The organism is Candidatus Poribacteria bacterium, from assembly GCA_021162805.1.
Taxonomy (GTDB): Bacteria; Poribacteria; WGA-4E; order B28-G17; family B28-G17; genus JAGGXZ01.
Genome location: JAGGXZ010000103.1, coordinates 1 through 50881, shown reverse-complemented (window position 1 = coordinate 50881; position 50881 = coordinate 1). Strand labels below are relative to the sequence as shown.

46 protein-coding genes, 2 tRNA genes and 4 pseudogenes are annotated in these 50881 nt (G+C 54.1%); 19 read left to right on the top strand and 33 right to left on the bottom strand.

Features of this window, described 5'->3' with window-relative positions; genetic code table 11:
- Nucleotides 1-550 precede the first annotated feature (550 nt).
- The 12 genes and pseudogenes from J7M22_08380 to cas6 all read right to left on the bottom strand — a co-directional run bounded on the left by J7M22_08380 (nt 551) and on the right by cas6 (nt 10283).
- Nucleotides 551-700, bottom strand: a complete 150-nt coding sequence (locus J7M22_08380; GenBank protein MCD6506625.1) for a Dna2/Cas4 domain-containing protein — start codon at nt 698-700, stop codon at nt 551-553.
- Between the two features lie 22 nt (nt 701-722).
- Nucleotides 723-3008 (bottom strand): CRISPR-associated helicase Cas3', encoded by a 2286-nt coding sequence (cas3, locus tag J7M22_08375; protein ID MCD6506624.1) that lies wholly within the window; start codon nt 3006-3008, stop codon nt 723-725.
- Entirely contained in the window at nt 2983-3678 is a 696-nt protein-coding gene (gene cas5b / locus J7M22_08370; protein ID MCD6506623.1) for a type I-B CRISPR-associated protein Cas5, read from the bottom strand. The genes cas3 and cas5b overlap by 26 nt, the downstream gene beginning before the upstream one ends.
- Nucleotides 3679-3692: 14 nt before the next feature.
- Nucleotides 3693-4738: pseudogene (gene cas7i / locus J7M22_08365) on the bottom strand (type I-B CRISPR-associated protein Cas7/Cst2/DevR).
- Nucleotides 4739-4740: 2 nt separating this feature from the next.
- Nucleotides 4741-6414: pseudogene (cas8a1, locus tag J7M22_08360) on the bottom strand (type I-B CRISPR-associated protein Cas8b1/Cst1).
- Between the two features lie 13 nt (nt 6415-6427).
- Nucleotides 6428-7285, bottom strand: coding sequence for a DUF86 domain-containing protein (locus J7M22_08355; GenBank protein ID MCD6506622.1), 858 nt, complete (start codon nt 7283-7285; stop codon nt 6428-6430).
- 62 nt (nt 7286-7347) lie between these two features.
- Nucleotides 7348-7551 (bottom strand): hypothetical protein, encoded by a 204-nt coding sequence (locus tag J7M22_08350; GenBank protein MCD6506621.1) that lies wholly within the window; start codon nt 7549-7551, stop codon nt 7348-7350.
- A gap of 155 nt (nt 7552-7706) precedes the next feature.
- Complete coding sequence (locus J7M22_08345; GenBank protein ID MCD6506620.1) at nt 7707-8120, bottom strand: DUF86 domain-containing protein; 414 nt, start codon at nt 8118-8120, stop codon at nt 7707-7709.
- A complete protein-coding gene (locus J7M22_08340; protein ID MCD6506619.1) occupies nt 8113-8550 on the bottom strand; it encodes a nucleotidyltransferase domain-containing protein in 438 nt (145 codons plus the stop codon). The genes J7M22_08345 and J7M22_08340 overlap by 8 nt, the downstream gene beginning before the upstream one ends.
- Before the next feature lie 18 nt (nt 8551-8568).
- Entirely contained in the window at nt 8569-8859 is a 291-nt protein-coding gene (locus J7M22_08335) for a hypothetical protein (protein MCD6506618.1), read from the bottom strand.
- 2 nt (nt 8860-8861) lie between these two features.
- A complete protein-coding gene (locus J7M22_08330; protein ID MCD6506617.1) occupies nt 8862-9536 on the bottom strand; it encodes a hypothetical protein in 675 nt (224 codons plus the stop codon).
- 6 nt (nt 9537-9542) lie between these two features.
- Nucleotides 9543-10283, bottom strand: a complete 741-nt coding sequence (cas6, locus tag J7M22_08325; protein MCD6506616.1) for a CRISPR-associated endoribonuclease Cas6 — start codon at nt 10281-10283, stop codon at nt 9543-9545.
- A 116-nt stretch (nt 10284-10399) separates the two neighbouring features.
- On the opposite strand from cas6, the gene J7M22_08320 reads away from it, so the two are divergent.
- On the top strand, nt 10400-12598 hold the full coding sequence (locus J7M22_08320; GenBank protein MCD6506615.1) for a hypothetical protein: 2199 nt from the start codon (nt 10400-10402) through the stop codon (nt 12596-12598).
- A gap of 5 nt (nt 12599-12603) precedes the next feature.
- Here J7M22_08320 and J7M22_08315 read toward each other — a convergent pair whose 3' ends face one another.
- On the bottom strand, nt 12604-13824 hold the full coding sequence (locus tag J7M22_08315; protein MCD6506614.1) for a hypothetical protein: 1221 nt from the start codon (nt 13822-13824) through the stop codon (nt 12604-12606).
- Nucleotides 13825-14025: 201 nt separating this feature from the next.
- Between J7M22_08315 and J7M22_08310 the strand changes: the two genes are divergently transcribed.
- Nucleotides 14026-14415: a hypothetical protein gene (locus J7M22_08310; protein ID MCD6506613.1), complete on the top strand. Its 390-nt coding sequence runs from the start codon at nt 14026-14028 to the stop codon at nt 14413-14415.
- On the opposite strand, the gene rtcA is transcribed toward J7M22_08310, so the two are convergent.
- The 5 genes from rtcA to J7M22_08285 form a co-directional block, all read right to left on the bottom strand.
- Nucleotides 14405-15436, bottom strand: a complete 1032-nt coding sequence (gene rtcA, locus J7M22_08305; GenBank protein MCD6506612.1) for an RNA 3'-phosphate cyclase — start codon at nt 15434-15436, stop codon at nt 14405-14407. The genes J7M22_08310 and rtcA overlap by 11 nt on opposite strands.
- Before the next feature lie 8 nt (nt 15437-15444).
- Nucleotides 15445-15993, bottom strand: coding sequence for an LOG family protein (locus J7M22_08300; protein ID MCD6506611.1), 549 nt, complete (start codon nt 15991-15993; stop codon nt 15445-15447).
- The gene (locus J7M22_08295) at nt 15986-16300 is read right to left on the bottom strand and encodes a hypothetical protein (GenBank protein MCD6506610.1); all 315 of its coding nucleotides are present in this window, start codon (nt 16298-16300) and stop codon (nt 15986-15988) included. The genes J7M22_08300 and J7M22_08295 overlap by 8 nt, the downstream gene beginning before the upstream one ends.
- Before the next feature lie 42 nt (nt 16301-16342).
- Nucleotides 16343-16417 (bottom strand) — tRNA-Val (locus J7M22_08290).
- A 7-nt stretch (nt 16418-16424) separates the two neighbouring features.
- Nucleotides 16425-16499: transfer RNA gene (locus J7M22_08285), tRNA-Ile, on the bottom strand.
- 390 nt (nt 16500-16889) lie between these two features.
- On the opposite strand from J7M22_08285, the gene J7M22_08280 reads away from it, so the two are divergent.
- The 3 genes from J7M22_08280 to alr are packed head-to-tail and all read left to right on the top strand — an operon-like array spanning nt 16890 to nt 19787.
- A complete protein-coding gene (locus J7M22_08280) occupies nt 16890-18389 on the top strand; it encodes a radical SAM protein (protein ID MCD6506609.1) in 1500 nt (499 codons plus the stop codon).
- Nucleotides 18386-18679 (top strand): hypothetical protein, encoded by a 294-nt coding sequence (locus J7M22_08275; protein ID MCD6506608.1) that lies wholly within the window; start codon nt 18386-18388, stop codon nt 18677-18679. Before J7M22_08280 ends, J7M22_08275 begins: the two co-directional genes overlap by 4 nt.
- Nucleotides 18660-19787 carry an alanine racemase gene (gene alr / locus J7M22_08270; protein MCD6506607.1) on the top strand — a complete coding sequence of 376 codons (1128 nt, stop codon included), beginning with the start codon at nt 18660-18662 and terminating at the stop codon, nt 19785-19787. Before J7M22_08275 ends, alr begins: the two co-directional genes overlap by 20 nt.
- Here alr and J7M22_08265 read toward each other — a convergent pair.
- The 7 genes from J7M22_08265 to J7M22_08235 form a co-directional block, all read right to left on the bottom strand.
- Nucleotides 19747-20820 (bottom strand): response regulator, encoded by a 1074-nt coding sequence (locus J7M22_08265; GenBank protein MCD6506606.1) that lies wholly within the window; start codon nt 20818-20820, stop codon nt 19747-19749. The genes alr and J7M22_08265 overlap by 41 nt on opposite strands.
- A gap of 91 nt (nt 20821-20911) precedes the next feature.
- Nucleotides 20912-22342 (bottom strand): glycosyltransferase family 39 protein, encoded by a 1431-nt coding sequence (locus J7M22_08260; protein MCD6506605.1) that lies wholly within the window; start codon nt 22340-22342, stop codon nt 20912-20914.
- The gene (gene smpB / locus J7M22_08255) at nt 22339-22791 is read right to left on the bottom strand and encodes an SsrA-binding protein SmpB (protein ID MCD6506604.1); all 453 of its coding nucleotides are present in this window, start codon (nt 22789-22791) and stop codon (nt 22339-22341) included. The genes J7M22_08260 and smpB overlap by 4 nt, the downstream gene beginning before the upstream one ends.
- 15 nt (nt 22792-22806) lie before the next feature.
- Entirely contained in the window at nt 22807-23181 is a 375-nt protein-coding gene (locus J7M22_08250; protein MCD6506603.1) for a nucleotidyltransferase domain-containing protein, read from the bottom strand.
- Nucleotides 23138-23527 carry a HEPN domain-containing protein gene (locus J7M22_08245; GenBank protein ID MCD6506602.1) on the bottom strand — a complete coding sequence of 130 codons (390 nt, stop codon included), beginning with the start codon at nt 23525-23527 and terminating at the stop codon, nt 23138-23140. Before J7M22_08245 ends, J7M22_08250 begins: the two co-directional genes overlap by 44 nt.
- Nucleotides 23527-25035 (bottom strand): hypothetical protein, encoded by a 1509-nt coding sequence (locus J7M22_08240; GenBank protein MCD6506601.1) that lies wholly within the window; start codon nt 25033-25035, stop codon nt 23527-23529. Before J7M22_08240 ends, J7M22_08245 begins: the two co-directional genes overlap by 1 nt.
- Nucleotides 25036-25037: 2 nt before the next feature.
- Entirely contained in the window at nt 25038-25847 is an 810-nt protein-coding gene (locus tag J7M22_08235; GenBank protein MCD6506600.1) for a sugar phosphate isomerase/epimerase, read from the bottom strand.
- A 173-nt stretch (nt 25848-26020) separates the two neighbouring features.
- Between J7M22_08235 and J7M22_08230 the strand changes: the two genes are divergently transcribed.
- A complete protein-coding gene (locus J7M22_08230; GenBank protein ID MCD6506599.1) occupies nt 26021-27967 on the top strand; it encodes an aconitate hydratase in 1947 nt (648 codons plus the stop codon).
- Nucleotides 27964-28956 (top strand): polysaccharide biosynthesis/export family protein, encoded by a 993-nt coding sequence (locus J7M22_08225; GenBank protein ID MCD6506598.1) that lies wholly within the window; start codon nt 27964-27966, stop codon nt 28954-28956. Before J7M22_08230 ends, J7M22_08225 begins: the two co-directional genes overlap by 4 nt.
- Here J7M22_08225 and J7M22_08220 read toward each other — a convergent pair.
- Complete coding sequence (locus J7M22_08220) at nt 28872-29888, bottom strand: hypothetical protein (GenBank protein MCD6506597.1); 1017 nt, start codon at nt 29886-29888, stop codon at nt 28872-28874. The genes J7M22_08225 and J7M22_08220 overlap by 85 nt on opposite strands.
- Before the next feature lie 213 nt (nt 29889-30101).
- Here J7M22_08220 and J7M22_08215 point away from each other — a divergent pair.
- From J7M22_08215 to J7M22_08205, 3 genes and pseudogenes are all read left to right on the top strand, one after another.
- Nucleotides 30102-30383 (top strand): annotated as a pseudogene (locus J7M22_08215) (helicase).
- Between the two features lie 195 nt (nt 30384-30578).
- A pseudogene (locus J7M22_08210) lies at nt 30579-31010 on the top strand (endonuclease domain-containing protein).
- Nucleotides 31011-31132: 122 nt separating this feature from the next.
- Nucleotides 31133-31576 (top strand): hypothetical protein, encoded by a 444-nt coding sequence (locus J7M22_08205; GenBank protein ID MCD6506596.1) that lies wholly within the window; start codon nt 31133-31135, stop codon nt 31574-31576.
- Between the two features lie 7 nt (nt 31577-31583).
- Here the strand turns inward: J7M22_08205 and J7M22_08200 are convergent, their stop codons facing one another.
- Nucleotides 31584-34421 carry a DUF4091 domain-containing protein gene (locus J7M22_08200; protein ID MCD6506595.1) on the bottom strand — a complete coding sequence of 946 codons (2838 nt, stop codon included), beginning with the start codon at nt 34419-34421 and terminating at the stop codon, nt 31584-31586.
- Between the two features lie 158 nt (nt 34422-34579).
- On the opposite strand from J7M22_08200, the gene miaB reads away from it, so the two are divergent.
- From miaB to J7M22_08165, 7 genes are all read left to right on the top strand, one after another.
- Nucleotides 34580-35905, top strand: coding sequence for a tRNA (N6-isopentenyl adenosine(37)-C2)-methylthiotransferase MiaB (gene miaB, locus J7M22_08195; GenBank protein MCD6506594.1), 1326 nt, complete (start codon nt 34580-34582; stop codon nt 35903-35905).
- The gene (locus tag J7M22_08190) at nt 35887-36627 is read left to right on the top strand and encodes a hypothetical protein (protein ID MCD6506593.1); all 741 of its coding nucleotides are present in this window, start codon (nt 35887-35889) and stop codon (nt 36625-36627) included. The genes miaB and J7M22_08190 overlap by 19 nt, the downstream gene beginning before the upstream one ends.
- 21 nt (nt 36628-36648) lie before the next feature.
- The gene (locus J7M22_08185) at nt 36649-37353 is read left to right on the top strand and encodes an ATPase (GenBank protein ID MCD6506592.1); all 705 of its coding nucleotides are present in this window, start codon (nt 36649-36651) and stop codon (nt 37351-37353) included.
- A complete protein-coding gene (gene map, locus J7M22_08180) occupies nt 37310-38092 on the top strand; it encodes a type I methionyl aminopeptidase (GenBank protein MCD6506591.1) in 783 nt (260 codons plus the stop codon). The genes J7M22_08185 and map overlap by 44 nt, the downstream gene beginning before the upstream one ends.
- Nucleotides 38093-38167: 75 nt before the next feature.
- Nucleotides 38168-40018, top strand: a complete 1851-nt coding sequence (locus J7M22_08175) for an FAD-binding protein (GenBank protein ID MCD6506590.1) — start codon at nt 38168-38170, stop codon at nt 40016-40018.
- Nucleotides 40015-41340, top strand: coding sequence for a phosphopyruvate hydratase (gene eno, locus J7M22_08170; protein ID MCD6506589.1), 1326 nt, complete (start codon nt 40015-40017; stop codon nt 41338-41340). The genes J7M22_08175 and eno overlap by 4 nt, the downstream gene beginning before the upstream one ends.
- Nucleotides 41341-41372: 32 nt before the next feature.
- Nucleotides 41373-41741: a hypothetical protein gene (locus tag J7M22_08165; protein ID MCD6506588.1), complete on the top strand. Its 369-nt coding sequence runs from the start codon at nt 41373-41375 to the stop codon at nt 41739-41741.
- Between the two features lie 43 nt (nt 41742-41784).
- Here the strand turns inward: J7M22_08165 and J7M22_08160 are convergent, their stop codons facing one another.
- From J7M22_08160 to hypF, 4 genes are all read right to left on the bottom strand, one after another.
- Nucleotides 41785-42657 carry a sugar phosphate isomerase/epimerase gene (locus J7M22_08160; protein MCD6506587.1) on the bottom strand — a complete coding sequence of 291 codons (873 nt, stop codon included), beginning with the start codon at nt 42655-42657 and terminating at the stop codon, nt 41785-41787.
- Nucleotides 42658-42914: 257 nt separating this feature from the next.
- Nucleotides 42915-43475: an SUMF1/EgtB/PvdO family nonheme iron enzyme gene (locus J7M22_08155; protein ID MCD6506586.1), complete on the bottom strand. Its 561-nt coding sequence runs from the start codon at nt 43473-43475 to the stop codon at nt 42915-42917.
- A gap of 243 nt (nt 43476-43718) precedes the next feature.
- Nucleotides 43719-44486: a nickel pincer cofactor biosynthesis protein LarB gene (gene larB / locus J7M22_08150; protein ID MCD6506585.1), complete on the bottom strand. Its 768-nt coding sequence runs from the start codon at nt 44484-44486 to the stop codon at nt 43719-43721.
- Entirely contained in the window at nt 44483-46804 is a 2322-nt protein-coding gene (gene hypF, locus J7M22_08145) for a carbamoyltransferase HypF (protein ID MCD6506584.1), read from the bottom strand. The genes larB and hypF overlap by 4 nt, the downstream gene beginning before the upstream one ends.
- 114 nt (nt 46805-46918) lie before the next feature.
- Here hypF and J7M22_08140 point away from each other — a divergent pair, with 114 nt between their 5' ends.
- Nucleotides 46919-47389: a hypothetical protein gene (locus tag J7M22_08140; GenBank protein MCD6506583.1), complete on the top strand. Its 471-nt coding sequence runs from the start codon at nt 46919-46921 to the stop codon at nt 47387-47389.
- A 107-nt stretch (nt 47390-47496) separates the two neighbouring features.
- Complete coding sequence (locus tag J7M22_08135; protein ID MCD6506582.1) at nt 47497-49668, top strand: hypothetical protein; 2172 nt, start codon at nt 47497-47499, stop codon at nt 49666-49668.
- Here the strand turns inward: J7M22_08135 and J7M22_08130 are convergent.
- Nucleotides 49634-50533, bottom strand: a complete 900-nt coding sequence (locus J7M22_08130) for a phosphoribosylaminoimidazolesuccinocarboxamide synthase (GenBank protein ID MCD6506581.1) — start codon at nt 50531-50533, stop codon at nt 49634-49636. The two genes, J7M22_08135 and J7M22_08130, sit on opposite strands and share 35 nt — an antisense overlap.
- A gap of 69 nt (nt 50534-50602) precedes the next feature.
- A partial coding sequence (locus tag J7M22_08125; protein MCD6506580.1) for a hypothetical protein occupies nt 50603-50881 on the bottom strand: 279 nt, incomplete at its 5' end.

The following is a 50881-nucleotide window of genomic DNA, read 5'->3' as shown; positions in this document are numbered from 1 at the left end:
TGTTCAAGCAGTTCTTGCTTGAAGGGATCAAGGGGATCTATGGCGCCGTATGCTCCGTCTCATTGCCGAGAGATGGCTCTGCGATGAACCGGATATGACTAAATATAGGGGGGATTTGAGAGGTCAGAAGTGCTTATTTCTCAGGGCGAAAAGGAACGAGGAACCAGGACGGAAAACGTTACAACGTTAAACGTTGAACGTGCAACGGACCGTCGTTTCAATCCCACCATGGTTCGATTAGGACCCTAGGTGAAATCATCATAAGCAATAATTTCGAGGAAAAATCAAGCTTCAATTCCCACTTTGGCCTGGTTAGAATCCGTCGAACCCCAGTAGGGGAAAATCCCCAGGAGACCGACGGCAAACTTATAAACCCAATAAACTCAACCTTCCACACCAAAATATCATCCTTTCAAAACGCAAAATGCATCCGTCCATCCCCCTCGAAATAGGAGGATCGACTGCAGATCACATGATGAAGCCAACAACGATCGGCGTTCGGCTAATTCCAACTTGGTTATATGTAGTGTCCGTCGTAACCGAAAGAGCGTCATTTAATAAAGGCTCCGAGCGAGACCTTATCGCTGAGCTTCTCCATCCTCAGATCATGTGTATAGAGCCAGAGCTTCCTCGGGCAGACAATGAGGTAGTTCACCTCCATCCCACCCACCTTCAGCTCTTCAAATTCCTGATCGGTCATTCCAGATCCCCCCGTTTGAAAGTCAAATGATTATCCCTTCATCTATTGGCTCATCCGGAGTTAAACCCAATTCTCCATCATACCGTACGTCCGCCATAAGCAAGCGTTCCCTCTCAAGCCGGCGCATCCGTCCTTCATTGTTGAGTTTGTGAAACAATCCCATTGTGATAGGCGTCAGTAACCCCTCTGCCAACAGGTATCGTCTCTCGTCAAAATGACTTCTAAACTCCTCATAAAGCGGACGGGGCAAAACCTCCACCCCTTTGAAAAGCCCTCTAAATTCCTCCTCTCCTTCCTCATAATGCTGCAGCGGCCGAAGAGCTTTGAGCAACTCGCCGAATACGTTGTGGATGCGATCGAATCTCTCCCGTTCTCTCTCCGTCCATCCGTCTCGGTAAACCCTCTCCACCCATCTCCGCATCTCCGACACTGTAAGCGGTGCTCCATCAGGTGGGCCTTCCTCCATCGTTCTCTTCAATCGCTCAATCTCATAAATGTATCTCACTCTATCCGGATCGAACTCAGTTGTGACGTGTACCTCTACGCCTCCCTCATGTTCGCCATATCGGTTCACCCGGCCGAACCGCTGAAGCAGATCATCGACGGGGGCGATCTCGGTGAAGCAGATGTCAAAGCTCACGTCCAAGGAGACCTCTACGACCTGAGTTGCTACAAGCACGCTTAACGGATCGTTTCTCTCCCCGCGTAATATCTCCATCACCTCTCGTTCCTTCTCCGCCCTATCTCTCCTGGCAAATCGACTGTGTAGCAGATGCACCCCCTCCAATTCGTCCCTCAGGCTGAGGTAGATCTCCTGGGCTTGGGCGACCCTATTAGCCACCACCAACACGCTCTTGCCCTCATGGGCTGCCGCGATAATCTCCGGAATCATCTCCTCTAGCGCCTTCGATCGCCAACGGAGGTGATGACGTGCTTGGCTCAGGAGATGGCCTGTCCATTCATCATCTCCTTCTTCGAGCTTAAATTCCGGCAGTTCCTCATCCACGGCCTCCGAAAGCAATGATTTCAGGAAGGTGGGAAAGGTGGCGCTCATGAACAGGGCACGTCCGCCCAGTGATTTGATCACTCGGATCATCTGGAGGATAAGCGCCGTGGTGTGTGAGTCGTAGGCATGGATCTCGTCGAAGATGAAGAGTCCGCCGACGATCTCCCCTACACCGATCTCGAATCTCCGAACCCCGAAGAGCCATTTCAGGATCTGAAACGGGGTCGCTATCTTGATCGGTTTGTGGACCAAGCGGTTCACGTTCACCTCATCTTTAGCTTTTCTATAGGCCACCTCGTATTCGCCCACTTCGTCAAAATACTCTCTGAAGGCATAATCCAAGGCGCGAGCATGCAGAACTGATACGTTATCCGGGCCGAAGATCCCTTCGAGGGTTTTGGACATCGCCTCGATGCTCGCCTGATAGGGAAGCAGATAGAAGATGCGTTCTCCGCCCTCACGATTGTTCATCGCCCAGAGCAATGCCGCCCATGTCTTGCCTGAACCGGTTGGTGCCTCCAGTATGGCATCGCCTTTATGTTCCCCGATTCTCCTTTGAAAACGGCGGAGAGGCGGCGGATCGGGGGACGGGATCTGAGATATGAACTGGGGGACGCCGGCGCTGACGGCATGGTCGGAAGCCATAAGCCAACCTCGGGCAAGCGTGTATACCAGTGCTTCTTCATTAAATCCGATCTCGCCTAACAACCCTCTCCTTCTGAAGCCCCGATATAACTCCCTCAAAATGGGGGCCGGAGGATCAAGCGACGAAGGGGAACTCGGAAGATGGAATCCCGAGAAGATCGGCTGTGAGGATATGAAATCCCCGATCCACCCCCAAAATCCCTCCATCTCAGATCTTCTTTCCTTGAAATTCTCCTCCGCCTCGGAACGTAGCTGTGGGTCAGGAGAGTATCCCGAATCCGCCATCAGTTGTTGATCGTCTATGTCCCTATGATGGGTGATCACCGCCGCGAGTGCGATCTTCACGATCGGGTCTCTCTCCTCAGCCATCGACTTCAACAGTGAAGCGGAGAGCACCTCATGACGAAAGTTCCATCCACCGCCTTTTCTCAGCGATTCCTGGAACCCCTGGGCGGCCTTTCCCAGGTCGTGGCTCATCCCGCTTAAAACCAGGGCGTTCTCCAATTGATCTACCTTCCCCTGAGTCAGCAATCTGTCGAGATGGAGGCGATACGCCCTCATGATCGAGAGGGCATAATCCGTAACATCACACAGATGCTTTTCAAGGGGGACAGATCCTCTTTCATCCGATTTAGCCAGCGGCACGTCCGATGGCATCGCGTATCCACCTCCTTCGATAGATCGGGATCGTCCAGTCTCGTTCGGCATCACGTATCAGCCATCCCGGGGCTCTGAGAGGATATGGCCTTGTGACGACGCCGAAGATATCAACTCCCAGCGGCTGTCGGTTCGGGTCCTCGGTGAAGCTGATCGGGAGGTTGTATATCATACACGGAACGCCGGCCTGGCGGAACACGATCTCGCGAGGCAGAAGCACCCCCTGCACCTCCCCCTCCTCCGTTTCCTCCAACTTTACCTCTGAAATGCGATCCACCGTCGCGAGGTCCTGCGTCCTACCCAACAATAGGGCATATCTCGGCCGTTCAAACGCCCTGCGCCACTCGGAAGGCAGGTAAAGCGTCAGATGGGGGAGGAGGAGAAACTCCCTCTGGATCACGTTCCGCCCTTTCGGAACGGCGATGGAGCGCGCTTGACCTCGATCGAAGGTCACAATGGCCTCCAGATCGCTCGCCACGCCTTCATGCTGACATCTGAAGGCCAGCCATTCGACCTCATTCGGGTGAATTATTCGTCCCATAGCGGCGGAGATCATTCCGTAGATCATTGAGAGCGGCGGGACGGGCAGGGTGATCTGATGTCCGACGAAACAGGGCACCCTGAAAGATGCGGTATAGGCGATCAGATCTATCCGAATTCCGTTGAGCATCTCCTCCACCTCGCCTATCCCACGAATCTCTCGAAGACCGGCTCTACAAGGTCAGCCGCTGTCTCGATCGCCCCTCGAGGAGTGCCGCAGACCTCTACGCATTCGCTGAACGGCTTCTCCTCATTGAACGCCCTCAGCACCTCATCCTCGTTCGTCAGGACGGTGGGACGATACCCGAAAAACAATGCCTTGTCACCATCCTGAATTCTGAGCAGCCGATCCCTGTAATCGGTTAAGACCGATCTCAGACGATCCAGGTTCAACGTGACGCTCTCTCGATTCACGTCCGGCTCGAACAGCCTTTGGAAGGGAGCATTGCCTCCGTCCAGAAATCCCACGAGCGCTACGACAGGGGACACGTCGGACAGGTTCCGCGCGAGGTGGGCTCCATAGCGTAGCCTCTCAAGGGCGAGCAGAACCTCTTTCACACGCCGTATCCGTTCACTCAGCGACAGACAAAGCGATCCGTCTCTCTCGACCAGTTCCTCACCGTATTCCCTCGCTATATCATCGGACAGATCCTTCATCTCGCCCACGTCAAACCGTCCTACATCGGCCAGCGATATCGTGAAAACCCCCTGCAGGCAGGTGGTATAATGTTCTGATTCAAACGGGATGATGTCGGCGTCGGGTGGCAGATTGCGTGAGAAGTGGCCGAAATCCCGCTCGATCACGTTTGGGATGACGGAGATCAGAAGGCTGTTCTTCAGAGGCGAGACCCTCCTGTAGGTTCCGCCTCCTTTGCCCTTATCCCGTTTGCGTGCGGCCATGTATCCGAACAGATCATCCTCCTCGAACTGGATGGGATCGCCCTTGGTGTAGGCGCTTTTCGCTTCACGGATCACCTCGCTGGGCGTCCAACCGAAATCCTCATAGAGCACCTCTCTCCACCATCGCCTCCACGCCTGTCCCGAAACGTAAGGGTAGCGGAGGCGCCGATACGGATCTGTTTGACAACGATAGCGTTGTCGGCTCGGACCCCCTGATCCTGACCGGCGTTGTTCAATGCGGCGCCGTTGGCTTCAATAAGCACCGCTCCCGTTAAAACCGGATATGCCATCCTCACACCTCCTCTTCGTTTTCACCCTCGATCTCCTCCGACGGGATCTGATCTCTCGCCCGATCAAAGAGATAGGCGAGCAGGTAATCACGCAGGAGGAAAAGCCTGTTGACGTCCTCCAAAGGGGCCAGGAAGATGAAATCACTCCAACCTATAGCCCCCCTTTGTGCGGCGTTCAGATATGCCCCACGGATCATCATCGGGTTTCGGGACGTGCGGAGGCGACCGATCTATCTCCCCAGGTTAGGCAGCCCTTCGATCAGACGGCCTCCGATCCGCTGGATTTGTCTCAGGGTCTCGTCCGGGGCGATCGGTTCCGCCTCCTCTTCCATGATCGGAAACTCCTCGCCTTTATCCCGACGGTTCTGATATTCATAGATCACGGCGAGCAGGATGTCCCTCACCTCAGCCGCCACGTTGTAGCTGCTGGGCGGCACCAGTTGATAGAACTCCTCGTGGCTCATCCATCCGCGTCGCACGAAATCCAACAACGTCCCATAGAGCTCGCCTCCCGTCGCCGTGCGTAGGGCATAGATCAGCTTTTTGGCGTCATCATCCCAGGCTATTGACAGCCCGATACGCTCCAACATTTTGATTTTGCTCTTCGGCATCCTTTGAACCTCCTCAAGATAAAGCCGATGCCCCACCCATCCCCCTGAAAGATATGGCGGATCATCGCTGAGACAGGCGCCTATGATCCTCTCGGTGGAGAGGATGGATCTTGCAACCCTCGCGACGAACCTCTCCCTGTCCTGTTTCCTCTTACCCTTCAGATCGCCCCTCACCTCCAGCAGCTCCCTCTGAAACCTCCTGTATTCCTTGGGATGTTTCCAAAGTCGAGGCAGGAATCGCATGAACTCGTTAGGAATAGGAATCGATCTGACAAACCCACCCCTATTATCGTTGGAGAAGATGTAGCCGGTGGTCGGAAGCGGGCTTTCATAGATCATCTCAAGCTCGTAGTGGAATTTCCCCAGGAGCTCGAACATCAGGTAGAGTATCGTCCCCGCTTCGCCGGATGTGTTCCAGTCGCTGTAGAAATCGAGGGTTTTGTTTTCGGCTATCAGCCTTTCGAGATGTATCCAGCCGTATTCCTCTGCGATGAGGGTGGCGATCTCAGGGGATTGCGTGTGTAGGAACCACATCGCCTTCCCTCCGCCGACCCGCATGACGGTCATGGGGAGGAACCGCACCGCTAGGGCGCATAACCCACATATGGATTGCCCATATGCGAATGCGGGGTAATAGTTCACGATTCCCTCCAGGAGGGGCATGTTAACCTTCCTGGCGACGATCATCGCATCGGCGGGACACCGTGCGCCGCAGGAGAGGCAGATCGCCTCGCCCTTTTCCGTCAAACACCGTTTAGCTCTGGCGAGATCACCGTATAACCCTTCGCGGAACCTCGATCGGACGTTATCCGTCCCTCCTTTCCAGTTGGAAGGGTTGACCAGCTCGCTGTTGGGGAAGATCTGCGACATAGGGCCTCTGGCAAAGCTTTTATCCACGTTGATACCCAGCGCCTGATCGCTGAGCATTACGTTTTCCAGCGCCTTACAGGCCCTCTCGAGCGACTCCGGCGTTAATTCCTCCGGACGTTCGACCTCGGCCTTCACCATCAATGCCGCCAGCCCGGCATCCACGAAGGGATGGCCTGTGAAGTGGACAGTTGTCATGGTGATACCTCCTTCAACACATCCCTTGATCTCGCAGGTAAGAGGTTATCTCATAAATGAAATCGCCGATATCGGTGAGATGGCGTCTAACATGCCGATATAGCTCCTCTGGAGTAACAAGGGGATAGCGATGAACCAAAATATTGCGGAAACGAACCGGTTCCCCCATTCGCCGAGCAAGCGATGACGATAAGACTCCATGTATTGCCAGACGGACGAATACGTCCGGATAACTGATCGGCGTGCCCCACCCCATCCGGGCGATGATATGTCTCCCCATATCAGTCGCTGCCTCGGCGGCTATACGAAGCCTGCTCTGGGCTACGTCTATGTTATCTTCATTGGCGAGAAACGCCTCCTCGTCCAGTTGTGCCAACCGCTCAAGTCGGCGATGCGCTTGCTGAACGAAAGAAAGCTGGGTGAGCAGAACATTTCGATCGAGCATCACCCCACTCATACCCAGGATACCCTCGACCATCTCGTCGTGAAATCGCTTCAACCATCCCGAGAAATCCAGCCATTCGCCGACGATTCGCTCCTCGAAGGTGATGCGGAACAGCTCATCAGCACAATAAAGCACTTCCCCCTTCGAGATGACCTGCCATTGCAGTAAAAGGGGAGCGCGCTGAAGGAGGACCAGATCTAGCTCCTTCGGTGCTATGACCTTTTCAATCTCCTCCGAGAGCCTCGACCACCGTTCCAGCCAATCATCACCCGGCTCATCGGAGAACACCACGGCGATATCAACATCGCTTAGCCGATCATCGAATCCCTGCGCTGACGATCCGAAGAGGTAACAAACCGCTACCCCGTGTTTCTGACAGATCTCGGATAACGCCGACTTTAACTTCGCAAGTTCATCTGTTCCCATCAATAGACCTCCTCAAGGTATCACCTCTCGTCCAAGAACACTCGCAGATGCTCTACGATCTTCTACACCTGTCGTTCGATTTTATTCACCAGGATGACGGCGAAAGGTTTCGCCCATCTTTGAGCTTCCAACGTCACATCCTCAAGCATCGGGATAAGATCATTAGAATGCAGCATCACCTCCCGAGGACGGCTCAGATGGAGGGAACGGGAGAGGCTTCTGAGCTTGCCGCCGATCTTCTGCAATTTCTCAGAAAGGGCCTTCATGGCTCAGCACACCTCCCTCTCCAACCAGCGTTCTATCTTCCCGGGCTGCACGCCCTAACCCCATCCACCTTAAGGCGGTCAATGGTTTCCACCACTACCGCTGGTCTTTCGCCCAACATGGAGATCGGGATTCTTCCCATTTTTGTTTCCCCCCCTCAAATGCTATCCTTCTGAGTGAGATAAGGGACGACTTCCCGGACGAAAGCGCTGAAATCGTCTATTCTGTCCAGCAGGCTATACAGCCTTTGTACATCGACACGGATGTATTCGTGCACAAGAATGTTACGCAGACCGACCATCCCCAGCAGGATATCAGCGAGGGAATCATCAATGTATCCTGCCTGTTGGAGTAATTCAATGCATTCACTATATGAAGAGGGAGCGCCTAAGTTGTCCCGGCTAATAAGGTAACAGCTCACGTCGATCACAATCTGAATCGCCTCCAGTAAGCCATATCGCAGTGCCCATTCAAGATGGCGGTCCTTGCTCACATCCTCTTCACGGTGAATCTCCCGAAAACGGCGCAACTGGAGGATGTTCTCCTCGAGTCTTTGGAGACGCTCAAGCATGGCTTCTCTCCCCAAATCTGTTATTTCTCAGCCTTTCCATAAACGCCCTGCTCACCATATCCCGTAAATATGCCGTATCCAGGTATCTCAAGATAGCCCTGGTTTTAAAGCTCACATATGCCGATGGATCTTTGCACGTGATGATTTCCCCCGATGAGATGGCCTGATATGCTATATCGGGATTTCTGGCCGGAAGGTCGTTTAAAACCAGAGCATCGACGCTTCTACCGGTGATCCGCTCCAATTCTGCTATCAACCGCCCCAAGGTCAAGAGGTCAACCGGTCGGGAGAGATAAATGCCTATATCAACATCGCTGAGCGGGGTTTGTCTTCCCCTGGCAAAGGAGCCGAAGAGGAGAGCAAACTCGACGAAATCCTGAGCTTCCAGGACGTCTTTGATCTCCTCAATGATTGTTCGTCGTTTCGGCATGATGTTTACCTCAGCTTCTTAATCATTCCGTTGGCAGCTCGGCTCAACCCCCGCATCCTCCTCCGTTAAGATGTCGGTGATCCCATCGATGGGGATAAACTCTGCCTCAAGCTGTTCAGGAGCGGAGTAGTGAACCTCAAACTCCGTCCTGAGCCTGGAGACGCAGCCTCTCATCGGCTCTTTGGAATCGTCGGTGTGGATCACCGCCACACGCCCGATCCCAAATCCCCTCCTCCTAAGCTCATCCAGCACCAGCGTCACCACCTGAGGTTGAATGCCCAAGGTGGCGATGAGGGATTCGCCCGTCATCCTCACGTCTCCTCCGGATCCTTCAAAAGCTCCATCACCTCTGTTTCATCCCCTAGGCGGATGAGAACCTCGTAGTTACCCGATCCAACTCTCTCCTCCAACTGCTTTATGACGTTCTTGATCCTCCTAAGATCGTCGTGGGGTCCTGAGATATAAAACGGCTTGCCGTCTTTCCCGAACTCCACCTCCACCCTCTCGATCTTATCCGGCTCTTCGAGGATGTGCTTTGAGAGCTTGAAATCCCTATGCGGCTTAAATCCGAGCCTTTCGGCGTATTCTATGCCGCCGTAGATGATGGAATGAGCCAGTGGGATGGGACATTCAACCGGTTCGTCCGCCGAATAAGCCCTGGGCTTCACCTCCCTTTCATAGGTTAGAAGGGAGACATCCGCGTTACAGAAGGTATCCTTCAAGCCGAGGCAGAATATGTCCACGAGATATAAACCGAAGACGATCCTGCCATCGAGCTGTCTGCGCGAAAGCAGTATGCTGGCTATGCCCTGTTCCCGCCATGAGGAGTTTATCAGGCACTCATGTATCGGATACTCGCGGGCGTTGAGGATCATCTTCGTCTTGGAGATATCCGGAAATATCCCCTGTTTCCTCTTCCTCCTCATTTTATCCTTCCGTCTCTTTTTCATCAGCTTCTTCTGTCGCCTCGCCTCACTCCTGGCCATTTCTCATCACCTCCTTAAATCGACGACAATCATGCCGAATCCCTGGCCGTCTCTCTCCCCCAATCCGGCCTCATAGGCGAGCTTTATGAGGGTGAGATCGCCTTTCAGCTTCAGTCGCATCTCATATCCCCGCACATTTGTCCCGCTGACGTTGAAGAGCTTAGATTTATAAGGCTCGCACGGTTCGATCTCGACTTCACCTTCCGGTTCCTCACCGAAAAGGGCCTTGTATTTCCTGACCAGATTTTCGGTCAATACCCTTCGGAAGTCAGGATCATCAGGGTTGAGGAAGACCTTGCCGAACTTATCCCTGCTCCTCTGACCCGTTGAGGCGACTATGGGGGAAAGCGTCCTGAAGTTCATCTCCTCTGAAAACTCCGGCGCGGGCATCACCTCAACTCGGGCGAGGTCACACCTTGCCCTTCCTAGCTTGACCTGCCCCTCCATCAACATCCCGGCGGCGAACGCCTCAACGATCCCGGGGATCGGGGAGGAGAAAAACCAGTTGACCTCGCCCCACATGATGAGTCCGTCAGATCGCCTCTTCTTGTGCCTCGGATAAAGCAGGGAGAAGGTGAACAGCTTATACCGCTTTCCCTCCGATTGAAATCCCTCCTCATGGGCGAACCTCGCCACCTCTGGATCTCCCCTCATCATCACCTCGTAGAACATGCCCTTCAGGTAATCCAGGTAGTTCCAGGGGAGAAAGATCCGGCCGCTGAAGTTAAAAACCACCTTCAATCGCATGGCTTTGACCCCTTACCATCAAATGTTGACTTAGAACTTCGATCGCCGTATCATTATCTCAGCTTCGAAGAAGTTATATCATAATTCCATATCCATGGGAAGAGGGGTGAGCTGATGTGAGGTGTCTTCGTCCCTCATGCCTGGTGATCCTCATTTTGACAGCATTCGCCGCCTGGGGGGAGGTTCAGGAACCCTTCCTGGAACTGAGCAAGGGAAGGCTTCTCAAAGTCGTCTTCTCACCCGATAACTCCTACATCGCCGTAAGCACCACGATGGGTATATGGCTGTACGATCCCGAGACCCTTCAGGAGAAGGATTTTATCGAGGCGAAGGGGGTTGGCCGGACGTTCGATATCAGCCCCGACGGAAGCCTGATCGCCCTAGCCGAGGATGGAAGGGTGAGGTTCTGGGACGTTAGGCAGAACAAGGAGCTCAGGACGTTGGATCTGGGCGAGTTCTCGGTCAACGCCATCTCATACAGCCCCGACGGGGAACACATCGCCCTCTCTAACTACAAGGATAACACCGTATCCATATGGAACGTCAAAACGGGGGAGAAGGAGATCGATCTGCCGCCCTTTCTCAAGTCGGTGAGCTGTGTACTCTTCAGCCCCGATGGGAGATTCCTCGCCACATCCGGTCTGGGGGACATCGTGCGCGTGTGGAACGCGAGGAGCGGAAACCTGGTCTGGAGGTTTAAGGTTGAGCAGAGAGTTCTGGTCGGCGGAGGCATATCCTTCTATTTCCCGCCGATCTCGTTCAGCCCCGACGGGAAGCTTCTGGCGATCGGCGATTGGTCGGGCAAGATCATCCTATGTGACCTCGAAACCGGCAGGGTGATCCACTCCTGGAAGGCCTCCAACGGCGGGATCCTCCTTTTAAAGTTCCTACCCGACGGCCGCTCCATCATATGCAGCGACGTAACGGAGCTCAAGATATGGGATCTGAGGACGTATCAGCCGGTTAAAACCATAGGCATGGATAAATCCGGCGACGTCTCATTCAGCCCTGATGGGAGAAAGGTCGCCATAAGGAAAGAGGATGTCGTGCTGATAGGGGATGCCAGGACGTGGGAGATAAGGGGCAGGATCGAGGGCTTCATCACATGGACCTCATATCTCGCCATCAGCCCGGACGATAAGATCCTCGCCACAAGTCGCAACGGAGGGCTGCTCTGGGATCTGGGAACCGGAAGGCTGTTGAGGAGATTCGGAAATAGCTGGGAGATATACGCCCTCGCCTTCACCCCCGACGGCGAACGGCTGATAGGGGCGGGCCAGGGAAGGGTGAGGATCTGGGACGCCGAGACGATGCAGGAGCTGCTCCATGGTGATGTGATCCACAAGGGCCATCTTATGAGCGCAAGCAGGATCAAGCTCAGTCCCGACGGCAAGCTTCTCCTTCTCATAAACACGTGGAGTGGTGTGATAAAAGTGCTCAGGTTGGGGGATCTGGAGGAGATCGGAACGTGGGATTATAAAACCTATGATGCCGCCATCAGCCCGGATGGCAGATTGCTCGCCGCCGGAATGGGCGGTGTGATCGGCGAACAGCAGACGGTCCTGATCTGGGATATCGCCACAGGGAAGAGGATAGCCAGGCTTGAAAGGGGATGGGAGGTCGAACTGATAAAGGGGATCGAATTCGGCTCGTACGGGAGATCCCTAGCATCAGCCTCCAAGATGAGCGTGGTGGTGTGGGATCTGAGGAGCGGGGAGATCGTGAAGATCCTCGAGAGCCCCGTCGCGGATTTCATCGGCAGCTCGCTTATAAGCTACCCTGATGGGGATTTCCTGATACTGGAGCGATACAAAGGGGATACGCTGAGGGTGTGGAAGGTGATGGAGGAGAGGGTGATAGCCAAACTGAGGATAGGCGACGTGAGAACGGGCGTTATCGCCTTCAGCCCCGATAGACAGCTCCTCGCCGTGAGCACCCCTAAGGGGACGATTCTCGTGTGGAGGATTCCCAAAGCGTGGGAGGTCGATCCGAAGGGGAAGCTGATCACACGCTGGGGCGGTCTTAAGAGCTGGCTGGGACAGAACTTCCCCAATCCCGCCAATCCCGAGACGTGGATACCCTTCTCCATATCTGAGGACGGCAGGGTGATCGTCGAGATATACGACCTATCGGGCGGCCTTGTGAGAAGGCTGGATCTGGGATACCTGAGGGCCGGAGCCTATCTGACCAAAGGTAAGGCGGCATATTGGGATGGAAGGGATGAGAGGGGGGAAAGGGTGGCCTCAGGGGTATACTTCTATTCGATCAGAACCCCCTCCTATTTCGACGTTCGTAAGCTCGTCATCATGAGGTGAGAGATCTATATGGTCAGCACGATCTTAAAGGAGTTGGTGCCGGGGATAAGCGCCATACGCAGGAAGAGGAGATGATCGCCTAAGAGGGAGACCTGCCCGACGTTCGTCTCCTTCACCTTCAACCCTCTGAAATCGCCCCATACGGCGAGGGCATAGGGGATTTTTCCGTCCGATTTCACCTCAATGAGCATCACGAGTTTCTCCCTCTCCCTGCCGGTCGAGAATCTCAGCAGCTCCGGCATCCTCCTGCATAGGAAATCGGTGTGAGAACGGTTGTATGGGGTCGTGTAATCTCTGATCTCAACGGGGGTGATCTCGTCCCCTTCAAATCTCATCCTACAGGAGGAGTCGTGATAGAACAGGATCTTCCTTAGCTCACGCTCCTCCTCGGCCAGCAGGTAGATCGTGGAGGCCATCTCCGGGTTAAGCTGAGGACCCGATGCGATCTTCGGTAGAGTGACGAAATCGACGCCTCTATCCTTAAGCTCTCTCAGGAAGATCTCCAGGTCCTCGGCATAATCGGTTGCGATCTCACCGTATTCCTCGATATCCAGCTCATGGATGAAAGGCATGAAGGCGTTCCATCCAGCGCTTTTGATGTGCTGATCGAGGGCCCATAAACATTGGGAGAGCGGGTCACCCGGCAGCCTTCTCCGGATCAGATCGTTGAGCCGGACGGAGGACCTCGGCAATCCTAAGAGCGGTTTTGAAGAGGGGGGATACGTCGATACGGGGGAGTCCTCCGAGATGAGGAACGGGCCGAACGGCGCGGGGCCATCCCTTTCCGAGAGATGATCGTATCCCCATAGACCTATAAAGCCCGTTTCCCTGAGGGCGAAGAGCAGCTCGGCGTTCTTCAAACCTGCTCCGGCGACCGTAACCTCGGCCCACGGCATCTCCTCTTGAAGTCTCCCTCGCCCCTCGGCAAGCAGCTTCGGCAGGATCTCCCTCAGCCTGACCGACTCCTCGGCGACCGATCTCGGATCAAGCGGGTTGACGTTCGGGTCCATGATCGGTTCGAGGTCGATCATCATGATCACGTCATCGCCGAACCTGTCATGCCATCGGTTGATATCCAGGGCTATCAGCCTGGGAAATTGAGCATACAGCGCCCATGTCATGGGTATTCCGTGAAGGTGAAAGGCTCTGGCGATCTTCCTGACAATCGTGATGGCGGACTGTGGGATATCGGACGGTATAACGATCAGGGGGCTATACGTTACCATGGTCACCTCCATCTCCCAAGATTATACTATAACCCGCCCCTCAACGTCAGGATAATAGCTCTGAAACAGAAATTCCCCAGCTTTCTGCGGAGGCATGGAGAAAGATTTTCAGACGATGAGAGAGAATGAGCTGGTCGACAACTCCATTCCGATTTGATATAATTTCACCAAGATCTCCAAGCGATGAGGTGAAGAGCTGAGGTGAAAAGGCTTTTAAAACCTCGTGAGGTTTCAAATCTGGTCGGTATAGAGGAAAGGGAGATATTGCGCGTTATAACGCGGGATGATCCTGAGGTAACCCCATATCTCATAGACCTCGGAGAGGAGAGATTGATCGATCTGGCGGGGCTACCGATTATCCTTAAAAAGCTCGCTTACAACATGCCCACGACCGAGATAATCGAGAATTTGGCCTGTCAGATCCTGCATCTTGAGCTTTTCTCTCAGGAGAGGGAGGAACTTAAACGGGAGAACGAGAGGCTGAAAGCCGAGATAAAGAGGCTAAAAGCCAAGCTATCCAGAAGTGATGAGAAGGCATCTCCAAGGAGATTCAGACTTAGATTTGGTGGATTCTGGAAGTTCAAGCGATAACCTTTATCCTCCCCGGCTCTCCGAGTTTCCCCCTGACTTCGAATCTCACATCGGTGAGTCGTTCGACCAGCCATATGTTGGTCATAAGATGTCGGGTTATCGATGATGTGGTGATGGCCGATCCTTCGCCCGCCAGAGCCATGAGAGGTATCATCTGATCGGACAAATGGGGATCGAAAGCGGATCTTGACCTCAGGAAGATCAGTAATTCCTCCGCTGCCTCTTCTCCGACCTTCTCGGCCGGTTTCCCTTTCTCACCCAGGGACGAGAACCCGGCGATGCTGTTCTCGAACTCCGCGACGAGAAAGACGGCTGTCCCCGGCCCCTTGGATCGCACAGAGACCGTTTCAATTTCCACGTCTGAGATTCCATTTAGCTTTCTCACGGCGGCTTTTCTCTGCCTTTCAGCGATTGAGATCGGAAGTCTCGCGCAGGCCGAGAATCCTCTGATCCTGGTAAGCGCTCCCCTATCCAAGATCGAAACAGGTGTGAGCTTTGAGGGATGTATAATGGCTTTTATCTCGCCGCCGCCCTTAGGATAAAACCCCCATTTTAAAATCTCGATGTTCAACCTAAGCCCAAACCTCAAGGCGATAGGTGAAAAGACCTGTTGAAGGTAATGAGCCGGGGGACTCCAGGGCACGTGTGTTCCCCCTCGGATGATCACCTCGCTTCTCCCACCTGAAAGGGCAAGTGGTAGATATATAGCCTGGAGGACAAGTGAGACAGATCCAGCGCTGGGTCGTTTCCGTGCGACATCAAACAGGTATACCCCAGGTTTGGTTTCGCCGGGGATAAAAGTGAGCTCCTTTGATCCGATTTCCGCCCCATCGACCTTAGCTCCGCATATCTCCGCGGCGGCCTCGACGCAGGTGAGATGTTGAGGGGCTAGCCCCGGGTTCCTCCTCTTCGCTCTGATCTTTTCTATCCTTATCCCTACACCCAAAAGGCTTGATAGTGCCAGGGCGGTGCGCAATATCTGGCCTCCGCCTTCTCCGAAAGAGCCGTCTATCGTGATGATTCCGTCCTTCATTTCGATTTCCCCTTGAGACCTTCGGTGATAATCCTGACCGCCTCCTGTGGGGAATCGGCGAAGCTAAGCAGGTCGAGATGTGAAGGTGTAAGCTGCATCTGTCCTTCGATCGCCTGTATCACCTTTCGCCACGCTTCACCCATAAGGACGATCGGTTTGCGTGGGATCTTGCCGATATACTCTAGGCACCAGAGCAGGAAGAACTCGGAGAACGTCCCCACGCTTCCCCTCAAAATTATGAAGCCATCGCCGAGCTCTATCAGCCTCCGGATGCGCTCCAGGTACGTTCCGACGTAGATCACCTCATCAACCCATGGGTTCGGCCTTTCAGCATCCAGGAAGGAGGTTATCACCCCTATCGTCTTACCACCCGCCTCTTTTGCCCCTCTGCTTGAGGCTTCCATCGTCCCCCCGAAACCCCCGTTACACAGCGTGAACCCCGCCATTGCGATCAAACGGCCTATCTGATATGCCTTTTCCCATTCATTTCCCCCCTCCTCAACCGCCGATCCACCGAAAAGTGTTATCACGCCCTTCCTAACCATCGATCCTCTCCGATTTGAGTATGATCTCCCCTGGCAGAGCCAGTCCGAGCTCAACCTCAACTGCCTTCGCCAATGCCACCGGGAAGGCACATGAGGGATGTTTGAGCTTCGAGTGACATTCGAGATTAAGCGGAGGTCTTCGCGCCCAGATGTCATCGATGCTTATCCTCTCGACCATCCCTTGAAGCGACTGTATGGAATCACATTCGCTTTCTATCGAGATCTTCACCTCAAACTCACCGATCCTCTGAGCGGTGATGGTGGTGTTGAAGTTACAGTTGTCCATCTTCAGATGCACCAGCGTCATTGGGGTTTAACCTCCTTAGCGGGAGGGAAATGAGGTGAGAAATGGTGGGGCGTACAGGGTTCGAACCTGTGACTTCTACCGTGTGAAGGTAGCGCTCTTCCGCTGAGCTAACGCCCCATAAGAGTGGTGGGCCCACGAGGATTCGAACCTCGGACCACCCGGTTATGAGCCGGAGGCTCTGCCACTGAGCTATGGGCCCTCCTGAGAACGTAATAATTATACAAAACCGCTTTCGGATAAGTCAAGTCCCCGAATCCGGCAATCCGGCAGGCACAAGGAGGAACGGCGAATGGCGAGTAGCGAGTGGTGATTCTCCCCATTCGCTGCTCGCCATTCGCTACTCGCTACAATTACAGCGCCGGCAAAAGGCGTTGAAACCCCCTAACCCTGTGTTTTTTTGTTGACAAAAGCTTAAATTGATGTTAACATTAATCGCAGGGAAACTTCCGAATCCTGATTTATAAGGAGAAGAGCGATGGAAAGCACTGTCAAAAGCGCGGAAGCTCGGGAACGGAAGGTGCCGCCTCACGTGATCCACCAACCTGAAACCACCTACTCAGGAGCGAAGATTACGCCGCCCCAGTTTGACCTGCCCAAGCGCACCGTGTCAATATGTCCCGAATGCAGGAGGCTGTTGCCCGCCCTAGTGTTCGAGGAGGACGGAAAGGTGATGATGGAGAAGGAATGCCCTGAACACGGGAAGTTCAAGGACGTGGTTTGGTCCGACGTCGAGTTCTACCTCAATGTGAAGAATTGGTTCTTCGGGGATGGAAGGGGGTTTTCCAACCCTCAGGTGACGAGTCCGGGGGCGTGTCCTTTAAGCTGCGGGATATGCAGCCTTCACACCAGCAACACCGCTTTAGCCAACATCGATCTGACGAATAGGTGCAATCTCAGATGTCCCATCTGCTTCGCCAACGCCGCCGTTACAGGGTATTTGTATGAGCCCTCCTATGAGCAAGTCGTCGAGATGATGAGGATGCTTAGGGAGAGAAGGCCAGTTCCCGTGGCATGTGTTCAGTTTTCAGGGGGCGAGCCGACGATACATCCCGATTTCCTCAGAATACTGGAGACGGCCAGGGATATGGGCTTTTCGGCCGTCCAGGTAGCCACAAATGGGATAAAGCTGGCCGATCTGGAATTCGCTCAGAAATCGAGAGAGGCCGGGCTGCACTCCCTGTATCTGCAGTTCGACGGCCTCGACGATGACGTGTATATCAAAACGAGAGGGAGGAGATTACTAGAGACTAAGCTAAAGGTTATCGAAAACGCCCGTAAAACGGGCATGAAGGTGGTTCTGGTTCCAACGGTCGTTAACACCATCAACGACGACAAGCTCGGCGAGATGGTCCGATTCGCCATTGAAAACGTCGATGTCATAAGTGGCGTAAGCTTCCAGCCGGTTGCATTCACAGGTAGAATAGATAGGGAGGAGCGGGCTAAGCTCCGCTTCACGTTACCAGATTTGGCCAAGAGGATAGAGGAACAGACAGGGTTCATTAAGGCGAAGGATTGGGTTCCGCTTTGTGCTGTGACACCGATTTCCAGGGTTATGGCCGCTATAGCCGGCCATGAGGTGACGATGTACTCATGCCACCCGATCTGTTCGCTAGCGACGTATCTCTTCGTGGATGATGAAGGCAACGCCGTTCAGGTGAGCGATTTCATCGACCTTAAAGGGCTATTGACGGAGATGGACCACCTCGCGGATAAGATCGCAAACTCCAGGTTCAACTTCAAGCTGCTCTCAGGTGTTCGGGCGCTGAATGTGCTGCGTAAATACTTTAAGAAGGAGAAAGCCCCCAAAGGGCTCACCTTTAGAAAATTCCTCGCCACGATAGACGAGCTGACCAGCAACAAATACGATCGGAACCCGAACGAGGTCGGCAAACACAGCTACAAAAGCATTATGATCGGCGGCATGCATTTCATGGACGCCTATAACTACGACGTCGAAAGGGTCAGAAGATGTGTCATCCACTATGCCGCTCCGGACGGAAAGATGTACCCCTTCTGCGCCTATAACTCCGGACCTGTATTTCGCGAGGTGATAGAGAGGAAGTTCTCTGTTCCATATAGGGGTGAATGAAGATAAAGGTCCTTACGGGGATAATCGCTTTAATTATCATGGCGGGGGTGGTGGGATGGAGAAAGGATGCCCTCTTCTCCCCGCCACAGGAGGTTTTATCCATCCTTGAGCTCCGTCCCGAGCGGAATGAGATCTATCCCGGCGATGTCATCTTCATATCAGCGGTCATAGAGCATAAGGGGTTCATCCGGCCAAACCGGCCAACCGAGTGGATAGGGAATGGATGCTCGCCGACGCCACCATCGACAACGTCAGAGGTGAGGTGCTGTGATGGATGGATGTTGGGTTGAGGTGAATTTGGAAAACATCGGACGAAACTTGGAGCTGGTAAGATCGATAACCGGCGGGTCAAAGGTCATAGCCGTGGTCAAGGCCAACGCTTACGGCCATGGCCTTATCCCCGTAGCCCGGTATCTGCAGGGGAAGGCTGATATGCTCGCCGTCGCCAGATTGGAGGAGGCGATAAGGCTGAGGGAAGCAGGCATAAGAGCTCCGATACTTAACCTCTTCCCCGTTCTCCCGGATGAGGTCGAGCCCGTGGTGGATTATAACATAACCCAGACGGTCGGCGATCTGAACCTTGCCCTATCCCTGGCGCGATGCGCTAAAGATAGAGGAAAAAAGGTTAAGATCCACCTGGAGATCGATACCGGTATGATGCGCACGGGTGTGTGGTATTCGGATGCGATAGATATGGCCTCCAGACTGACGAAGATACAAAACGTAGAGGTGGAGGGGGTGTACACCCATTTTTCATCTGCCGACGATCCCGATCCGGAGTTCACTTTCATACAGCTTAACAGGTTTCAGGAGGTATTAAAAGGTTTGAAGGAGCGAGGAATATGCCCACCGATCGTTCACGCCGCCAACAGCGCCGCCATAATGGCTCTCCCGAGACGAACGAGCTTTACGGCTGTGAGACCAGGATTGATATTATACGGTGTCCCGCCGAGTTCTCACCTGGAGGACAAACTTGATCTGAAACCTGCACTGACATGGAAAACGAGAGTGATAGACCTGAAACGGATTGAGGCATATCAGCCGGTAGGATACGGTCGTGCCTATAAGACCTTGCGATCATCCCTGATAGCGACACTTCGGGTCGGATACGGAGACGGATACAAATGGCACCTTTCCAACTGTGGCAAGGTTCTGATCAGGAGCAAAGAGGCGCCCATTATCGGGCGGATCTGTATGGATACGATGATGTGCGATGTGACGGATATACCGGGTGTGAAGATAGGAGATGAAGCGATCCTGATCGGGAAAGATAACAGCAAAGAGATATCCCCGAACTATCTCGCCAAACTCGCCGGCACTATTCCGTATGATATCCTATCGGGGATAGGCGAAAGGATCAAGAGGATTTACGAATATACCCTTTATCGCAAAGCCTGAGAAAGAGATCGGTTATATTCGGATCGAATTGAGTTCCGGAGTTCCTTTTAATCTCCTCGATGGCCTCCCTATGCGATAGAGGGGAGGATCTATAGGGACGTAGGGATGTCATGGCATCATATGAATCGGCGACGGCCAATATCCTCGCTCCAAGTGGAATCCCATTTCCTTTAAGTCCGTGCGGATATCCCTTCCCGTCGAATCTCTCATGGTGATGCAGTATGATATCAAGCGTCTCCTCCTTGGCCCTTCCGTTTTCGTTCATCGTTATCTCATCTAGAGAGCCTTTGAACTCGAAGAGAGGACGTAGTATATGATAGGATCTGACGGGATGGGTCTTTATGATCTCATACTCCTCCGGCGTAAGGGGATCGGCTTTGTGGAGGATCTCATCTATCGGAATTCCTATCTTTCCTATATCATGGAGCTGCCCGGCCAGATCAAGCTGAACTATTTGCTCCTCGCTCAATCCCATCTCCTCTCCTATCACGCGGGATATCTCGGCGACCCTTTTGGAGTGGCCCCTTGTGTATTTGTCCCTCTCCTCGATCGCCCTGACGAGGGAGGTTATAGCTCTGAAAAAAAGCTCGCGGACATGTTTCGTCCTCTGTTGGATCATATCCTCAAGGTAACGCTGATATCTCAGGTTTTCCAGTATTAAATTTCTTCGTTCCAAAGCGCGTTCAATGGTAAGCATCAGACGCTCTTGTTTAAACGGTTTGGTGATATAGTCATAAGCCCCTGATTTAAGCGACTCGACGGCGGTTTCGACCTCCGCCACAGCTGATATAACTATAGAAGCTATATGAGGTCTTATCTTAGCGGCTTCTCTGATCAGTTCGGTTCCGGAAATACCGGGCATTCGTATATCGGTGATGAGGAGATCGAACTCCTCCTTCCTCAGGATATCGAGCGCCTCTTCCCCTCCTGAGGCCTGTGAGCATTTGTATCCCTCCATGGATAGGATAAGGTGCAGATAATCCCTGATGTTCCTCTCATCGTCCACGATCAGGATCTTGGCTTTGTGCTTCATCTGATCTCCTCCCCGGGACAGGGAAGCTTGCATGATGTTTATCGGATATTTCTCGGTTCGACTTAAGCGTTTTACCTATATCATCTTCAACTCAGGGAGCGCTATGACGGGAGACGAGGAAGACCGTTATACTTCTATCCGACGCTCTGGAATAGACTGGAAACCGCCTTATAAATCTCCCTTCCTCGGCGATGTGATCCCTGAGCCGATGATCCGGATCGATCACGTTCATGTTCGATTCGTCCAAGATAAACCAAATCCTCCTTCTATTTCGAAAATAACGTTCGCCCTCGGCCATCTGCCGTCCACCGCTTATGCGGATCGATGATCCATCAGTTTGCGAAAAGCTCTTGTCGAATGTGAAGGCGTCGATCTTGACGAAATTCGCCTCAGGCAGATAGCACCGCGCTAACGCCGGGATGGTCGAGACAACCAAGTCATCCGACTTCATCCTCTCCCCGACCAGACGAAAGGCCTCCCTCCACATCGGTCGGCCTCCGTTTTCCCTCGTGAAATACAGGTAGTCCCATCCTATCATCTCCGATCCCAATACCGCCACAAGCAGAAGAACGATTATCCTCCGATCCGGAATCCGGCACGCACGAGCGGCCAGGATCAGATAGGCGGGAACGGTGAAGAAGAGGTAATATCCGGCGACGTTCTGAAAGAGGGAACCTAAAACGAAAAAGGCCAGCGGTACGATCGACCAACAGGCCAGAAGTAAGGTCGGCCTGGAGGGCGATCTTTTGAGGATGAGATCATCGCTCAGGACGAAGATCGCGGCCACTGCCACCGGAACGGTCACACCCCACGCCAAGGTCATAGCCACATAGATCGGGCTCCTGGCCCATATGTTGTGACCCCACCCTGAGGTTATAAATCCGAAAACCCTGGGATGCAGGGCAGCAAAGGTTACCAGGAGGATCGGTGAGATGAAGATCAGTATGTTTCTACGTCTGTAACCCCCCGGCCTTTCAGCTCGAAGGATCTTTATCGAGATCAGATAGGCCAGAAAGCCGAGGACCAGGACGCCTGAAAGCAGATGCGACCCGATCAGCATGAGGATGAAAAACATAGAACTTAAAAGATAGGACAGACTATCCCTCTCAAATGCCAGGTAGAACAGCCCTGAGGAGAGAAGGCTCCACAGCAGCACCAGCGAATACGACCGGGCGTTCTGTGACCAGAAGATATGCCAGGGCAGCAGGGCCAAAAGAAGGGCCGAGATCAGACCGGTCTTCTTGTCGTAGAGGCGTGAGGCGATCAGATATATCACCGGAACGGAGAGAACTCCGATGAGGGCGAAGCCGAACCTCGCGCCCCACTCATCCCGTCCGAGGAGCGCCGTGGTGAGCTTCACCAGGGCATACGGAAGGGGATTTATCCTGAGGAGGTGGGGGAAGTTCTGCGCGTCCAGAAAGGTAAGGGCCTCATCGGCCCAGAAGCTCCACCTCCCCAATCTCCAGAACCTCAGGAGAGCTGCCAGGATAATTATCACAGTCAATCCGAGCCGGTATATCATCTCCGGGGCTGCATCCTCGCCTCGCGTATCCGTCTTTGATCCTCCGCCCGTTTTATCGCCTCCCGTTTATCGTATTGCGATTTCCCCCTGGCAAGGGCCAGCTCCACCTTGACCAGCCCCCTCTCGTTGAAATACATCCTTAACGGCACGAGGGTGTAGCCGGGCTGTCTGCTCAACCCGGCCAGCCTCTTTATCTCCCTCTTGTGCATCAATAGCTTGCGCGGACGAGTGGGGTCGTGGTTCAACCTCGATCCGGCATCATACGGTGCTATGTAAACATCGTGAAGGAACATCTCACCGTCCTCGACGGTGGCGTATGCCCCCTTCAGACTTACCTTTCCCTGACGGAGCGACTTGACCTCCGTTCCCTTAAGCTCTATTCCGGCCTCGAAGGTGTCCAGTATGTGGTAATCATGTCTCGCCCTTCTGTTGACCGTTATGTTTTTCATCTTCTCAACCCTTTCTCAGGGCGATCGGCGGTCTCTCACGTATATCCAGACGATCTCCCGCATCACCGTTTGATAAAATTGCCCCTTATTTTGCAGCGATTGCCATTCATCACGTGTATAGACGAACAGGTCTACCGGTACGGGCAGCCCGTTTGTATCCCATACCGCAGCCCGTCTTTCGAAAGGTAACCGAGAAGCCCTCACAATTATGATTACATCTAAATCACTTCCCACCCCCCAATCGCCCCGCGCATAGGAACCGAAGTAACCGATGCGATCTATCTCCTTGTAGCACCGGACGATTTCCTGTGCCCATTGACATATAGATTTATGCACCAGCCGGCTGTCAGGCCATCTGAGCACGGACGAATTCAATGATCTCACGGGCATACCGGATCGCCTCCCCGCTTTGTAAAGGTCCGTAGTGTTGAAATGGCGCTCCTTCCGGATGACTGTTAGGGTATCGTGCCGGGATGTAATAGTTATCAAGGACATGGGCTTGTTCTATTAATCTCTGTGGAACGGTAATTTCCTCCGGCAATTCAGAAAGCAATCTTGCGATTACATGTCCCCATGCTTCCTGACCACGATGAAGATGTAGAGCTTTTACAGCTTTCTCCGCCGCTTGTTGTGCGGCAAAGCAGGCCCATTCGTGGCGTCCGGCACGCCGGGAATCCTCTGCCTGTTCTAGATCTCTCACCGCTTGATTGAACCAGTCACGAGAGCGATCTGGCATCAGGGTTCACCCCTTCTCAGAACGGTCAGCGATCTGGGCGGTAGAATCGCCCTGAGCGAACGGGATGAGAAACGCATGTCCGCCGTAGCGGTCATGGGAAGGATCAGGGCGAGCTCTGAGCCGCCTATCCTATCCCCGGTCAGGGCGATCTCGACCTCTTCGTCGTTGAAGTTCTCAATCGCCACATACTCCTCCCCGAAGAGATACAGCGCCACCCTGCTGGGGGAATCGAATCCGAGCGAGAAGGGTCTCAGCATGAGATCACGTATCGCCTTTAAATCCTCGCGTCCCAGATCCAACAGGGATCTCGGCTCGCCCCTGACGTTGAGGATCACCACGTTATCCCCCTTCAGATCCATCCCTTTAAGCTCGCGGGCAAGACCATCCGTCAACATCAGGGGTTTGCCCGAATCGATCATGGATGAGAGCTTATCGTTCAGATCCTCATCCTTCAGGGCGTGATATGAGAGGAAGAGGGCGTCGGACGATTCGGGATCTATCCTGGCGGTCGGGATGAGAGGCAGCCCGAGCATACCGATGAAATCGAAGACATAAGGCTCGCCGTCTGGATCGCTGTTAGGGGGTTTAGGGGCGGCGATTCCCAGGATCGATCTGCCTCGGACGATACGGGCGAGATCGTAGAGATAGGGTATCTCCTCCCTCAGATGTTGGACGTTCGCCGGACCGGTATCCCTCTGCAGGGCTCCATAGCAGAAGAGCAAAACCTCCCTGGCGCCGGCTAGAACCGTCTGCCGGGCCTGCTCCAGGTAGGTCGGAGGGTTGGTTCCAAACGGATCGAACCATCCGCCTCCCGTCTTTTCACCTCCGATCTCGCCCAGCCATCTCATGATGTAATATGCCTCATACTGTGCTTTTCTCCCCCATCTCTCGTTGTCCGGATCTCTGGTCTCAGTTCCCACCCAGATGTAATCGAACTCCTCCGTCTCCCTCACCACGTCATATCCTCGGTTGTGGAAGTTATCGTACCACTGTGGATATTTTATTATGATCCTGGCTTTGGGATTGACCGATTTGGCAGGGCCGATTATCCTCTCCCTGGATATTCGGGTCATAAGTTCGCATCTATATTGAACCCAGGATCGATCTCCTTTGGCTGCCTGACACTCCTGACACTGGCAGTCGGTGAAGAGGAAGTCATCTATCATTATCAGGTCGAACATCGATGCGGTGTATTCGAAGATCCTCTGTAGTTTCTCCTGTGTCTCCCTATCGGTATAGCATGCGATTATGTTCCAGCCCGTGGATCTTTTGCCTACGTTGGTGGTGGTGACACATCCGGCCACCTCAAATCCGGCCTCCTTGAATCGGTCCCTCGCCCTCTCCAGGTTTTTTCTCTCCGCCGTGTATCCGTCTCTGAAGGACTCTATGTACACCTTGGTCACGGCCGTGCGGCGGCACCAGTCGATGGCATTCTCTATTCCCTCTTCGCTTGAAAGATGATCCCTCACGTTCTGGGCGGTGAAGAGGGTGGAGAAAGTAAGGTCCATCCCTATCCTCCTATTTGACTCAGGTATTCCCTGAGCTTGCGGGCATATTGCGGCAGCGCCACCTCAGGATCTGGCAGCTCCGGATGCCACGCCTTCTCCCACTCGACCGAGAGGTACCCGTCATAGCCGCTCCCCTTTAACAGGCGAAGTATCTTTAAGGTCGGCACCTTCCCCTCGCCCAGCATCGTGTAGGTGGTGAAATCGCCGTCCTTGACGTGCACGTGAAAGACCTTTCCGCTGAGATATCTCATGGTATCCTCGGGGGATTCGCCGTTTTTGACGGGATGGTGGATATCCCAAAGCGCCCCGACCATCGGGTGATCGACTTTATCCAGGACGGCGGCGAGATGTTCCCCCGTGCTGAAGCTGTCGTGTGTCTCGATCACCACCTTAACGCCCACGCTCTCGGCGTATTCGCCCAACTCCCTTAATGACTCGGCTATGTAATTCTCACACTTCTCCCTTTCAACACCATCGGGTATCTGACCGCCGAAGACCCTGATGCATAGGGCGTTGAAGGATTTGGCGATATCCATGTGTGCCTTAGCCGAGATGAGGTTGGCCCTTCTCTCGTCCGGATCCGAGGAGCTGAACCTCGATGATGCGGATATGCATGCTACGGATATGCCATGTGATTCGAGCAGTCTTCGGGTCTCCGCCACCCCTTCTGTCAGCTCAGGTACCCTCGTCAGATCGAACTGTCTGAGGATCCCCCTTATCTCTATTCCCTCATAGCCGTATTCTTTAGCCCTTCTGACGATCATTTCCAGATCCCAGTCGGGACATCCTAACGTGCTGAAGGAAAGCTTCATATTAATCCTCCGATTTGATCTCGATCTTCGGATTAATTTTACCTGTTGCCTGCCTTATCAGTCAATAGGACGAAGGTTCTCTTCAGATACAACCGGCTTGACAGGGAAAACGATCAAAGTTATACTCAAGCTTGAGGGAACCTTTATCCTTACCGACGTCGGAGGAAAATGAGTTGGCTTTGACCTTAACGGAGAAGATAATCGGCGATCACCTTGTCTCAGGGAGGATGTCCCCTGGGGAGGAGATCGGCATAAGGATAGACCAAACCCTAACCCAGGATGCCACCGGAACGATGGCCTATCTTCAGTTTGAGACGCTGGGCATCGATAGGGTTAAAACAATGCTCTCCGTCAGCTATGTCGATCATAATACGCTTCAAATCGGATTCGAGAACGCCGATGATCATAGATTTCTCCAGTCGGTGGCAGCGAAACATGGGATATACTTCTCACGGCCGGGAAATGGGATATGCCATCAAGTTCATCTTGAACGGTTCGCCGTTCCAGGGCAGACCCTGTTGGGCTCCGACAGCCATACCCCTACTGCTGGCGGGATAGGAATGTTAGGGATAGGTGCGGGGGGATTAGACGTAGCGGTAGCGATGGCGGGCGAGCCGTTCTACATGACTATGCCCGAGGTGATAGGGGTTAAACTGGTGGGGAAGCTCCCGCCTTGGGTCTCAGCCAAAGATATTATACTGGAGCTTCTGCGAAGGCTGACGGTCAAAGGTGGACTTGGAAAGGTGATGGAGTATTTCGGAGATGGCGTTAAACACCTTTCAGTCCCCGAAAGGGCAACCATAACTAACATGGGTGCAGAGCTGGGCGCTACAAGCTCCATTTTCCCCAGTGACGAGATAACATGGGAGTTTCTGAGATGGCAGAAACGGGAAAGGGATTGGCGCAGGCTCGAAGCCGATCATGGTGCGGAGTATGCCGAGGTGATAGAGGTAAATCTAGGAGAGCTCGAACCGCTGATCGCCTGTCCCCATAGTCCCGATAAGGTCAGGAAGGTCAAGGATGTGGAAGGATTGAAAGTCGATCAAGTAGCGATCGGCAGTTGCACCAACTCATCGTTGAAGGACATGATGACCGTCGCGGCGATCCTCCGCGGCAGAAAAGTTCATCCGGATGTCAGCCTGGTTATATCGCCCGGATCGAGACAGGTTCTGGAGGAGCTAGCTCGAAATGGAGCCTTAGCCGACATGATAGCCGCTGGGGCGAGGGTGTTGGAGTGCGCCTGTGGCCCATGCATCGGTATGGGGCAGGCACCACCCTCCGGTGGGGTGTCGGTGAGAACGTTTAACCGAAACTTCGAGGGCCGGAGCGGCACGAAGGATGCACAGGTTTATCTGGCCAGTCCTGAAACGGCAGCCGCGACGGCCATAGCCGGCGTGATAACCGATCCCAGAGAGCTGGGAAAACCGATAACCGTCTCACTGCCCGTTTCGATCCGCATAGACGATAGCATGATCATCCCGCCCGCGAGAGATCCCCAAAAGGTTCATGTAATTCGTGGACCGAACATAAAGCCGGTACCGACCGGAAAGCCAATGCCCAAACACCTCTCATGTATCGTGTTGCTGAAAGTCGGAGACAACATCACCACAGATCATATCATGCCAGCCGGTGCAAGGATACTACCCCTCAGGTCGAATATCCCTGCTATCTCAGACTTCGTCTTCGAAAGGATTGATCCGACTTTCCCCAATAGGGCAAGGGAATTGCCCGAAGGGACTTTTGCTGCCGTCGTAGCGGAGCATAATTACGGTCAGGGCTCCAGCAGAGAACACGCCGCCCTCGCACCGATGTATCTCGGAGTGAAACTCGTCATTGCCAAATCCTTCGCCCGAATCCACAGGGACAACCTCATAAACTTCGGCATCCTCCCCTTAACCTTCATCGATGAGGACGACTATAGGAAGATCGATAAGCTGGATAGGATCGAGATCGAGTCCCTCGAGCTTCAACTTAGATCAGGAAATGATATCGCGGCGCTGAACAGGACGAAGGGATATGAGATAAAGTTGAGGCATGATCTCTCCGATAGGGAGCTTGAAGTGCTCCTTTCGGGGGGGAAGCTCAACTATGTCAGGAAGAGATTAAAAGGACAGGTATGATCCGGCGATTCCTGAACATAATCTCCTCCATCTCGCTCGTTCTGATTCCTCTCCTCTCTCCGGCGGCGCTGTTTGAGATCAAAGGCGTGAGCACACTGAAAGGCGAAACGCTTAAGGCGTCGCTGGAGGAGGGGAGGGAATGGAAGATGATCCTGTTTCTAGGCGCAAAACCTCGGTACACCTGGAGAGTCGATCCAAAAGGAGCAAGCCTCACGTTGGATATCTACTCGCTGCACGTCGGGTCCAAGGAGGTGGGATTCATACCGATCGGCTCCAAAAGGTTGAAGCTCATAAAAGCCACGGTGGTGAGCACTAGACCGATCAAAGCTAGGATCACGCTGAAATTCAATTCCCCCATCGATCCCGCTGCTGTGAGGGTCGAAAACACCCTCAACTCCATCATACTTTATCTGATCTCCTCTCCGCCGCCCAAATTGAAGTCAGTCTTCAAACGGATGTCCAAGGAAGAGATCAAACACCGAAGCGAGATCAAAGCTCGAAAACCGGTATCCCCTATGAAACCGACCGAATATACGATCGGACCCGGCGACCTGATCGAGGTAAAGACGGTATGGGATGACGGTGACTCGGAAAGCGAGGAGTTCATCGTAGATGGTGAGGGACAAATCATCCATCCGCTGCTCGGTGAGGTGAAAGTCGGTGGACAAACCACCCGACAGATAAAACAGCTCCTGCAGGAGGCGTTAAAAAAGTATCTCAGAAACTACAGGATCGAGGTGTCGGTTAAAGAATATAGGAGCAAGAAGGTGTTGGTGGTAGGTGAGGTGAGGAGGGAAGGAGAAATCCCTTGGAAAGGACCAATCCGACTTAAGGAGCTTCTGCAAAAGGCCGGCGGATGGGGTCCAAAGGGAGATATATCAAAGGTGGAGCTTTATCCGCCCGGTCACTCAAAACCCCTGATAGTTGACCTGAAAAAGGACAACCCGTTCGTGCCGCCAGGCAGCGTCGTGAACGTTCCTCCAAGATGAGATCCTATCCGATCCAGCCATCCTTTCATCCATGTGAACTTGCGCCGGCACGATTCATAGGAGTTAAAACCCAGTCTATCGAGCAGCCAGAACCGCTTGGCCTTAGTCGGATCGTCCATGCAGTATAGGGAAATCAGTGTGAAAAGAGGCCATACCGCCTCGGCATAGAGTCCCTCCTCCGTCATCATCAGGGTTCCCCTCTCCCAATATCTTCTCTTCAACGGAGAGAGATAGAAGTGAGAGACCTCTTCCTGTATGTCGAATATCGCCATCGTTTCATCGAGTGCCCTGAGCACCTCTGCTTTCGACATCCCCGACGATCCGAGCGTTTCCAATCCAAGCCCGTGTATCTCATCATCTCCCATCCTATATGCCGCTTCCCTGAGGAAGAGGAAAAGCCTTCTATGGGTTAAGGGCATATCCAGGAGTATAAGCGGCACCTCTCCCGCCCTGAAGAGGGCACCTCTGAAGGTCCAAAGCGGTATCCTCCCCTCCCTCTCGAAATCCCTCTGCGCCCTCATCGTCACCTCCAAAGCCTCCTCGAACATTTTGCGCGCCCTTGCAGCTATATATCTTCGTTCCCCGTATCTTCTGCCGATTCTCTCCTTGAGCTCGCTCAACATTCCGGTGGGGTCATATATGATCCTGCCGCGCAGGATATCTGAAGGCAGGACAGGGTGGGAGAGGACCTGTTCCTCGTCGAGGAAGTTCCTGAGACTGGTGAACGTCACCTCAATCGGTACCCCATCCCGTTCGACGAGAAAGCCGGGAACGGGTTCGCCATCGAGGATCACCCTGACGTCAACGTCCGTCTCCCTCGGCTCCGCCTCATACACGGTTGAGCCACATACGAAAGCGGCGACGACGGGATAGGTGCGGGCTAGGACCAATATCTCCGACTTCGCCGCTTCGATGTAGATCTCCCGGTTCATGACGTCCACAATCCCCAGGATTCCAAACTACCTGAAACTCATCCTTAGGATGGGGTAATACTATCATAACCTCAACCTGTTTTCAAGTCAGCGGTTGTTCTTGACAAGTTTTCAAAAGCCATATATAATCGTCTCATCGAGATCGTTCATGTTTTCCCCGATTACCTTGCAATGCCTCAACCATAAGCCTGAGCTCGATGGCGTTAGGTTTTGATGCAGAGACTCTGGACCACCGTGCTCAACTTCTCCCGAATGGACCCTGAGCTGGCCCGTCATGCCTATAACTTGGGCAGAGACGCCAGGGATTGGAAAATCACGCTGGCCCAGGAAGACCTGAGGGAAAGCGGCCCATCCCGCGATCACATCGTCCCCATCCTATACCGCCCCTTTGACCTCCGTTACACCTATTACACGGGCCGCTCCCGAGGTTTCCACTGTAGGCCTCGCCCCGAGATCATGCGTCATATGTTGGCGGGGGAGAACATGGCGTTAATCGTGCCTAGACGGGTGGAGCATTTAGGCGGTTGGCAACATGCCTTTGTCACTAAAGCGATTTCAGAGCATGTAGCGGTATCGCTGAAAACGATTGATTACCATTTCCCCCTCTATCTATATCCTGATGCCGAGCGGGAAGACCTGTTCAGCGATCTAGAACCGCAGGAACGGCGGCCGAACTTAAATGAGGAGCTGATGGGAAAGCTGGAAGAGGCATATAACCCCACCCCTGTTTCCCCTCCCCGTAAACGGGGAGGGGAGCAAGGGGAGGGGTATGGATGGTATACCCCTCCGCACCTCTGGGAGAAACTCAAGCCTTTAGCCCGTGAGATGCGCCGGAATCCCACACCAGCGGAGAAGAAACTCTGGCAGCATCTGCGTCGCCGCCAGTTACTGGGTTATAAGTTTCGCCGCCAACACGCTATCGACCGTTTTATCGTGGACTTCTACTGCCAGGAAGCCAAGCTCGTGGTTGAGGTAGACGGACCTATTCATCAATACACCCCTCAAGAGGACGCCATTCGTCGAGAGTTCTTGGAAAGCCTTGGCCTACGCGTCATACGCTTCACCAACGAGCAGGTGCTATCGAATATCGAAAGCGTCTTGGAAGCTATTGCCAGCGCTCTCCAGGAGGTTGAATCCCCCAACCCTCCAGCGTCAGCGTCCATTACCCCGGAGCAGATCTTCCACTACATCTACGCCGTACTCTACGCCCCTCCTATCGGGAGAAATACGCCGAATTTCTGCGATTGGACTTTCCGCGCATTCCATTTCCGGCTGAGCGGGAGACCTTTGAAGCTATGGCCGAGCTTGGCAGACGCCTTGTAGCATTGCATCTGCTCGAATCACCCGAGCTGGACCCGCCCTTAACCCGTTTTGAAGGTAAAGGCGATAACCGCGTGGCGAAGAACAAGCGTGAAGGCTTTCGCTACGATGCGGAGACCGAAAGAATGTACATCAACAGGACTCAGTATTTCACACCGGTGCCGTTAGAGGTATGGGAATATCCCATCGGTGGCTACCAGGTCTGTGAAAAATGGCTTAAAGATCGAAGGGAACGACGGCTCAGCTTAGACGATATCCGTACTTATTGCCGGATAGTGACCGCTCTAATACGTACCATTAAACTCCAGGAGGAGATCGACGGGCTCTATTCAAGGGTCGAAAGGGAACCATTGCCTCTCACAATCTAAATGTGACTTAATGGCGGTGGAAGGCTGAAGGGGTGAGGATCGTTCCGATGGCATATCTGAGCTTGAAGAAGTCCTCCGGTCGGAGCGATTCGAAAACCGTGCGTCCGGCATCGTCCACGAATCTCTCCTCCGTCCTCGCCCTCAAATCGAGAAACCGGGCGACTTCATATGCGATCTGTTCCCGATCGTAGCCGAACCTTCGCGCAAGGGCGATCAGATACTCCACATCCTGTTCCCCCCGTCTTAGCGCCTTCAGCCTCAAGCTGGCCAGTGGCCCATTGATGCCGAACCGCTTCCCCGGATAGAGCAGCGCCGTCGGCTCAGCCCGTTCGAAGTTCTCATCCCTCCCTATGGTGTTCCACGGCAGGATTCCGTCAGCGCCGAACAGGAAGGCCTTAATCGCCCATGCCTCCCCGTTCAGGTTAGTCTCGCTCACCCGATTAGGGGTGCCGTAGTTCCAGAACCGGATGCCGTATCGCCTGTGGAACTCCATACATCTCCTGTTTTTCCGGAAGAACTCCCCGCTGACACACATCAGGTCGACCAAAGGGAGAAATTCATCCGGATCTCGCACCCATTGGGGTCTGGACACATCGCATCGGAATATGAAGTTCACTCCTCCGCCCGCATCCCGCACCGCCTCCTTGAACATCCTCCCGAAGAAGATCAGCGCGCGCCAATCGTCCCTGTGCATCGGCTCATCCATCAGCCACCACGATGTGCCTCTTCCTCCCTTGCGAGGGTCTTTGTAGTAATACTTGTTGTTGAAGTAACATTGCATCTGAACCCCTCTCCAGCCTTTCTCCCGAAAATGTCTGACGAAATCCCGAACCACCGCCTTGAACCCCGCGATGTAATCCGGCGTGAAAGCCTCCTCAACCGGTGGTGCCTCCATGGCATGGCGGATGATGATATCGCGGTAATCCCCCGGCATGCTCTCATACCGATAATGTCCTTTAATCGGGATCGGGTAGTTCTCATGAAACGGCAGATACTGATGATGGATCGGTAGACCGCCCCAAGTCAGGCCGAAGAAGGCCGATCCGTCAAACAGCGCTCCATAATGGGCGTCGTAATCCCTCCACTCAGCCACATGGGCGTTTTCGCCCTCGCCCTCAATCGGCGGAGCCCATCCCTCATATGTTCGTCCCGAATGGCTGTAGGCGAGCAGATTTAGCGTGGCTCGATGTTCATACGCAAGGCGATGATACGCGTGTTCGATCGCTATGCCCTCAGGCGTGTTATGCCTAACGCCGAATCTGGAGGCGACGGAGCCGTATCCGTTCAGATCCACGACGAAGCCCGGCCTATCCGGAAGGGTGAAATCCCATACACGGAGGTATATCGGAACATCTATCCTTTTTCCATCGGCGAGCGCGACTATGTTTCCTCGGTACACGTCGGCTGGGATTCCTTTCGGCACATGTAGATCCACCCAGATCACCCGATACTCCTGATTCGGGACGTGATCGTCGAACCTGACCTGTATCGGCACGGCGATTTCAGGGAACCAGCGATTTCCCTCTCTGACACACCAGACGCGATAGGGTCGGACGTTCGACGCCAGTATACTGCCGCTTTTCCCCCTGAGATCTCCTATCTCGACCGACTCGACCTGTTTGGCCCTGATGACGATCTGGAAGGCGATGGTCTCGTTTCGAGCGGCCGCTAGGCGAATTGTTCTGCCATCCCAAATGGGATTAAGTCTGTCATAATTCCCTCTCCTGTCCTCCATCACCTTCCCCGTCACGGGATCCGGCTTAACGGTGTCGGGGACGACGAAGAGCGAGGATATCGGATTCGGATCGGGCTTTGGCAACAGAGGTACTTCAGGTAGAGGTTTGGGATATGACTTAGATGAGGATGACGTGACCTTCACTATGCTTGGTCCGCTTGTGGATCCCACCTCATCTAAGACGCTCAGCCTCAGTTCATAGGCCGTTTCAGGTTTAAGATTCGGCACCGTTATCTCCTGCCTCTCGCCCGGCAGTGCGGCGAAGGGGATCAACCGGCGTGGGAGTTGAGTCCATCCCTCAAACTGCCCGCCTTTTATCTCGAGGCGATATGCGAAGGGAAAGGATTGAGAGCCATCGGGTATGGGGATGTCAAACGTCAGCCGAATAGCTCCGGAGTTGAGGGTGGATAAATCGGGGTCAGGTCGGGCGGTAAGATTTTTGACAGCAGGTGGTTTTGTCCTCTCCTTTGATGGCTCGCCCTTGACGACGAGATAGGGGGCAAAAGGGGTCTCACGGCTATGGATGTCGTTATTCCACATCGTCTGGCCCTTCTCATCGCTGACCGCCAAACCGTATGAGGCTCCACATAGCATGGCCGATATCAGTTTTGCCGGCACATCGATCTCCAGCCAACCACCCCCAATCTCCTTTAGATCTACGAAGGCGTAAAGGGTGTTTCCGGCGCCAAAGGTGACATCGGTCAGATCGCTTCCCTCACCGGCCCAGCGTTTATAAGGGTAAATAGCGTGTGTGAAGCAGGATCCCCCATCGACCGCCCTGTCCACTCCGTTCCCCTCCTGCCAGTTGGAGGCTATGGTCGAAAGACCTATGGTGCGCAGGCGATGCTCATGAGCGGCGTGTAGATACAGATAGGCTCTATGCACCTTCCATCCCTTGATCGGTGAGAGATCGAATTTGAATATAAGGATATGCTCGATCCCTTTGATGCGCAGGACGGATTTCGCCCCGGCGTTGTGATGGATTTCATCTCCGGCAGCGGCTATGGAGTTATCGGCGATGACCTTCAGCCGGGCCGTCCGTAGCTGTCCGAATGCCAACCCATATATTGCCATCGATATCAAGACCGTCACCATTCCCGATCTGATCATCTCCTCACCCGTTCCACTGTGATTCCTATCTGATTCAGCTCTGATTTTATCCCTTCCCCGGTGCGCTGTCAACCTCCCCGGCAATGCTCCTACTTGCGTTACGCCGAGCGTGAGAGTATAATTGTAGTCAGAGATCAAGTGATTCGGAGGCGAGGATTATGTCAAGGCCCAGGAGGGTTTATATAGAGACATATGGATGCCAGATGAACCTGAACGACTCCGAGGTGATGGCGGGCATCCTTACGAGAAGCGGATACCGAATCGTAAACTCCCCGGATGAGGCGGACGTCATCCTGCTCAACACCTGCGCCGTCAGGGAACACGCCGAAAGGAGGGTTTTCGGTAGGCTCTCCAATCTCAAGGTATACAAGCAACGTAATCCGAGGTTGATTTTGGGCGTCTGTGGCTGCATGGCACAGCATCTGGGCGATAGAATCATCGAAAAGGCCCCGTATGTGGATCTGATCCTCGGCCCCGACGCTTACAGGTCTTTGCCACAGGCCCTCGCCAAAGTCCGGAGGGATGAGCCGTATCTCAACCTGAGATTGGACGCTTCGGAGCTCTATGAGGATGTGGAGCCCATGAGGGAGAAAGGCGTTAGGGCGTGGGTGACGATAATGCGGGGTTGCAATAAGTTCTGCACCTTCTGCATAGTTCCCTTCGTGCGGGGGCGGGAGAGGAGCAGGCCGCTGGAGACCATCCTCGACGAGATCAAATCCCTGGCCGATGAGGGGTACAAGGAGATAGTCCTATTGGGGCAAAACGTGAATTCATACAACGATGGCAGACACAATTTCGCCGATCTGCTCGATAGGGTCGCCGAGGTGGATGGGATACTCCGTATCAGGTTCACCGCTCCCTATCCGTCCGATATGACCGATGAGGTAATAGAGGTCATGGCGTCGCACGACAATATCTGTAAACACGTTCATCTGCCACTACAGGCCGGATCGGATAGAATACTCAAACTGATGAGACGGAGCTATACATCGGGTGAATTCCTCGATCTGGTCGATAAGCTGCGCGGCAGGATGCCGGGAGTTGGCCTTTCGACCGATATCATCGTGGGATTCCCCACTGAAACTGAGGAGGATTTCCGGGCGACGTATGAGATGATGGAGAGGATCAGGTTCGACTCCGCCTTCACCTTCAAATACTCGCCGCGGGAGGGCTCAATAGCCTCCAAACGGTTCAGGGACGATGTGCCCGAGGAGGTTAAATCCAGAAGGCTCGCGGAGATAATAGATCTTCAGGAGCGGATATCGCTTGAGAAAAACAGGGCCTTCATCGACAGGAAGGTCGAGGTGCTGGTTGAAGGCCGCTCTAAAAAGGGCGAGGGCGATCTCTTCGGCAAAACGGATGATTTCCGGACGACCGTCTTCCCGGATGACGGCTCATCGCCCGGGGAGATCGTGAGGGTGATCGTGAAAAGGGTTACCTCACACACGCTGATAGGTGAAAGCCTATGCGGGGGAAGAAGATAGGATATTACGGGTATCCTCCGAGGGATGCCCTTGACAAGCAGAGGGAGAGGTTCAGCGGCGATCCCGTTGATCTGGACGTCGATCTGGGCGCGCCCGACTTCGGGGTTATCCCCGAGGTGTACTGTCACATCATTCGTAACATAGTCAACAACGCCCTTCACCTGAAAGATCAACTCGGCGTGATCGTAGCGGCGGTAGGGGAGGACAAATGCGATCAGGGAAGGTTTGCCGCTAAGATCCTGAAGGACATGGGGTTTGAAGTCGTAGAGGTGAGGAATCATAACATGAGACGTCTACGCCCGCTCAGGATAGCCACGTCCAATCTGCCGCTTAGGGAGAAGGTCGAGAGGATAATGGATCTGATCCAGGCCGACGATGAGAGGGAATACGTTCAGTGTAAGCCGACACATGGCTTCTGGGGGGTCCCGCCTCACGACATGAGGCTGCTGGAGCTGTTTCCGAACACCACGCATGTTTACGGTTGGACGAGGGCGGTCGAGTACGGCACTCCCGCCGATCTGGAGGCCGAGATGGAGGTCGATCCGGATGTGCCGACCGTCTTCTACGCCCAATCCTTCTGCGCTAAGAACGCCCTGGCGAAGTATCTGGCCGAAAAGTACGATGGACTCTACATAGATGTCCACGGCAAACTCACCAACAGCGTGATCGCCAAAGTAGAGGCGTTTATAAGGCTTAATTGGGACGTGAAACATAAGACTTGATGACCTCTGGAGGTTGATAGCTTGACACTTATAGCCGACTGCGGCACATCATGGACGAAGATAATGGAGATCGAAAGCCGTAAGGTGAAGGTCCTTCCCACGAGGGAGATCATCGGGAATAGATCCCTGACCTTCGAGGCGGCGACGGGACATCTGGGGAGAAGCCGGTGTGAAGTTTACGAGAACGAGCTCATCGCCCTTTCGCTCGGCGGTCTTATGCTGGTCGAGGAGGAGGATTTCGTGATAGTGGATGTCGGGGCGCGCGATACAAAGCTGTGCCAGTTCAGATCACGCAGACCTGTGAGGCTCGATTGGAATCAGGCATGCGGGGCGGCAACCGGCTTCACGCTTGAATTGTTGGGGAAGTATTACGAGATAGACTACTCGATCCTGCCCGCCACGCGTAAGCGAGCGAACGTCACATGCGGCATATTCGGACTGGAGAGGGTCTTCGACTCCATAATAAAGGGGAGCTCGATCGAGGAGGCCGTCGCCAGCTTCGTCCACGGCGTGGCCTATAACGTCTACACCTTCGCCGGCAAACCCGATAAGATATACCTCTCCGGGGGCCTTTGCCTTAACAGGTGTTTCGTTGAGAGCCTGAGGTTCTACTGCGATGTGGTGGAATTGGGCAGGAATGTGCTGCTTTGGGGCCTGGTCAAATCTCTTAGGGAGAGGGGATATGATACCGATCAAGACCAAGGAAGAGATCGAGCTGATGCGTAAGAGCGCACAGGTGGTGAGCGAGGTGATCATGGCGATAGCCGAGCAGATCAGGCCCGGCGTCACCACAAAATCGCTCGATTCGCTGGCTAGGAGGGTGATCCGAAAGAACAGGGCATATCCCTCCTTCCTGGGATATACCATACCCGGTCACCCGCCATATCCCGGTGCCATCTGTGCTTCGGTGAACGAGGTGGTTATACACGGCATACCCTCAAACGATACGGTGTTGCGCTCAGGGGATATCCTGAGCGTGGATGTCGGCGCCAGATTGAAGGGATATCACGGGGACAGAGCCTTCACCTTCCCCGTGGGCGAGATATCGGAGGAGGCTCGCAGGCTTCTCCGCGTTACCCGTGAGGCACTATATAAAGGGATCGAACAGGCGAAGCCCGGCAACAGGTTGGGGGATATATGTCACGCCATACAGCGCCATGTGGAGTCACATGGGTATTCGGTGATACGGGATTTCGTCGGCCATGGCATAGGCAGGGAGATGCACGAAGAACCCCAGATCCCCAATTTCGGCAAGCCCGGAGTTGGCCCTAAACTTAAACCCGGGATGGTCCTTGCCATCGAGCCGATGGTCAGCGCAGGGGATTGGAGGGTGGTGGTGCTGGAGGACGGGTGGACCGTTGTCACCGCCGATGGTAGCCTCTCAGCGCACTTCGAGCACACCGTCGCCATACTCTCAGATGGCCCTGAGATCCTCACCCTGCCTGATCCCGATATAGAGTTTTAAAGACGTCCGCTGTCGGCAGTCCGCCGACCGCCGTCAAAGTCAAGGAAAGGACAAGGTAATATGGGGGATTAAGAGATGAACCTAGAGGTTGAGAGGCGTAGGACCGATGTCCTGATAATCGGGGGAGGGGGAGCTGCTCTCAGAGCCGCCATAGAGGCCTATGACCGGCTCGGCGGTCAGGGCTATAGGGTCACGCTCGTCACGAAGGGCGGGCTCGGCAAAAGCGGCGTAACGGCGACGGCCTGCTCCGACAGAATGGCCTTTCACGCCACCTTGCCTTACACCGAGCCGGGTGGGGAGGATAACTGGAGATATCACGCTGACGACATCTACAGGATAGGTGGATATGTGTCGGACGCGAACCTCGCCGGAATCTTAGCCAGGAACTCCGCCGAGGCCTTCTTCTTCCTCGAAACCCTCGGCGTTCCCTTCGTCAAAAGGCCGGACGGGAAAGCGGATCAGTTTGTGACCGACGGATCGAAATACGCCAGAGCATGCTACACCGGTCCCTACACAGCAAACCACATCGAACAGGCGTTATTGCGCGAGCTCCACCGGAGGGATGTTGAGGTCGTGGAGGAGATGATGATAGTCGATCTGTTGGTATCGAACGGTGAGGTTTGCGGAGCCGTCGGGGTGTATGAAACCCCGGGCGCCGATGGAATCTGGAGGTCGATGATCTTCGAGACCCCTTCCATCGTATTGGCGACGGGAGGAGGAGGGGAGATCTTTCAGGTGAGCGCATTTCCGGAGGGCATGACCGGCGACGGATACGCCATGGCGTTCAGGGCAGGGGCTGAGCTTGTGAACATGGAGTTCCTGCAGATAGGGCTTTGCTCCGTCAAAACCAAATTGGCCTGTTCGGGAAGCATGATGCGCGCTGTGCCGAGATTCCTCAACCGAGACGGAGAGGAGTTCATCATGAAATATTTCCCTGACAAAAACCCTCAGAAGGTGTATAATATAGTATTCGATAAGGGGGCAAGCTGGCCGGCGATGCACGGTGAGCCGTCCGTAAGGATAGATATCGCCGTCTCATATGAGATCCGCGATAATGGCCCGATTTATTTGGATTACTCTCGAAATCCGAACGGCTTCGACGTGAAGATGCTCTCCGATGAGAAGAGAAGGTGGTATGCCGAGGAGAAAGGGGTAAGGTTGGACGATCCCGATGTGGCCTCCTCCCCGCTCGAGAGGCTCAAAGGGATCAATCCCGATGTCGTGCGATGGCTTAGGGATCGGGGTATTGATCTGGAGAGGGGAGATATGGTCGAGATCGCCCCTGCGGTGCAGCATTTTCAGGGAGGGGTTAGGATCGACGAGAGGGCCGAGACCACCATATCGGGTCTGTTTGCGGCTGGTGAGGTGGCGGGCGGCCAACACGGCGCTAAACGGCCGGGAGGCAATTCGCTTCTCGATACGCAGGTCTTCGGCAAGATAGCCGGAGGCTCAGCGGCGGATAGGGCGAGAGAGGCCTTACGACGTGAGGTGAAGGGAGATTTGGAGACGAGGGTTGAAAGGCTTTTAAGATTTCCCGGCGCGGCGCCCGCATCGGAGGTGAGATCCCATATCAAGAGGATCTGCTCCAGATATGCCTCCGTCATCCGGACCGAAGAGGGGCTGAGACAGGGATTGATGGAGATATCCGAGCTGAAAAAGATCGGAGTGAAACCGGACGGGACAGGGCTCGTATCTGCTCTTGAGACGATGAACATGCTGGAGGTAGCTGAGATCGTGATGACGGCAGCGCTAGATCGCAGGGAAAGCAGGGGATGTCATATGTTCTTCGCCAGGGAGGGCGATCTGGAACCGATGCCCACCGGTGAGGGATACAAAAAATATTTTGTAATTTCCCGAAAAAATGGTAAAATCATAGTCGAACCGAGAAAACCGATACATATAGACTGGCTGGGAGGTAGCAAATGACCACGATAGTCGGCATTCACGCTAGAGAAATCCTCGACTCCAGGGGCAACCCTACTGTTGAGACAGACGTTTTCCTCAGCGGAGGCGCTGTCGGAAGGGCTGCCGTCCCCTCGGGCGCGTCAACCGGGGAACATGAGGCGGTCGAGTTGAGAGATGGCGATCCGAGCCGATATATGGGCAAGGGGGTTAAAAACGCCGTCAAAAACGTCAACGAGATAATAGCGAAAGAGATCGTCGGGATGGATGCCCTGGATCAGGTCGCTATAGATAGGGCCATGATAGAGCTTGATGGGACGGATAGCAAAGGGAAGCTCGGCGCCAACGCTATTCTATCCGTCTCACTTGCCGTGGCAAAGGCTGCGGCGACCGCCCTTGAGATGCCGCTTTATCAGTATATCGGCGGTGTTAATGCTAAGGAACTGCCCGTTCCCATGATGAACATACTAAACGGCGGCAAACACGCCGATAACAACGTGGATCTTCAGGAGTTCATGATCATGCCTGTGGGCGCCGAGAGCTTCGCCGAGGCATTGAGGATAGGCGCTGAGGTCTTCCACAACCTTAAGGCCGTCCTGAAGGAAAAGGGATACAGCACAGCAGTCGGCGATGAGGGCGGTTTCGCGCCAAGTCTCTCCTCAAATGAGGAGGCGATACAGGTTATACTCCAGGGGATAGAACGGGCAGGTTATAAACCGGGCGAGGATGTCCTTCTGGCCCTGGACCCGGCAGCGAGTGAGTTCTATGGGCAGGATTCGAAAGGCAAAGGGATCGAAGCGCCCGGCAAGTATGTCCTGGCCGCGGAGCCCGAGGGAAAACAGATTAAAGAGCCTGAGGAAATGGTCCAATTCTATAAGGAATTGGTCGATAAATATCCGATCATATCGATCGAGGACGGTATGGCTGAAGATGATTGGGAGGGATGGAAAAGGATCACCCAAGAGTTGGGATCGAAGATCCAACTCGTCGGAGATGACGTGTTCGTGACCAACATAAAAAGGCTGCAGATGGGTATTCAGCAGGGGATTGCTAACTCCATCCTGATAAAGCTCAATCAGATCGGAACGCTCACTGAGACCCTGGACGCCATCGAGATGGCCAAACGGGCCGGTTATACGGCCGTAGTCTCACACCGTTCCGGTGAGACGGAGGACACAACCATAGCAGATCTGGTTGTGGCCGTCAATGCTGGCCAGATTAAAACGGGGTCGGTCTGTCGGACCGACCGGATCTGTAAGTATAACCAGCTTCTCAGAATTGAGGAGGAGCTGAGCAACAGGGCGATATTCAAAGGTAAGGGGGTGTTTTATAACTTAAAGTTGTAGACCCGCCCGTTTAGGCGGTCAAGGGGGAAGAGATGCTGAAAGCGTTAATGGCCTGCCTGGCCTTGGCAGTTTTGACCCTAGCGGCAACCCTCCCGAGTACTATGGGACACTGGCAAGAGAGCAGGAAGCTGTTCCGGTCGAAGCTCGATGAGATAAAAGCGCTCAAAGCCCAATGTGCCCGGCTTTCAGAGGAGATAAAGGCGCTCAAAGAGGACCCTACAGCGCAGGAGATGGCCCTTAGAAGTCTAGGTTACGTTAAGAAGGGCGAAAGGATATATGTGATCCTCAGCAGGAAGGAACTTCAGGCCCTTCGCCAGGATAAGACCGGAACCGAAACCAATCCCATCTTGGAGGGAGCTTCCGCCAGATTAAAAAGCGCGAGGGAGCTGAGGGAGTTTTGAGCCGTCGGGGACGGGAGATTTCATCCCGCCCCGCGGCGATCTCTTACCTTCTGAGTTCCTCTATGATCGCGAAGAGCTTTTCTAGGCAGATCCTCGATGCCTCCTCTCCTGCCTCCGAAAAGGCGCTGCCTCCGGGCCTGTTGAGTAGGTCCTCGGACAGGGTCTTTGTGGGCCTCCAGTGTGTCTCCAGCGACAGATGCCCTTCAAACCCGTCATCTATGAAGGCCTGTAGCTGTTCCTTCCAACCCACCTCACCTTCCCCTATAGGGGTGGGTATGAACCTTCCGGTTTGAGGATCGCGCTTGCCGTCCTTGATGTGGCCGTGGATCATATAGGGCTTGAGCCTGTTATAGGCATCGGGATACGGTTTTTCCCCTCCTTCCGCCGACAGCTCGTTGGCAGGATCCCATATCGCCCTGACGTTCGGACAGTTCAACTCCTTTATGAACCTCTGTGTTAGCTTCGCCGTGGCCAAGGAGGTGGAGGATTCGTTCTCGATTCCCAAAAACACTCCCTCATCCTGGATGATCTTCACCGGCTCCTCGAAGGCCTCCAATATGCCGTCCCAGATCTCCTCCGTCCTGCCCGTGTTCCAGAAGGCGAAGCCGCGGATGATGTTTGCGCCGAAGGATTTTGCAAGTTTGATACATCTTTTGAGTATCTCGATGTGTTCTCTTCGCTCCTCCACGTTCTCAAAGTCGCATTTGTAAAACGGAGAGGCGATGCTTACGACCCGTAGTCCGGTCCCATCCATGATTTTCTTCATCCTATCGACGTCCCTCTCCGTTAGCTCCTGAGGGGGTTTATCCCACACCGATCTTATCTCGATTGAATCGAGCTTGAACTCCGTAGCAAGCTTGACAACCCTTTCGAAATCCTGAGATACCTCATCCGATATAACTCCCAGTTTGAACATATCCTCACCTCAGAACTTGATTTTCCATCTCCAACTTGAGATTATAGATCCGCTGGGCTTCGATGTCAAGGGTTTCAACGCTGTTTTCCTCGCTCCTTATCGTTTTTCCCCTTTGGCGTCAGGCGGCTTTTCAACCATTCGAGCTCCTGATTAAGCTCATCGAGCTTAGATTGGAGTTGCTCATTTTCAGCCTTCAATTTGTTTACCTGCTCCTGAAGGATCGAGTTTTTCCCTCCATCTTCTTTATCTGCAGTTTCTCACATTTCCTCCGTGGTCTGAGCCAATCTTTTGGCCAGTGTTATGAGGAGCTTCTCGGCCACAATGGGTAGGTTTTCGATTATAGTCTGGATTCCGCCAGAGTAGAAGGTAATTTTGCTTCTCGTTAACGCTTTCACCGTAGCTGTTCTAGGAGTTCCCAGGATAGCGCTTAACTCTCCGGAGAAGACATCAGAACCTTTAATCGTGGCCACCATTTCATCGGGAGAAGCATCGTTCGGGAAAGCGAAGACCGATCTGAGGTTTATACCCTTTGATGTGACGAAGTTAGCCTTCAATCCATTCCAGGTTTTACCCCATGGCCATTCATTTCTCCCCTCGTCCACCGATCCGAACGCCGCTCTTTCCCATTCCGCGGCCGTGGGCAGCCGTTTCCCCGCCCATAATGCGTAAGCCTTAGCATCCTCATATGAAACGTTAACGACTGGGAAATCCCCCTGGCCGACCGGATATCTCCCGTCCTTCCAGTGTGGAGGAGGTGGATAACCAGTTTCGTCAACGAACCTCTGATATTGAGAATTTGTGACCTCATATTCATCTATTCCAGTCGAAGGGGAGCGAAAACCTGAGAAAACTGACGGCGAATATCATCGAATATCTGGCATCCAATTCCGCATTTCTGTCTGTCGAGCCCAAGGATAAGCTCGCCATCACCTAGGGGCGATCAAAAGGTAACGCGCTACGTTATCGAAGGGCGTCTGACAACGCTCATCATCGGTCAAGGTGTAGAGGATCAAGCGGCGGTTGGAACGGCCTTATCGACGACATAATTCCGTCTATCATGGCTATATGGGCTGATGGGGGGCATGAGCGAGTCGGTTTATGAGCGAGGCGATATATCCCGCGCCGAAACCGTTATCTATGTTGACCACCGCCACGCCTGAGGCACAACTGTTGAGCATGGTCAGAAGCGCCGCCAATCCCCCGAAGCTAGCCCCATATCCCACGCTCGTAGGCACAGCTATGACGGGTTTATCGACCAATCCGCCTACCACACTTGCCAAAGCTCCCTCCATCCCAGCGACGACCACGAGAACGTTGGCCAAGGTGATCCTATCGAGGTTCCCAAGCAATCTATGCAGCCCAGCCACGCCGACGTCATAGATCCTATCGACCTCATTTCCCATTATCCAAGCCGTCTCAGCGGCCTCCTCGGCGACGGGAAGGTCCGCCGTCCCGGCCGAGATGACGGTCACCCCTTTGAGCCTTTCCTTGGGAACCTGCTCCAGTATCACCGCCCTCGCCAGATCGTTATATCTGGCCTTAGGGGCTATCTCGCGGATCGACTCGTATATCTCCCTCGACGCCCTCGTGGCCAAAAGATCGGCCCCCTTCGATATGATCCGCCTGGATATCTCAACCACCTGTTCCACCCTTTTCCCCTGACAGAAGATCACCTCGGGAAACCCCTGTCTGATCCCGCGATGATGATCCACCTTAGCGAATCCCAGATCCTCGAATGGAAGTGATCTGAGGTCACTTAGAGCTTCATCTATCGATAGCTCACCCGATTTAACCCTCTCGAGCAACTCCTTTAGCCTTTCCCGGTTCATCCTCTCACCCTCGAAGCGGCGATGTAGGCCTGCCCCAGGGATATCCCGCCGTCATTTGCGGGAACCTCCCTGTTGAACAGCACGCGAAATCCCTGCTCAGCCAGCCTTTTAAAGGAGAGGTTCAGGAGCAACCTGTTCTGGAAGACCCCTCCGCTCAGGGCCACATCGTTCAATCCGAATTCCCCTCTCATCTCCCGACAGACCACGGCGATCACATCGGCCATCGTCCGATGGAACCTGTGTGAGATCCATCCCGCGCTTTTGCCGGATAAGACGTCCTCGACCACGCCTCTGATCGTCTCGGACATATCCACCAGCCATGGGCTCTCATCCTTTATCAGATCCCAGCCGTAGCTTGGGGCCTCCACCTTTAAACCCCCTTCCCTCCATGCCTTCATCTCCAGCTCCATAGCGGCCTGAGCCTCGTAGCTTATGACCGATCGGACGCCGGCCAGTGCGGAGACGGCATCGAAGAGCCTCCCACAGCTTGAGGTGAGCGGGGAGTTGATTCCCCGTTCGATCATCTGCACGATAAGCCTGAGATTGGCCGGGTTGATCCTTTCAAGCATGGGCAAACCCGCCTCCCAAAGTCCATCTCCATACAGATCCCACAGATAGCTCAGCGCCATCCTATAGGGTTCCCTGACGGCCGCGTCCCCGCCGGGCAGAGGCAGATATTTGAGATGAGCGATCCTCACAAATTCCCTCTCGTCGGCCACCAGAAACTCGCCCCCCCATATCCTCCCGTCCGTTCCGTATCCCGTCCCATCGAATGACACACCTATCACCTTCCCCTCAACTCTCCTTTCGGCCATACAGCTTGCTATGTGAGCGTGATGATGCTGCACGCCGATGAGATCCAGCTTCCCCTGGAATTCCATGGCATATTTCGTCGAGAGGTACTCCGGATGAAGGTCGTAGGCGATGAATTCGGGCTCGATTCTGAAGAGCTTCTTCATATACTCTATCGAATCGGCGAAGAACTTGAAGGCCTCCGCGTTCTGTAGATCGCCGATATGCTGGCTCAGGAAGGCGTGATTCTCCTTGGTCAGGCAGAAGGTGTTTTTGAGCTCCGCTCCGCAGGCGAGGATCTGCGGCATATCGATGTGAAGATCCACCGGGTAGGGCGCATATCCGCGGGAGCGTCGGATCATGATCTGCGTTCCCAGATCCACTTTAGCCACCGAGTCGTCACACCGCGTGCATATCTCCCTGTTATGCATCAAAAACCAGTCCGCCAGATCCTTTAACCTCTCTCTGGCCTCCTCGTTATCTATCGCTATCGGCTCCTCGGAGAGGTTCCCGCTCGTCATGACGAGAGCGATGAAGGGTTTCACCCCCTCAGGCCGGAGATCGGAGCAGAACAGCAGATAGTGCAGCGGGGTATAGGGCAGCATCACGCCCAAAAACTCGTTGTTCGGCGCGACGGCCTCCGCTATCGGCGCACCGGGCTTTCTCCTCAGAAGCACGATCGGCCTCTGATATCCGGAAAGAAGCTTCTCCTCCTGATCTGAGACGAAACAGAAGGTTTTTATCGTCTCGATATCAGGTGCCATTATGGCAAAGGGCTTAAGGCTTTTGCGTTTCCTCTCCCTGAGCTTCGCAGTCGCCTCCTGATTTGAGGCGTCGCATGCCAGGTGAAATCCGCCCAGTCCTTTGATGGCGACGATTTCGCCCTTGGACAACCTGCGTATGACCTCCCTTATCGCCTCATCCCTTTCGGCGACGATCCCCCTCGAGCCGCTTCTTTCAAGCCATACGTGTGGCCCGCAGGTATGGCAGGCGTTCGGCTGGGCGTGGAACCTCCGATTCGACGGATCATCATATTCCGCCTGACACAGCTTACACATCTTGAAAGGTCTCATGGTGGTGTTATGCCGGTCGTAGGGGATATCCTTGATTATCGTGAATCTCGGGCCGCAGTTGGTGCAGTTGATGAACGGATATAGGTATCTCCTGTCGGTGGGATCGAAAAGCTCCCTGAGACAATCCTCGCAGATGGAGACATCGGGCGAGATCTTGATATACTTGCTCGAATCGCCCTCGCTATGTCGGATGGTGAAATCGGTGTATCCGATAGGTTCAAGCTCCCTGACCTCTATCGAATCTATCCGCGCCAAAGGAGGAGCCTCGAGACGGATCTGAGAGATGAACCCCTCTACCTCATCGACGGGGCCTTCCACTTCGATGTGCACGCCGTCAGTGGAGTTCAGAACCCATCCTTTTAAATCATACTTGGCGGCGAGGTTATATATGAAGGGGCGGAACCCGACGCCTTGAACTACGCCCTTTATGAGGAGATACCTTCTGACGGTCATGATCAAGTGAGATTATACCATGGAGGGATCGGCCTGAGCAACTCGCTCTTGAAATTCGAAGGGTTCTCAGTTATCATCCTTACATCTCAACGATGAATTTCGGTGAGGGGAAAGATGGTCAATTCTTGGAAGAGAAAAGCTCGACTTGGAGCGTTGATCCTGCTGATCTCCGTTATAGCCTGGATGTTGACCGGCTGTGGAAGCCAATCGGGAGGAAGCAGCTCTATCAGCCCGTTCAAAGGCGAGCCGATGATCGTGGATTCAGTCCTGTCGCTGGATGTGGTCGACAACCGACCCAACGGGATAACCAACACCTTCCGCCCGGACGACGAAAGGATATATCTGTGGATCTACTGGATCAACGTCGAGGGAAGCCATAACGTCAGAGTCGAATGGTTCTCGCCGGAACAGGGCGCAGGGGAACCTCCCTATTACAAAAGCGCGGAATACTTCACCTCCAACGGCGAGCAGATAACATGGTTCTACCTGGAGAAGCCTGCGGGCGGGTTTGCCAGAGGTGAGTGGGAGGTGTACGTCTACCTGGATAACTCCTTCGAAAGGTCGTATCTCTTCTACGTGGAGTGATAAAGGCTGAGTAAGTCATTTGTAGTCATTTATGGTCATTTGTTGTCATTTCAATGACCATAAATGACGACAAGTGACAATGAATGACTTGTTCTGGAAGGCGAGAGATGAGGGATTTAATCAGACGGGTTCGCGACGAGCTCATCTCCACCGAGGACACGGTATGTCTGCAGAGGGCATGGCTGGTCACCGAGGCCTATCGGAGATATGAGGATGACCCGCCTCCGCTGAAGAGGGCAAAGGCGTTCGCACATGTCCTTGGCAATATGGATCTGGACCTGAGCTCGAACCCAATCTTCGCCGGAAACACATCCTCCCGCCCGCGGGCCTGGATGCTCATCCCGGAGCACGGCATAACCAATGACACGCAGGTGCTTATCGAAAACGAGGGGTTGGACCATATTCTGGACGGTAAGATACCACAGGAGATTCTGGATTACTGGAAGGATAAAAGCTTCGGCGGAGCTGCGGGCATCGGCCATCTGGCCGTGGACATGGATACGGTTGTCCACAGGGGATTGGAATCGTTGATCGCCGAGGCTGAACGGCATAACCTTGATGAGACCGATCCTGAAAGGCGGATCTATCGTGAGGCGATGATCATCTCCCTCCAGGCGGTCATCGATTGGGCACATCGATACGCGAAGGCGGCCGAGGAAGCCGCACGGTCGGAGCGAGATGATGTGATTCGCGAACTTCTACTGCGCGTCGCACGAGCCTGTCGTCACGTCCCCGCTAAACCCGCCCGAGATCTGTTCGAGGCCTTACAGGCGATGGCCCTTGTTCATCTGGCGGTTGCCATCGAGGGGCATGGCATGTCCATATCCATCGGCCTGCCCGATAGAACCTTAGCCCCATTTATCGATGATCGTTTCGACGCTGAGCAGGCCACGGATCTCATTGCCGCTTTCCTCCTGAAGATCGCCGCCAACTCCTTCCTGGGCCGGGGTTCTAAAACCCAGGCGATCACCGTTGGAGGTGCGAACCATCTGGGCGAGGATCAATCCAATGCCATAACATCATGTTTTCTGGACGCCTTCGACCTCCTTCGTATAGGCGATCCCCATCTCTTCCTGCGCTGGCATGAAGGGCTGGACGAGGGGGTGAAACGACGGGCCGCCGGGATGATCGCATCCGGAATCAGCATGCCTCAGTTTATCAACGATAGGCCGACGGTGGAAGGGTTCATCAATTTGGGCATCTCCGAGGAGGACGCCTGGGATTACTGCGTGATAGGCTGTAACGAGCTGGGGATACCCGGACGTATGATGTCCACCGCGACCGCAACGATCGGCGGCACGATTCAATATCTGGAGCTACTCAATGAGACGCTGTTTAACCTCCCCGAACCCGATTCGATACGCGATATATCGCAACTTCTAGCCTATCTGGAGGAGAGGATGAGACGGCGTGCCGTTGAGATGCGCCGGCGTGGGTTGAACCGATGGAGGAGAATGGCGGAGCGCGTCCCCACCCCCTTTACCTCCTCGCTCATGCATGGCTGCATCGAGCGGGGACGGGATTTGCTTTTGGGGATGAAATATTGGTTCCCGGGCTACTATGAGCGGGGGCTGACCAATGCCATTAACGCCCTTGCCGCCATCGAAAGGACGGTCTTCCAGGAGAGATCGATCTCGCTCGGTGATCTGATCCGAGCTATGCGTGAGAATTTCCCCGACGAGAGGATACGCCAGCTCCTGCTCGCCGGCCCGAAATGGGGGGAGGACGATGAGAGGGTTGATCGGTGGGCCTCCGTCTTGACGGGGATGCGTGAGAGGGTGCTGAAGGAGGTGGACGCGCAGTTCGGCCATCCGACACATACGGTCTGCCATGTCGTCCGCAGCCTTCATCACGTGGATGGCAGGCGCATAGCCGCCTCGCCCGACGGTCGTCTGGCCTGGACACCGGTTGCCGATAGCATCGGGGCGGAGATGGGGATAGGACGCAACGGCCCGACGGCCATCCTCAAAAGCGTGCTCAAGCTGGATTACCCCGGATGCTATCGCGGGGGATATAACCTGAACCTAACCCTCCCGAAAACCGATGCGAAACCGGAGGTGCTCCTGCCCCTCATCGAGGGATTCTTCGCAAGGGGAGGACAGGAGCTCCAGATCAACTGTTTCGACGCCGAGATGCTCAGAGAGGCTCAAAAGGAACCCGAGAAATACAGGGATCTTGTGGTGCGGGTCGCCGGTTTCTGCACGAGGTTCATCGATCTATCCCGGAAGGAGCAGGAGGAGCTCATCAGACGGGCTGAGGCGTTAGAGACCTGCCGGTGATCCTCCGGTATGCCTCCAGATATTTAAGGGAGGTGTTCCTGACCACCTCGTCGGGCAATTCGGGCACGGGCGGCTGTTTATCCCAGTTGATGCTTTCCAGATAATCCCGCACGTACTGTTTATCGAAACTCCTCTGGGATCTGCCGGGCTCATAGTCGGATTTATCCCAGAACCTGGAGGAATCGGGGGTGAGCATCTCATCTATCAATATGAGCTCTCCGTCATGAAGGCCGAATTCGAATTTGGTGTCGGCGATGATTATCCCCTTGGAGTCCGCATACTCGGCGGCCGCCCGATAGATCTCGATGCTTTTCTCGATTATCCTCTCCATCAGATCCTCCCCAATGAGCTCCTTCATCTTGGAGATCGGTATGTTCTCGTCATGTCCCGTCTCGGCCTTGATGGCCGGGGTGAAGATCGGCTCGGGCAGTTTATCCGACTCCCTGAGCCCCTCAGGGAGTTTCATCCCGCACACGGTGCCGCTTTGACGATACTCCCTCCAGGCCGATCCGGAGATATATCCCCTCACGACGCACTCTATATCTATCCTCTCAGCCTTTCTGACCAACATCGCCCTGCCCTCAAGCAGATCGGCGAACCTGTGGAGATCATCGGGGAATTCGGGGACTTCGGTCGAGATCATGTGATTCGGAGCTATCGATCGGGTGAAATCGAACCAGAATGCCGAAAGTCCGTTGAGGACTTTCCCCTTGTAGGGGATACCGTTTGGAAGGACGTAATCGAAGGCGGAGATCCTATCGGTGGCGACGATCAAGAGCTTATCCCCCAGATCGTATATGTCCCTGACCTTCCCTCTCTTGAAGAGCTTAACACCTTCCAGCTTGGTCTGAAGAACAACCTCCATAATTTCCCACCTTTCAAGTTATATTTTCTTTCGTAGTGTTGCCGTTTTCGGCGGGGTAAACCCGCGCTATCATTTTAGCATCAACGTCAGTATAGCCGCCATCAGCGTCGCCCATGAGCCGATGAGGGCAGCTATAATCCATTTCATGAAGGTATAGAACCTCTCGTCCATCACCTGAAATCTTCCATCTATCCTTTGGAACCCCTCTCTCATCTCCTCCCTTAATCCCTTGATTTCCTCTTTCATCTCGCCCCTCAGCCTATCTACCTCTCCCTTCACCTCTGTTATCTCCTCCTTCATCTCATCTCTCTGCTCCGCTATTTCTCCCCTCACCCCTGCTATTCCCTC

What these genes read in the sequence shown, in the direction of transcription:
- J7M22_08380 (MCD6506625.1), bottom strand. Translation starts at nt 700, where the DNA reads ATGACCGATCAGGAATTTGAAGAGCTGAAGGTGGGTGGGATGGAGGTG.
- cas3 (MCD6506624.1), bottom strand. Translation starts at nt 3,008, where the DNA reads ATGCCATCGGACGTGCCGCTGGCTAAATCGGATGAAAGAGGATCTGTC.
- cas5b (MCD6506623.1), bottom strand. Translation starts at nt 3,678, where the DNA reads ATGCTCAACGGAATTCGGATAGATCTGATCGCCTATACCGCATCTTTC.
- J7M22_08355 (MCD6506622.1), bottom strand. Translation starts at nt 7,285, where the DNA reads ATGGGAACAGATGAACTTGCGAAGTTAAAGTCGGCGTTATCCGAGATC.
- J7M22_08350 (MCD6506621.1), bottom strand. Translation starts at nt 7,551, where the DNA reads ATGAAGGCCCTTTCTGAGAAATTGCAGAAGATCGGCGGCAAGCTCAGA.
- J7M22_08345 (MCD6506620.1), bottom strand. Translation starts at nt 8,120, where the DNA reads ATGCTTGAGCGTCTCCAAAGACTCGAGGAGAACATCCTCCAGTTGCGC.
- J7M22_08340 (MCD6506619.1), bottom strand. Translation starts at nt 8,550, where the DNA reads ATGCCGAAACGACGAACAATCATTGAGGAGATCAAAGACGTCCTGGAA.
- J7M22_08335 (MCD6506618.1), bottom strand. Translation starts at nt 8,859, where the DNA reads ATGACGGGCGAATCCCTCATCGCCACCTTGGGCATTCAACCTCAGGTG.
- J7M22_08330 (MCD6506617.1), bottom strand. Translation starts at nt 9,536, where the DNA reads ATGGCCAGGAGTGAGGCGAGGCGACAGAAGAAGCTGATGAAAAAGAGA.
- cas6 (MCD6506616.1), bottom strand. Translation starts at nt 10,283, where the DNA reads ATGCGATTGAAGGTGGTTTTTAACTTCAGCGGCCGGATCTTTCTCCCC.
- J7M22_08315 (MCD6506614.1), bottom strand. Translation starts at nt 13,824, where the DNA reads ATGGTAACGTATAGCCCCCTGATCGTTATACCGTCCGATATCCCACAG.
- J7M22_08300 (MCD6506611.1), bottom strand. Translation starts at nt 15,993, where the DNA reads ATGGTTAGGAAGGGCGTGATAACACTTTTCGGTGGATCGGCGGTTGAG.
- J7M22_08295 (MCD6506610.1), bottom strand. Translation starts at nt 16,300, where the DNA reads ATGACGCTGGTGCATCTGAAGATGGACAACTGTAACTTCAACACCACC.
- J7M22_08275 (MCD6506608.1), top strand. Translation starts at nt 18,386, where the DNA reads ATGAAGATAAAGGTCCTTACGGGGATAATCGCTTTAATTATCATGGCG.
- alr (MCD6506607.1), top strand. Translation starts at nt 18,660, where the DNA reads ATGGATGGATGTTGGGTTGAGGTGAATTTGGAAAACATCGGACGAAAC.
- J7M22_08265 (MCD6506606.1), bottom strand. Translation starts at nt 20,820, where the DNA reads ATGAAGCACAAAGCCAAGATCCTGATCGTGGACGATGAGAGGAACATC.
- J7M22_08260 (MCD6506605.1), bottom strand. Translation starts at nt 22,342, where the DNA reads ATGATATACCGGCTCGGATTGACTGTGATAATTATCCTGGCAGCTCTC.
- smpB (MCD6506604.1), bottom strand. Translation starts at nt 22,791, where the DNA reads ATGAAAAACATAACGGTCAACAGAAGGGCGAGACATGATTACCACATA.
- J7M22_08250 (MCD6506603.1), bottom strand. Translation starts at nt 23,181, where the DNA reads ATGCCCGTGAGATCATTGAATTCGTCCGTGCTCAGATGGCCTGACAGC.
- J7M22_08245 (MCD6506602.1), bottom strand. Translation starts at nt 23,527, where the DNA reads ATGCCAGATCGCTCTCGTGACTGGTTCAATCAAGCGGTGAGAGATCTA.
- J7M22_08240 (MCD6506601.1), bottom strand. Translation starts at nt 25,035, where the DNA reads ATGGACCTTACTTTCTCCACCCTCTTCACCGCCCAGAACGTGAGGGAT.
- J7M22_08235 (MCD6506600.1), bottom strand. Translation starts at nt 25,847, where the DNA reads ATGAAGCTTTCCTTCAGCACGTTAGGATGTCCCGACTGGGATCTGGAA.
- J7M22_08225 (MCD6506598.1), top strand. Translation starts at nt 27,964, where the DNA reads ATGATCCGGCGATTCCTGAACATAATCTCCTCCATCTCGCTCGTTCTG.
- J7M22_08220 (MCD6506597.1), bottom strand. Translation starts at nt 29,888, where the DNA reads ATGAACCGGGAGATCTACATCGAAGCGGCGAAGTCGGAGATATTGGTC.
- J7M22_08200 (MCD6506595.1), bottom strand. Translation starts at nt 34,421, where the DNA reads ATGATCAGATCGGGAATGGTGACGGTCTTGATATCGATGGCAATATAT.
- miaB (MCD6506594.1), top strand. Translation starts at nt 34,580, where the DNA reads ATGTCAAGGCCCAGGAGGGTTTATATAGAGACATATGGATGCCAGATG.
- J7M22_08190 (MCD6506593.1), top strand. Translation starts at nt 35,887, where the DNA reads ATGCGGGGGAAGAAGATAGGATATTACGGGTATCCTCCGAGGGATGCC.
- map (MCD6506591.1), top strand. Translation starts at nt 37,310, where the DNA reads ATGATACCGATCAAGACCAAGGAAGAGATCGAGCTGATGCGTAAGAGC.
- J7M22_08175 (MCD6506590.1), top strand. Translation starts at nt 38,168, where the DNA reads ATGAACCTAGAGGTTGAGAGGCGTAGGACCGATGTCCTGATAATCGGG.
- eno (MCD6506589.1), top strand. Translation starts at nt 40,015, where the DNA reads ATGACCACGATAGTCGGCATTCACGCTAGAGAAATCCTCGACTCCAGG.
- J7M22_08165 (MCD6506588.1), top strand. Translation starts at nt 41,373, where the DNA reads ATGCTGAAAGCGTTAATGGCCTGCCTGGCCTTGGCAGTTTTGACCCTA.
- J7M22_08160 (MCD6506587.1), bottom strand. Translation starts at nt 42,657, where the DNA reads ATGTTCAAACTGGGAGTTATATCGGATGAGGTATCTCAGGATTTCGAA.
- larB (MCD6506585.1), bottom strand. Translation starts at nt 44,486, where the DNA reads ATGAACCGGGAAAGGCTAAAGGAGTTGCTCGAGAGGGTTAAATCGGGT.
- hypF (MCD6506584.1), bottom strand. Translation starts at nt 46,804, where the DNA reads ATGACCGTCAGAAGGTATCTCCTCATAAAGGGCGTAGTTCAAGGCGTC.
- J7M22_08140 (MCD6506583.1), top strand. Translation starts at nt 46,919, where the DNA reads ATGGTCAATTCTTGGAAGAGAAAAGCTCGACTTGGAGCGTTGATCCTG.
- J7M22_08135 (MCD6506582.1), top strand. Translation starts at nt 47,497, where the DNA reads ATGAGGGATTTAATCAGACGGGTTCGCGACGAGCTCATCTCCACCGAG.
- J7M22_08130 (MCD6506581.1), bottom strand. Translation starts at nt 50,533, where the DNA reads ATGGAGGTTGTTCTTCAGACCAAGCTGGAAGGTGTTAAGCTCTTCAAG.